General features: G+C 39.9%; 53 protein-coding genes and 1 pseudogene. 18 read left to right on the top strand and 36 right to left on the bottom strand.

Features of this window, described 5'->3' with window-relative positions; translation table 11 throughout:
• Positions 1 to 116 precede the first annotated feature (116 nt).
• From BA1_RS19010 to BA1_RS08390, 17 genes are all read right to left on the bottom strand, one after another.
• Positions 117 to 365 carry a hypothetical protein gene (locus tag BA1_RS19010; RefSeq protein WP_232532060.1) on the bottom strand — a complete coding sequence of 83 codons (249 nt, stop codon included), beginning with the start codon at positions 363 to 365 and terminating at the stop codon, positions 117 to 119.
• Positions 366 to 417: 52 nt separating this feature from the next.
• Positions 418 to 1,392 (bottom strand): hypothetical protein, encoded by a 975-nt coding sequence (locus BA1_RS08465; protein ID WP_008357774.1) that lies wholly within the window; start codon positions 1,390 to 1,392, stop codon positions 418 to 420.
• Positions 1,393 to 1,410: 18 nt separating this feature from the next.
• Positions 1,411 to 2,190: a phage antirepressor gene (locus BA1_RS08460; protein ID WP_008357771.1), complete on the bottom strand. Its 780-nt coding sequence runs from the start codon at positions 2,188 to 2,190 to the stop codon at positions 1,411 to 1,413.
• A gap of 89 nt (positions 2,191 to 2,279) precedes the next feature.
• Positions 2,280 to 4,214, bottom strand: a complete 1,935-nt coding sequence (locus BA1_RS08455) for a DNA polymerase (RefSeq protein ID WP_008357769.1) — start codon at positions 4,212 to 4,214, stop codon at positions 2,280 to 2,282.
• Positions 4,211 to 4,765 (bottom strand): DUF2815 family protein, encoded by a 555-nt coding sequence (locus BA1_RS08450; protein ID WP_008357767.1) that lies wholly within the window; start codon positions 4,763 to 4,765, stop codon positions 4,211 to 4,213. The genes BA1_RS08455 and BA1_RS08450 overlap by 4 nt, the downstream gene beginning before the upstream one ends.
• Before the next feature lie 2 nt (positions 4,766 to 4,767).
• Positions 4,768 to 5,898, bottom strand: a complete 1,131-nt coding sequence (locus BA1_RS08445; protein ID WP_008357765.1) for a DUF2800 domain-containing protein — start codon at positions 5,896 to 5,898, stop codon at positions 4,768 to 4,770.
• On the bottom strand, positions 5,895 to 6,212 hold the full coding sequence (locus tag BA1_RS08440; RefSeq protein WP_008357763.1) for a hypothetical protein: 318 nt from the start codon (positions 6,210 to 6,212) through the stop codon (positions 5,895 to 5,897). The genes BA1_RS08445 and BA1_RS08440 overlap by 4 nt, the downstream gene beginning before the upstream one ends.
• Position 6,213: 1 nt before the next feature.
• On the bottom strand, positions 6,214 to 6,417 hold the full coding sequence (locus BA1_RS08435; RefSeq protein ID WP_008357760.1) for a hypothetical protein: 204 nt from the start codon (positions 6,415 to 6,417) through the stop codon (positions 6,214 to 6,216).
• Positions 6,418 to 6,520: 103 nt separating this feature from the next.
• Entirely contained in the window at positions 6,521 to 7,024 is a 504-nt protein-coding gene (locus tag BA1_RS08430) for a sigma-70 family RNA polymerase sigma factor (protein WP_008357758.1), read from the bottom strand.
• A gap of 411 nt (positions 7,025 to 7,435) precedes the next feature.
• Positions 7,436 to 9,325, bottom strand: coding sequence for an ImmA/IrrE family metallo-endopeptidase (locus tag BA1_RS08425; protein WP_008357756.1), 1,890 nt, complete (start codon positions 9,323 to 9,325; stop codon positions 7,436 to 7,438).
• A 36-nt stretch (positions 9,326 to 9,361) separates the two neighbouring features.
• Entirely contained in the window at positions 9,362 to 10,612 is a 1,251-nt protein-coding gene (locus tag BA1_RS08420; RefSeq protein ID WP_008357754.1) for an LlaJI family restriction endonuclease, read from the bottom strand.
• A 21-nt stretch (positions 10,613 to 10,633) separates the two neighbouring features.
• Complete coding sequence (locus BA1_RS08415; RefSeq protein WP_008357752.1) at positions 10,634 to 11,629, bottom strand: AAA family ATPase; 996 nt, start codon at positions 11,627 to 11,629, stop codon at positions 10,634 to 10,636.
• Positions 11,630 to 11,643: 14 nt separating this feature from the next.
• Positions 11,644 to 12,603 (bottom strand): hypothetical protein, encoded by a 960-nt coding sequence (locus BA1_RS08410; protein WP_008357750.1) that lies wholly within the window; start codon positions 12,601 to 12,603, stop codon positions 11,644 to 11,646.
• 14 nt (positions 12,604 to 12,617) lie between these two features.
• Positions 12,618 to 14,480, bottom strand: coding sequence for a DNA adenine methylase (locus BA1_RS08405; RefSeq protein WP_406566816.1), 1,863 nt, complete (start codon positions 14,478 to 14,480; stop codon positions 12,618 to 12,620).
• A gap of 25 nt (positions 14,481 to 14,505) precedes the next feature.
• A complete protein-coding gene (locus tag BA1_RS08400) occupies positions 14,506 to 14,679 on the bottom strand; it encodes a helix-turn-helix domain-containing protein (RefSeq protein WP_008357747.1) in 174 nt (57 codons plus the stop codon).
• Positions 14,680 to 15,012: 333 nt separating this feature from the next.
• Positions 15,013 to 16,410 (bottom strand): 23S rRNA (uracil(1939)-C(5))-methyltransferase RlmD, encoded by a 1,398-nt coding sequence (gene rlmD, locus BA1_RS08395; protein ID WP_034738835.1) that lies wholly within the window; start codon positions 16,408 to 16,410, stop codon positions 15,013 to 15,015.
• A 96-nt stretch (positions 16,411 to 16,506) separates the two neighbouring features.
• Positions 16,507 to 17,373 carry a DNA-3-methyladenine glycosylase family protein gene (locus tag BA1_RS08390; RefSeq protein ID WP_008357743.1) on the bottom strand — a complete coding sequence of 289 codons (867 nt, stop codon included), beginning with the start codon at positions 17,371 to 17,373 and terminating at the stop codon, positions 16,507 to 16,509.
• 431 nt (positions 17,374 to 17,804) lie between these two features.
• Here BA1_RS08390 and BA1_RS08385 point away from each other — a divergent pair, with 431 nt between their 5' ends.
• From BA1_RS08385 to BA1_RS08375, 3 genes and pseudogenes are all read left to right on the top strand, one after another.
• The gene (locus BA1_RS08385; protein ID WP_008357740.1) at positions 17,805 to 18,314 is read left to right on the top strand and encodes a hypothetical protein; all 510 of its coding nucleotides are present in this window, start codon (positions 17,805 to 17,807) and stop codon (positions 18,312 to 18,314) included.
• A gap of 132 nt (positions 18,315 to 18,446) precedes the next feature.
• A complete protein-coding gene (corA, locus tag BA1_RS08380) occupies positions 18,447 to 19,406 on the top strand; it encodes a magnesium/cobalt transporter CorA (protein ID WP_008357738.1) in 960 nt (319 codons plus the stop codon).
• A gap of 33 nt (positions 19,407 to 19,439) precedes the next feature.
• Positions 19,440 to 19,923 (top strand): annotated as a pseudogene (locus tag BA1_RS08375) (DUF2716 domain-containing protein).
• Positions 19,924 to 19,957: 34 nt separating this feature from the next.
• Here the strand turns inward: BA1_RS08375 and pdaA are convergent.
• Together pdaA and BA1_RS08365 are read right to left on the bottom strand one after the other, a co-directional pair.
• A complete protein-coding gene (gene pdaA, locus BA1_RS08370) occupies positions 19,958 to 20,737 on the bottom strand; it encodes a delta-lactam-biosynthetic de-N-acetylase (protein ID WP_406566817.1) in 780 nt (259 codons plus the stop codon).
• 114 nt (positions 20,738 to 20,851) lie between these two features.
• Positions 20,852 to 21,043 (bottom strand): SE1561 family protein, encoded by a 192-nt coding sequence (locus BA1_RS08365; protein ID WP_003218031.1) that lies wholly within the window; start codon positions 21,041 to 21,043, stop codon positions 20,852 to 20,854.
• A 157-nt stretch (positions 21,044 to 21,200) separates the two neighbouring features.
• On the opposite strand from BA1_RS08365, the gene yfkAB reads away from it, so the two are divergent.
• From yfkAB to BA1_RS08345, 4 genes are all read left to right on the top strand, one after another.
• Positions 21,201 to 22,322: a radical SAM/CxCxxxxC motif protein YfkAB gene (gene yfkAB / locus BA1_RS08360; protein WP_008357731.1), complete on the top strand. Its 1,122-nt coding sequence runs from the start codon at positions 21,201 to 21,203 to the stop codon at positions 22,320 to 22,322.
• Between the two features lie 7 nt (positions 22,323 to 22,329).
• On the top strand, positions 22,330 to 23,166 hold the full coding sequence (locus BA1_RS08355; protein WP_008357729.1) for a mechanosensitive ion channel family protein: 837 nt from the start codon (positions 22,330 to 22,332) through the stop codon (positions 23,164 to 23,166).
• A 147-nt stretch (positions 23,167 to 23,313) separates the two neighbouring features.
• Positions 23,314 to 23,667, top strand: coding sequence for a nuclear transport factor 2 family protein (locus BA1_RS08350; protein WP_237739204.1), 354 nt, complete (start codon positions 23,314 to 23,316; stop codon positions 23,665 to 23,667).
• Between the two features lie 132 nt (positions 23,668 to 23,799).
• Positions 23,800 to 24,519, top strand: coding sequence for a YebC/PmpR family DNA-binding transcriptional regulator (locus tag BA1_RS08345; protein WP_007496614.1), 720 nt, complete (start codon positions 23,800 to 23,802; stop codon positions 24,517 to 24,519).
• A gap of 375 nt (positions 24,520 to 24,894) precedes the next feature.
• Here the strand turns inward: BA1_RS08345 and BA1_RS08340 are convergent, their stop codons facing one another.
• The 3 genes from BA1_RS08340 to BA1_RS08330 form a co-directional block, all read right to left on the bottom strand.
• On the bottom strand, positions 24,895 to 25,677 hold the full coding sequence (locus tag BA1_RS08340; protein ID WP_008357724.1) for a YfkD famly protein: 783 nt from the start codon (positions 25,675 to 25,677) through the stop codon (positions 24,895 to 24,897).
• Positions 25,678 to 25,744: 67 nt separating this feature from the next.
• Positions 25,745 to 26,812 (bottom strand): calcium/proton exchanger, encoded by a 1,068-nt coding sequence (gene cax / locus BA1_RS08335; protein WP_008357722.1) that lies wholly within the window; start codon positions 26,810 to 26,812, stop codon positions 25,745 to 25,747.
• Positions 26,813 to 26,877: 65 nt separating this feature from the next.
• Positions 26,878 to 27,255, bottom strand: coding sequence for an OsmC family protein (locus BA1_RS08330; protein WP_008357720.1), 378 nt, complete (start codon positions 27,253 to 27,255; stop codon positions 26,878 to 26,880).
• A 75-nt stretch (positions 27,256 to 27,330) separates the two neighbouring features.
• Between BA1_RS08330 and BA1_RS08325 the strand changes: the two genes are divergently transcribed.
• Together BA1_RS08325 and BA1_RS08320 are read left to right on the top strand one after the other, a co-directional pair.
• Complete coding sequence (locus BA1_RS08325; protein ID WP_008357718.1) at positions 27,331 to 28,494, top strand: MFS transporter; 1,164 nt, start codon at positions 27,331 to 27,333, stop codon at positions 28,492 to 28,494.
• 14 nt (positions 28,495 to 28,508) lie between these two features.
• Positions 28,509 to 29,018 carry a GNAT family N-acetyltransferase gene (locus tag BA1_RS08320; RefSeq protein WP_008357716.1) on the top strand — a complete coding sequence of 170 codons (510 nt, stop codon included), beginning with the start codon at positions 28,509 to 28,511 and terminating at the stop codon, positions 29,016 to 29,018.
• Positions 29,019 to 29,224: 206 nt separating this feature from the next.
• Here the strand turns inward: BA1_RS08320 and BA1_RS08315 are convergent, their stop codons facing one another.
• Genes BA1_RS08315 through BA1_RS08305 form a run of 3 tightly spaced genes read right to left on the bottom strand, consistent with a single transcriptional unit; the run spans position 29,225 to position 30,885 of the window.
• Positions 29,225 to 30,043 carry a YihY/virulence factor BrkB family protein gene (locus tag BA1_RS08315; RefSeq protein WP_008357713.1) on the bottom strand — a complete coding sequence of 273 codons (819 nt, stop codon included), beginning with the start codon at positions 30,041 to 30,043 and terminating at the stop codon, positions 29,225 to 29,227.
• Positions 30,044 to 30,061: 18 nt separating this feature from the next.
• Positions 30,062 to 30,394, bottom strand: a complete 333-nt coding sequence (locus BA1_RS08310; protein WP_008357711.1) for a YtxH domain-containing protein — start codon at positions 30,392 to 30,394, stop codon at positions 30,062 to 30,064.
• Between the two features lie 20 nt (positions 30,395 to 30,414).
• Positions 30,415 to 30,885 (bottom strand): low molecular weight protein-tyrosine-phosphatase, encoded by a 471-nt coding sequence (locus BA1_RS08305; RefSeq protein WP_008357709.1) that lies wholly within the window; start codon positions 30,883 to 30,885, stop codon positions 30,415 to 30,417.
• 173 nt (positions 30,886 to 31,058) lie between these two features.
• On the opposite strand from BA1_RS08305, the gene BA1_RS08300 reads away from it, so the two are divergent.
• Together BA1_RS08300 and BA1_RS08295 are read left to right on the top strand one after the other, a co-directional pair.
• Positions 31,059 to 32,414, top strand: a complete 1,356-nt coding sequence (locus tag BA1_RS08300; RefSeq protein ID WP_008357707.1) for an alanine/glycine:cation symporter family protein — start codon at positions 31,059 to 31,061, stop codon at positions 32,412 to 32,414.
• 75 nt (positions 32,415 to 32,489) lie between these two features.
• Positions 32,490 to 32,708 (top strand): DUF1128 domain-containing protein, encoded by a 219-nt coding sequence (locus BA1_RS08295; RefSeq protein ID WP_008357705.1) that lies wholly within the window; start codon positions 32,490 to 32,492, stop codon positions 32,706 to 32,708.
• Between the two features lie 104 nt (positions 32,709 to 32,812).
• Here BA1_RS08295 and BA1_RS08290 read toward each other — a convergent pair whose 3' ends face one another.
• Positions 32,813 to 33,331, bottom strand: a complete 519-nt coding sequence (locus BA1_RS08290; protein ID WP_008357704.1) for a type 1 glutamine amidotransferase domain-containing protein — start codon at positions 33,329 to 33,331, stop codon at positions 32,813 to 32,815.
• A gap of 254 nt (positions 33,332 to 33,585) precedes the next feature.
• Between BA1_RS08290 and BA1_RS08285 the strand changes: the two genes are divergently transcribed.
• Entirely contained in the window at positions 33,586 to 37,854 is a 4,269-nt protein-coding gene (locus BA1_RS08285) for a multifunctional 2',3'-cyclic-nucleotide 2'-phosphodiesterase/3'-nucleotidase/5'-nucleotidase (protein ID WP_008357702.1), read from the top strand.
• Positions 37,855 to 38,103: 249 nt separating this feature from the next.
• Here the strand turns inward: BA1_RS08285 and BA1_RS08280 are convergent, their stop codons facing one another.
• From BA1_RS08280 to BA1_RS08250, 7 genes are all read right to left on the bottom strand, one after another.
• Entirely contained in the window at positions 38,104 to 38,538 is a 435-nt protein-coding gene (locus BA1_RS08280; protein ID WP_008357700.1) for a hypothetical protein, read from the bottom strand.
• Between the two features lie 86 nt (positions 38,539 to 38,624).
• Positions 38,625 to 39,341, bottom strand: a complete 717-nt coding sequence (gene treR, locus BA1_RS08275) for a trehalose operon repressor (protein ID WP_008357697.1) — start codon at positions 39,339 to 39,341, stop codon at positions 38,625 to 38,627.
• 19 nt (positions 39,342 to 39,360) lie between these two features.
• Entirely contained in the window at positions 39,361 to 41,061 is a 1,701-nt protein-coding gene (treC, locus tag BA1_RS08270; protein ID WP_008357695.1) for an alpha,alpha-phosphotrehalase, read from the bottom strand.
• Between the two features lie 15 nt (positions 41,062 to 41,076).
• Entirely contained in the window at positions 41,077 to 42,513 is a 1,437-nt protein-coding gene (treP, locus tag BA1_RS08265; protein ID WP_008357693.1) for a PTS system trehalose-specific EIIBC component, read from the bottom strand.
• A gap of 168 nt (positions 42,514 to 42,681) precedes the next feature.
• Positions 42,682 to 43,068, bottom strand: a complete 387-nt coding sequence (locus tag BA1_RS08260) for a DnaJ family domain-containing protein (RefSeq protein WP_008357691.1) — start codon at positions 43,066 to 43,068, stop codon at positions 42,682 to 42,684.
• A gap of 81 nt (positions 43,069 to 43,149) precedes the next feature.
• Complete coding sequence (locus tag BA1_RS08255) at positions 43,150 to 44,874, bottom strand: methyl-accepting chemotaxis protein (RefSeq protein WP_008357689.1); 1,725 nt, start codon at positions 44,872 to 44,874, stop codon at positions 43,150 to 43,152.
• Between the two features lie 31 nt (positions 44,875 to 44,905).
• Positions 44,906 to 46,564 (bottom strand): pyridoxal phosphate-dependent decarboxylase family protein, encoded by a 1,659-nt coding sequence (locus BA1_RS08250; protein WP_008357687.1) that lies wholly within the window; start codon positions 46,562 to 46,564, stop codon positions 44,906 to 44,908.
• Between the two features lie 577 nt (positions 46,565 to 47,141).
• Here BA1_RS08250 and ltaS point away from each other — a divergent pair.
• Together ltaS and BA1_RS19005 are read left to right on the top strand one after the other, a co-directional pair.
• Positions 47,142 to 49,121 (top strand): lipoteichoic acid synthase, encoded by a 1,980-nt coding sequence (gene ltaS / locus BA1_RS08240; protein WP_008357685.1) that lies wholly within the window; start codon positions 47,142 to 47,144, stop codon positions 49,119 to 49,121.
• A gap of 114 nt (positions 49,122 to 49,235) precedes the next feature.
• Positions 49,236 to 49,379 (top strand): hypothetical protein, encoded by a 144-nt coding sequence (locus tag BA1_RS19005; RefSeq protein WP_237739203.1) that lies wholly within the window; start codon positions 49,236 to 49,238, stop codon positions 49,377 to 49,379.
• Positions 49,380 to 49,420: 41 nt separating this feature from the next.
• On the opposite strand, the gene BA1_RS08235 is transcribed toward BA1_RS19005, so the two are convergent.
• Both BA1_RS08235 and nagE read right to left on the bottom strand, forming a co-directional pair.
• On the bottom strand, positions 49,421 to 49,927 hold the full coding sequence (locus tag BA1_RS08235) for a DoxX family protein (protein ID WP_008357683.1): 507 nt from the start codon (positions 49,925 to 49,927) through the stop codon (positions 49,421 to 49,423).
• 296 nt (positions 49,928 to 50,223) lie between these two features.
• Entirely contained in the window at positions 50,224 to 51,588 is a 1,365-nt protein-coding gene (gene nagE / locus BA1_RS08230; RefSeq protein WP_034738818.1) for an N-acetylglucosamine-specific PTS transporter subunit IIBC, read from the bottom strand.
• Between the two features lie 189 nt (positions 51,589 to 51,777).
• Here nagE and map point away from each other — a divergent pair, with 189 nt between their 5' ends.
• From map to BA1_RS18650, 3 genes are all read left to right on the top strand, one after another.
• Positions 51,778 to 52,527, top strand: coding sequence for a type I methionyl aminopeptidase (gene map / locus BA1_RS08225; RefSeq protein WP_008357679.1), 750 nt, complete (start codon positions 51,778 to 51,780; stop codon positions 52,525 to 52,527).
• 123 nt (positions 52,528 to 52,650) lie between these two features.
• The gene (locus BA1_RS19285; RefSeq protein ID WP_008357678.1) at positions 52,651 to 52,812 is read left to right on the top strand and encodes a hypothetical protein; all 162 of its coding nucleotides are present in this window, start codon (positions 52,651 to 52,653) and stop codon (positions 52,810 to 52,812) included.
• Between the two features lie 133 nt (positions 52,813 to 52,945).
• Positions 52,946 to 53,083 carry a YflJ family protein gene (locus BA1_RS18650; protein ID WP_008357676.1) on the top strand — a complete coding sequence of 46 codons (138 nt, stop codon included), beginning with the start codon at positions 52,946 to 52,948 and terminating at the stop codon, positions 53,081 to 53,083.
• 40 nt (positions 53,084 to 53,123) lie between these two features.
• On the opposite strand, the gene BA1_RS08220 is transcribed toward BA1_RS18650, so the two are convergent.
• The gene (locus tag BA1_RS08220) at positions 53,124 to 53,774 is read right to left on the bottom strand and encodes an MOSC domain-containing protein (RefSeq protein ID WP_008357674.1); all 651 of its coding nucleotides are present in this window, start codon (positions 53,772 to 53,774) and stop codon (positions 53,124 to 53,126) included.
• A 122-nt stretch (positions 53,775 to 53,896) separates the two neighbouring features.
• Here BA1_RS08220 and BA1_RS08215 point away from each other — a divergent pair, with 122 nt between their 5' ends.
• Positions 53,897 to 54,169 carry an acylphosphatase gene (locus BA1_RS08215; protein WP_034738815.1) on the top strand — a complete coding sequence of 91 codons (273 nt, stop codon included), beginning with the start codon at positions 53,897 to 53,899 and terminating at the stop codon, positions 54,167 to 54,169.
• Positions 54,170 to 54,320: the final 151 nt, after the last annotated feature.

Here is a 54,320-nt window from a genome sequence, read left to right as displayed (position 1 = left end):
ATCCCTGTCTCAAAAACGGGGGTCAGTCCCCATGTCCTTACCTTTTTCTTTAGGTGCTAGTTCATCTCTATCATCTTATCTATCAATCCCATCTGCTCAATAACCTTCATAATCATTCATAAAACGCTGCAAACTAATTTTCTGCTCTTTTTTTGTAAATCTGTTGAATAGCCTAAGCATAGATTAAAAATACTATCTAACCTTTCTCCGAATCCACTATAAAAATAATTCGTCAGTTCGCCATTATTTTCACTTGCAAGAACCACAACTGTAGCCATCTCTAATACATATTCTATATTTTCTTCAGAAATCGTCCGATCCTTTTTCTTTGCATTAATGAATTCATTGCTATGAATAGAACTCATCCTACCTTCAAGTAAATTGAGTATAGACTTCTTATAAATGACATACACTCCTTTAATTAGGACCATATGGAGCACATAAAAGAAGTTTTGTTACTGCGGTTGAATAAGATGTTTTGTCATCTAAATCTTGAAACAAATGCAATCGAACGAGGTCAAATGCATTCAATAAGTTTCCTGAAGCAGGATCTGTTGCATGATGGCTATAAGCAAATTTTCCGTTATATACAACGACCCCCGCAGACGAATCAGCTGGAATATAATCAAATCTTCCTTCCATCAAACTTGGCTCATACACATGCGACAAAAAACTATCAATAGCTTCTTCGATAGAATAAGCCCTGCAAAAAGCACCAATAATGCCATCCTTCTCTAGTGGATCAGCCTGTTTTTTGATATTTCGTTGTACAACTTCTGACTGTCTTGATGACACAGGCCACGTTGTCGTATCTCTCCAATCGTCATATTTCGACAAATAGAAGTCAGGATCTAATAACTCACCATCTTTTTGTTCAAAAAAGAACTCACCGTTTGAAGGTGTCGATGGCCAGTACATTAATCTTGATGGTTCATAAGTTGTATCATCAAAATAATCAATACCGATTTCTTTTGCGACCATTCTTGCTACTGCTGGATATTCATCTTCCAAAACATCACGTTTAAACGGAATAATTAAGCGTAGCCTTGGTTTTTCAGAAGTGTGTTTATGTGTTGAATATACGCAACATTTAAAGTCATAAAGAAGTTCAATTTGATCCCAAATACCAGGTACTGCGTAGTCCATATCAAGCGTAAGAAGTGAACGAGACAAAACATGTCCGTTCCTTCTTTTCCCCTGCTTTAAAGCACCGCCAACAAAGCCACCAACATCCTTTGTTGCATCTTGTTTTGCACGATTCATTTTTCTATATTCTTCTACTGTTTCAGTTGTACGGATTGTCTGATTTACAAGATTAATAAACTCGTCCCATGTTACATCTTTGTTCTTCCACTTTCTGTCCATTCGACTATTTCCGACAGCTATTTTCATATTGATTACCTCCAATGCTTAACTGTCCATTTCAATTCTAGGTAAGATGCCATTTGATTTAAGTAAGTCATAAATAAACAAACGACCTTTTTGCGTCCAATACGTATGAACTTTCGAACGATCATATCCATTACTATCTTTAAACGTATGTGTTTTAGTTGTCGTATAACCGAACTCCGCATGGTTTTGATAGAGCAACCAAATCTTTCCTTGTTTATATTGAACACCTTGCTCGTGTAAATACTTATTTAACCAGCGAGCAGACTTACCATAATCTTTGGCAATCACTGAAATCGCAACTGCATCTTTACAATTTAAAACAATGTCGTAATAACTCGCTTTTGGCTTCATTTCAACAATTTGCTGTTCCTGGACTTTTACTGTTACTGATAATTGATTATTTTTTAACCGCTCTGCTTTTAATTCTTCTAACGCTTTAATCAAAATATCTGGATTAGCTAATACCTCATCTACTGCGTACAACCCATGTTTTCGAATAGAAGGGAGTACATCATGCGTAACCCATCTTCTAAATCTTCTTGCTTCTGGTTTTCTTGAGAGTAAGACAATATTGTATAATCCACTCTCGTTCACAACGGAAACTTCTTGCTTTCCACCAAGGGTGTCGATAGTATCTACACCCTTTTCATCCGTATCTAAACGAGCGATAACATCACGATTATTTTTAATTCCTAAGACATCGCAGACATCTTTTGCAACCCACCAAACATTACCTTCCTTAAAGGATGTTCTTACTTCGTTCCCTTCGAAGTTAAAAGTTTTAATATTGTTCATCATATAAATGAACCTCCCACAAATAGTTGTAGAGTAAATAAATTTACCCTCACCTATATGCGAAGAAAAAGGGGTATTCGAACCCCTCTAAATTAATCTTTTTTATAGAAGTTTGTATCAAACCCATCCGCACGTAATTCTAGCGTTTCTGCCCAAGGTGGAGATAGACTCATTAAATCACTGATATATTCGACCGTTACATCGTTTGGTGCTTCAATCACTATTTCATCATGCACATGCATGACAATACGATAGCCTTCATCGTGAACACGCTGTAAGGCATAACACAATAAATCTCTTGAAACAGCCTGGACAATGTTCTCGACAAACTTGGGACCATAGCTGAAAATTCGCTCCCACTTCTTTGTCGCACCAATCCCTTCATACGAAACAGACTCATTACCAAAGCTATTTATCCCAATTCGTGGTTTTACATAAGAGAGCCATCTACCGGAAGGCAAACCAATCAGCAACATTCCGCTTTGATATTCAAACTTAATTCCATGGGTCATATGTGCTTTTCGTTGTCTCACAGTTTCTTTTGCTGCACGATCAACATCCCACCAAAATTTCACTATTTTTGAATTTGACTGCCGCCACACATCGACAAGTGGTTTTAATTCATGTTCTTCAAGTCCAATATTGGTCGCTCCCATTGACTTCAATGCACCAACTGAACCGCCATAACCAAGTGCCAATTCGGCAATTTTCCCTTTCTGTCTTAATGGACTGTCCTTTGTAATTTCATCTATCGGGACCTTAAACATTTGTGCAGCTGAAGCCTCGTAAATTTTTCCGTGTGATGCAAATACTTCATTTCGCCAAGTTTCCCCTGCAAGCCAGGCAATCACACGTGCTTCAATCGCACTAAAGTCAACGATTATGAAGCGATTGTTCTGAATAGGAACAAATGCGGTCCTTATAAGCTGAGAAAGTACACTCGGAACTGATTCATATAAAATTTGTAAGGCCTCAAAATTACCTTGTTTCAATAAAGCACGTGCTTCGTCTAAATCGGATATATGGTTTTGTGGTAGGTTCTGGACTTGAATTAACCTTCCTGCAAATCTTCCCGTACGATTTGCACCGTAAAACTGAATTAATCCTCTAGCTCGTCCATCACGACAAACGACATTTTCCATAGCCGCATATTTTTTCACGCTGGATTTTGCGAGTTGTTTTCTCAATTGAAGCACTTCCTTAATTTCACCTTCATTAGTTTCAATTAAATGTGTCACTGCAGCCTTATTTAAACTATCTGTTTCTACCCCTTTTGTTTGTAACCATTCCCGCATTTGCTTTACAGAGTTCGGGTTTTCTAGCTTAGTAATTTCCTTCATACGACTAATTAACTCGCCACGAATTAGGTCATCACACTTAATGGCCTGAGTAACTAACTCCAAATCCAGCTTTATTCCCCTATCATTTATTAACTGATCAAGAAGATAGTTATCCCACTCTGCTTCGGGCATTGGAAATTTAGATAGTTTATCTTGTATCGCAATTTCAGTTTCTACATCACGTTTGTTATATGCTTTAAAACTGTTCCATCTATTAGGATCATGTTCTTTTAGATTTCTTGTTCGGCCGCCATTTGCTTTTGTTGGTCTACAAGGGATAGAGAAAAATCGAATTAAATCTTTCCCTTCCGACATCTTTTGTTTATCCGCTCCCGTAACCCTTGCAGCTCCTTCTAAAGATAACGGTAAACCTAAATAAGCAGACCACACCATTGTGCATCGCCAGTCAACAGGTGATAAATCTTGCTTGAAATGTCTACTTAAACAGATCCGTTCGAACTGAGCATTGAATGCCCATTTTGTAACACCTTCATTAAATATCGCCTGTTCAATTTCAGGCGGAATGGGCTCACCGTTTGCCAAATCGATAACATGAACAGGTCCACTATCTACGCTGTAAGCAAATAGCATTACTTCAAAATCATCTGCCTCCACATAGCGATAGACCCCGCTTTTAGCGAGGTCCACACTACTATATGTTTCAACATCGATATGCATTGTTTTCATGATAAGAAGTCATCATCCACATCAGTAGCAAAATCTACCGATGCATCCGTACGACCACCTAATGGCTCTCCATCACGAATCTTTTGAATGTTACCAAGACCACAGGCAATCCCTCGGTTACCATTTGAATTAAACGCATAAAAGTTAATACTTACACGAGCATATACACCTGAATAAACTTCTGAACGCTCTAAAATTGGATTAATGTCAGCATCTACAATCTGTGGTGGTGTAATGCTGTTTGCATTAACAAAGAAACTATCTGCATACGCTTCATCATCTGAACGGTCAATATCTCCATCACGAAGCGGTAATTTTAACGACTGCTTGTTTGGAATCTTTCCACCAAACTTTCCACGACCTTCTTCAATTGCAGCATCTACTGCATTTTCAATCGCTTCTAATGTTTTTGTATCACTTTTTGGAATAATCACACTCACGCTATATTTTTCTTTTCCACCATTGATTGACTTTGGCTCCCACACGTTGGCATATGATAAACGCACTACCCCTGTAATTACTTTTGTTGGATTTTTTACTGTTTTCGACATAATTATTTCTCCTCCATAAATTCATTTTTTGCTGTTGATATATTTATTTCTGGACGCTTATCCGTTATTGGAACAAGCGTTGGTTTCCCTCTTGGCTTAGTAATGAAATCACCAAGTAGTTCATTAAACTTCTTTTTCCCCATCAACTTTTCCATGTTGGTTATCGTCAGCAGACTTTGCTTATAAATATCTTCATAGCCTGCTTTTTTTGCGGCTTCAGCTACCGCTTCTTCATCTGCATATTTACGATTTGACCTACCTTCTACGACTTTAAAACCTTTCCACTGTTTTCCTTGCTGAACAGCAGCATTTGTTGCATAAGCAAATATTTCATTTGCCCATTTAGTAAGGTCATTTACATGAAGTAAGATTTCAGCAATTTCAACATCTGTTAATAAGGGTGGCTTTTTAAACTCAAATTTTGCTACCTTCAAATTTTCTTCCGCCCTTGCCCTGCACTCCACAGATGCCCTACAAAACCTACACCATTCACCAGGCTTAAATTCACCATCTCCATTAAATGCTAAATCAGCTTTTGGTTTAAGTGTGCTTTCCGCCCAATCTATTAGACTGGTCTTGGATATTTCAAAGGTTGAGATGTTTTCACGCCTCGGTTGATAGATGGTCATTTTTACTGCTTCAATATCATAAATCGCATCAAATAGATTAAGTGCTCCAAGTGCATAAAGCATCATTTGCGGGTTACTTTCCGCTTCAACTAAAACACCTTGTCCATATTTAAAATCAATAACATGAACTACATCATCCGCAACAATCACACAGTCCCCTGTTCCAAACCCTTCTGGTACATAATTTGAAAAGTCCAATCGCTGTTCAATCAGAAGAAGTGGATCTTTCGTTATTTGTTTTACTGCCGCTAGTTCTTCCAAGATAAACTGGACATACTCATCGGTATAACGTTCCATCTCTTCAGAATCATAAATGGATGTTGGTTTCTTCGTTGGAATCTTTAACGCTTCTCTAAGCTTATGTTCCCCCAGTTCATGAGCGGCTGTTCCTTCCTTAGCCGCTTCACCACTAGAATCATCAAACTCTAATTCAAGACGTGCCGATGGAGTACAATTCATCCATCGATGTGCTCCTGACGCAGATAAAATGGCATGTTTCGTCATTTCAATTCCTCCGCATCTTTCATCAATGCTTCATAGTCTTTTTCTTCAATTTCACTTAACTTAGTTGCACCATATTTTTCAAGTAACTTTTTAATATCAGATGTAAAACCCGCTTGGCTCTTTTGTGCAAGTAGTGTACGAACTTCTTCAAGTGATATTTTTTGCTTTTCCGGCTTCGCTTTTTTAACTGGTGCTTTTTCTTCCGTTCGTGGTGATTCTTCATTACTCGCCAACACTCCAGCAATCGTCTGAAGTGAGCCAGCTAAATTTTGCAAATCAGTGACTACATCAAGAAGTAATTTTGTTCTGCTCATATTAAGCCTCACCGCCTTTCCGAGTTTCTTTTATTTCCACTGTTTCTACTGAGTCACCAGGTGTGATAACAAGCAGATTTACTTTTTTACCAAACAATAAATCTAGCATTCGGCTACGTACAGTTTTACGTTTACCTTCAACTACTCTTGTTTTCTCACCATTTTCATCTTTAACATTGATGATTACCTTGTGTTTTAGACTCATCTGGAAACACTCCTTTCTAAGGGTTTTATTTCGTCCCTTACTAGTAAGCGAAAAATCATGCCCTTTCGAACCCCTTTTTTAAAATAAAATTTAAAAGGCTCAATTAAGAGCCCTTTCTTATCAGTTTTTCTAATCTTCTGTATATTTTATTTAAACGATTTCTGATAGCCGCTTCGGTCACACCCTCTTCGGCAGCAATCTCAACATTTGTTTTTTGTTCATAAAATTTCTTTTGTATGGTTCTAAATTGTTTATCTGTTAACTGCCCCATTGCTTTGTGCAATTGTTCGATTAACTTTTGTTTCTCTTCGCAGTTCTCCATTTCCAAAATTTCATTGAATGGATCTGCATCCCAATCTGCTAAAAGTTTGTTATGTTCAGCTTTTGAATCTCCGTTTTCATCTACATAAGATTCTAAATTACAAGCAATTCGGTAATCATAGCGGCGACCTTCGTCCACTTCCTGATCATCTTCAGAATGTAAATATTCAATATCAACCTCTGTTACACCATTTTCCCCCGGTACGATGGTTGCTATCTTTTTACCTCCTGAATAGTAAATATAAGATTCTCTGTTCTTTTGGCTTATTTTGTACTTTTTTGTCATTGTTTGGCATCCTCTCCGCCAATTTGCGGAGGGCAAAGGATGCAAACAATGAAGAACTTGTCCTTTAGTAACCTGACCTTTACTTAAAAAAGTGCGCAACAAGGTAAGGGTACTAATATTGAGACACTACAATCCTGGTGTGGATTGCGTACTTCAATATGTATCCTTTGCCCTTATTGCAAATCAGGCATTTGATATTTTATTTAATAGATAACAGCTGTTTCTCTATTAGATAATTCCAGTATAGGAGAGTTAAAAGTGCTTGACCCGGACACGCCATGTCCGTTTTAAGCATTAAAACAAACAAAAAAAAAGCATGAAACTGTTAACTTTCACAGTTTCATGCTTTTAAAAACAATAGTGTTATGGAGTTTTATTACCGGACATGCCATGTCCGAATAAACTTAAAATTTATTCATCTGATGTTAAAATTTTAAATCCTGCACTTTCTAAAAGCTCATTACATTCATGGATTGATGTTTTATAATAGCCCGTTATAATCGCCTCAAACATTGCATGTTCTTCTACAGCAAACCTAATTGCATATCCGGAAATTTCAATAAGCTTTCTACTTAAAATAGGCGGGAGTTGCATTCCCACACAAAGTGCTATAACAGTTCTTAGTTTTGGTTCATAACCTTCTTCATTTCTCATTCTTTGAATTGTTTTTGAACTTAACAGACATTTTTCAGCTAATTCTTCGTTCTTTAAATCCTTCCACTTCATCAATGCTTTTAGTGCTTCAGGAAAATGGTTAGGTAATCTTTTCAAAATATCATTAACTTCTTTATTATATTGAATGATTAAAGCAGCTTTCTCCTGGGATGATATATTTTCATCACCATCGAATGCTACTCTAAAACTTAGACCTTCAGCATTTTTAAATAGTACACACTCTGTATAATATTGTTTCCCATACCTGTTTTTAAAATCTAAAGTTAAAGTGAATATTATACAGCATTCTTCCATGTTCAATTTAGCATATCGAGTTAAGCGTGGTTTTCCAAAAATATCGTATTCAATATATTTAGGAGAATTCAAACATAAATGTGAATCTACATATAAATAGGTTCCATTATCAATTAATTCTTTTAAGTTTGGATTATGCAGACTCTCTATAACTAAACTTTTATAATCTACACTAAATGTTTGATTTCTATTTAAAATCCCTTCCTTAACTTTATACGGCGGCACATACTTACCATTTATATAATTATAAACGCCAATAGCTTCTTCATAACCAACATCTATCAATCTTATTTTTGCAGCTTCTCTTGAAACTACAAAATGAGTTGCAAGTTCATCTACAACTATTTCTAATACATCAATAGTTTCAGCTGTATTCAGCTTCTCTCGATAATGTTTAATCAATTCAAATGCTTTCGTTTTAAACATCGCCAGTGGCATTTGAATTCTAGGTGTTAATGCATTCGCCTGCCATTCCATCCAATTTGCAGAATCAACATCCGATTCTTCAATACCACCGATTACTTTACAGCTTATTGCTGTTAATTCGTCATTATATAATCGTTCTAATTCAAAAGCTAAACGATGCAATTCCCAATGAACACATTCATGAATAATCGTATTATTTACTGAACCTAAATTACGCAAAAAGAATGCTTTAGGATCAACAAATATCGTTTTAGCGCTTACATCCTCACTATAATAAATACCCTGAGCACTATCAAAAAATTCTGAATTACTATCCCTAAAAAAAATCTGACCAAAAACAGATAAATCTTCTGTTATCTCACGCATTTCTACTGATAGACCCATTCGATAGGCTAATTCTTTGGTATCTATTGGAATAGGTTTTGATAACGCTTCTGGATAGTGTTTTTCTAAAAAAATTCTTGCTATCTGTTCTAAGTCTCTTTTATAAATAATAGGTACCAGACTGTCTGATAAAGGATTCTTATTTTTCTCTTTCTCATAGTATTTCTCAATATTATGTATAGTAAAGTCCTCAAACTCTCTTTCTATATCACCTGAACATGAAATATGAAACCATTCTTGTATATGTTCTGATTCATCTAAGCGATGGTTTGTATCAAACACTTCCAAATATTGTTCAACAATAACATCGAATTCTAACTCTGTTCCAACTAAATTATTAACAAAAACATATCGAACTTCTATTTCAGAGTCAGAAAGATAGATTTCACCGATATTATTAACACGGTATAGTCTGAAATCTATATCATATTTATTTTCTTCAACAAAGGATTCTATGGCGGTAAAAAGCTCATCCTCAAATTTTACTGCCACATAATTTTTAAATGAACGACTACTCGCCATATAGAATTCCCCCTTAAACTTTAAGTATATAAATATCTAAGTTAAACCTGTATAGAATTTTAAGACCTCTCTTATATCTAGGTACTCTTCATAAATTACCAAATCATCATTTTCCTTATTAAAGATAGGGTCCATTTTAAAATGGAGTTTACTATCTCTTTTTACTCCGGGAAGTATTAGTGCTGAGTGTGTAAAAGAATAGATTGGTAAATCATTTAAGTTTTCCCTTTTATTTTTTAAAAACAAAAAATACGAGATTTGTTTATAATCCATACCATTAACTTCTCTTTTATATTTAGCATCGAAAATGAATTGATTTTCCCCAGACGAAAAGTAATAATCGGGACTGAAAAAGTGGTTGTTATTAGCCATATTAGGTCTGAAAGCAGGCTTTTCAAATTTAGTTATAGTATTAGTGCTTTCTAATTTTAGTTTTCCATCTTTAACTTCTTTAAAGTGGTTTTCCAAATAAAATTTAACAGCATCTTCCCATATACTTGAAAACGTATAGTGTTTCAAATAATAAGTTCCACCTTCTTTTAAATTTGAAAAATAATTTATTAAATTATCTATTAGATTAATCAATATATCTTTAAAAGTCTCTTGCCTGATACTATATAACTTCTCGAGAACTCCCTCTCTATTATTGAGAAAAATTTCATCTGAAGCGAACCCATCCACTTTAGGCATATCTAGCATAAAGTTAAATTTATCTATTGTGTGATTTATAACAAATATCATTGCTTCTGTTAAGAATGCTATGTTTTGATAAGACTTCTCATAGTAAAAAGGGAAAAAATAAAGTTGATTATTAATCAAATATTTATCTGATCTTCTAATTGTTTCCTTCCAGTTTATCTTACCACCAATGTTAGGCTTAATTAACTTTTTCTCTTCAAAATATAACCCGTACTCTTCATAATAATTGTAAATCTCAAAAAAAGCTGCAAATGGATAGTTGGATTTGTAATGTTTTCCGTATTCTGAACCAAAATAAATTTCAGGTCTTAACTGCAAATGTTTTGAAATCACATTAAATAATAATTTAGTATCTGAGTGTTCATTATAGACTTTAAAGTTTATAGGGAAAACCGCACATATTTCGGAACTATCATTAATTAAAAAACCAGAAAAGTCAAAAACATATTCGAAGTCCGCTGTTACTTCTCCAGAATTAACATTTTCTTTATTTCTCTTCCTGTAATCTCTTTCGATAATGTCAAAACCCATTTCAACTAATTCACTTTTCTTGAAAATGTCACCTTCATTATAGTATTTCAGAGACATGTAACCTCCCCCTGTTCCAACCTAATAAGGATATCTATTTATATTAGGAATTAAAAAGTTATTTAAAAACGCATCACTAAAAACCTTCTTTACTCCATAACTTGAATATAAATCATCAAAACTTTTTATTTGATTATCAAAGAGGCTAATAGAATTATTAAATGTTACATGCCCTTGAACATCTTGCCATAAGTATAGGAGCAGTTTATTTTTCATAATATCCATAACTTCAATGTTCGCTTGATTTGCCACAGTTTGATTTGTTGAGTGAGAATCACTAACTAGTTGATCCCTGAACACAAGGAAAAATTGCCCCAGTTGTTTATCTTCGTTTTTCCCTAATCCATTTTCTTTATCTGTAATAAATTCATTTAGTGCAGTATAAAAAGATTGCCATGTTGTTTCTAATGTGTTCGCTGGATTATCATCTGGTGACACATAAAGCTTAGGATTATTAAGTGATTGAATTGTATTACCTGCATCATCTTTAACTGGTAAACTCGTGATATACGCCCAATCAAAGCGCCTTTTAAAAGCAGTATCCATTGGAAATACATTCTGATCATTAACATTGACAGTTCCTATGATATTAAAATTTGACGGCAACTTAATTTCATCAGATGGTAATTGAATTATCTCATCAGCAATTTGTTTATTTCGAATCGGAAATTTACTTTCAAAAGATTCATTTCTATCTAACAGTTGGAAAATATCACCGAAAATAGCTGCTACGTTACCTCTTGATAGCTCTTCTAACACCAAATAAACTGGCTCATTATAATTTTGATAAGCTTCAACCAGTGCCCTTGTAAATGAACCAGGAGCAAATTCAAATGTTACATCTCCTGTTGTTGAGTCTTTCATTGGTAGCAACTGCCCAATAAAGTCAGAGTATGTAAATTCAGGATGAATAGTTACTCTAAACACTCTTTCATTATTTACATGATTCAAACTTTGATCTACCGAATGGCTCTTACCTGTACCAGGTGCACCGAAGTAAATAATTTGTTTATGCATATTTCATAATCTCCTTAATTTAATTTTTCAATAAACCTAAGTAGTGTCAAAAACCTTGGGAGTTTAGTTCCTCTCCTGCTAAACAATGGAGTATAGGTATTGTAAAAGTTCTCTAACTCTGCATAGTCTATTGTGTAACCATTTTTATGGGCTAATAATATATAAGGTAATATTTTAGCCCAATAGAACTTTTCAGAACTACCATTAAACTCGTATAATCCGGTTCGGCGATCATGTTTTAAATAATCACCCACAACCAATTTATCATCTTTTATCTTCAAGGACTTATTCCTAAAGTCTATCTCAAATTCCGGTGTAATATATACAGAAGCCCCCCTGTATGAAGGTTCATATTTTCTTATGAAGTCTCTTATATCAGATGGTACTCTTACTAATTCTGGAGTATTTGCAAACACTTCTATATATTCCATGTCTGCTGCAATCATACCCGCTATAGGATAATAAATGGAAGATTGAGTAATTCCAGACCCTAACATATTAAGGATGTATACTGGATGGTTAGCGACCTTATAGCAAGGGCCTCCTATTGTCATGTCCATTAATTCTATTAACTCTGGAAAGATAGATTGTGCTACAATATTACGACCGTCCATCTCAAGGTCTAGTATAAAGACATATGTTACGATACGCCTAGCGACCGTATCACCATTATTAATCCATATATAATAGCCTTTGTTCCTATAATAATCTTCACTACTCGCATTAATTACTTCATCTTCTATAATTGCTCCAAATAACTTCCCCCCCCTAACAGGAAGATTAGAAAATTGATTGTTAATATTAGAATATTCAACTTCCTGTAGATTTAATTTTGGATTGTAAGTATTTATTGCTTGTAAAATCGCCGTTTCTACAAAGTCTTGTTTAGAAATTGCTGTTGGCGGAATCCTCACTGATTCAATAGCATTTATTTTTTCTGGGAAGCCCGACGCTGGTAATAAAAGTTTTCGCAAAGTTCTCACCTTCTTCAATCATAATTTTTTACTAGCACTTCAATTCTCGGATATTTGATTCCCGTTTTACCAATCTCAACAACTTTAAAGTCATGCGTATTTATCCATTTAATCAATAAATTATGCCGTTTTTCCCCATGATATAAAACATTAGAAAGCATGAATTTATAACCCGCTTTATGAATTTTTAGCAAAAATTCTAGTAACTCCGTCTCACTATCAGAATCCCATCCATCTAAGCCTCTTTTACCATCGTTATACTCAGCCTTTGTTATGAAGTAAGGAGGATCAAAATAAAAAACTGTATCTTTTGGATAATCTTCTATTGGTAAGTCTTCAAATTTACCATTAATTAACCGATAATTTGGTGTTCTTATCCTAAATCTATTAATACGTTCTCTGATCCCGTCACTATATTCATTATTTCCTACAGGAGTATTCATTTTTTGTGAGTTGTTGAATCTTATAATGTTCTGAAATGCATATACTTGTAAAACGAATAAATTTAAACTTGACTTATCTTTTTCATTATAATGGCTTCTTAGATTTAAATATTGTTCTTTTCCTTTCTTCGTAAGTGCAAATTCATTTATCACATTTTCTATGCTACTTGTAAGGATATCTTTTTCAGTCTCTACTAACATCTCAACAATACCAAAGACATAAGAGTTATATTCATTATAAACCACTTCATTCATTGCCACTACGTTTGCTCCAACATTAAAAGCGCCCCCCATTGCATCTACAAATGTATCAACATGCTTAGGCAATTCTTTAAATATAATTGGCAATAACGCATCTTTGCTACCCGAATAATTTAGAGGTGACTTATTAATCGACAGATCCTTCTCGAAATATAATATTATTTCTTTCAGTTTTTTACCTTTTCCCTTATGACTCGAGTTATTTGTTGAATACTCTCTGTATTCATTCGTTTCCACATGCACTTCACCATCTACAGCAAACAATTTTGCTAAACCTATAAGCTCTTCAATTGGTATAATTGATTGATTACTATAGCTAACTAAAACATGTTTAAACTGTATTTGACGGAACAAATCTTCAAATTCAAATAATGCCCTTTGTTTGTTCGAGTAATTCGAGAGTTCCCTTTTTACTCTTCTTCCTGTTTTCCCAAATAGTTCGGGATAATCATACCTGGCTACTGTTTCCAATAGATGGTATGAATTAGCATATTGTGTAATTGTATAAGGTGGATCTATATAAGCTATATCTCCACTAATCTCTCTTACTAATTCATTTGTATTATAGCTATATACAATATTTTCAGAATACAAATCACACTCATTAATTTCTAGTGGTATGATTTCAAATTCTTTTAACGATCTTGGTTCCCAGAACTTAAAAAATGCCTGGTAAGTCCCAGACGTGTTAGAAACTCTTGGAATACTTGCTATAAGTGATGCTAATAAATAAAAATATTCCTTATCATTAATTATTTCTGTTTTATACATTTGTTCTATATCTAATCTAAACCCATCAATTTTTATCGCATTTTCTTCAGTTAAGTACATTCTGTTTCCAACTGGAGTATAATTATGATAAACAAAAAAGTTATCTTTAGGTTTATAGACTCTTTGATTTAACCATTCAAACGGTGAGACTTCGTATTTCTCAACAAACTTTTTAAACATAGGTATCTTGTCATTCAACAATTTTGCTTTATTTATTACTTTAGAAAAATACATATAATCATTTGATATTATCTTAAACCTATCTTTAAAATAGTCCCCCACCACTCCAGTACCTGCAAAAAGATCTGCAAAGGTGTCACCTTGTATATCATATTTTTTTATTACATTATCTATAAATTCTAATAACTTTGATTTATTACCTAAATACCTCAACAATTTCACCTTCTAATAATTCATAAAATAAATTTCAATCATTCGTTTTCTTTCTGTTATCTGCTGGTTTTACTGCCATAGATGGTATAACCCAAACCATCCCCACTTTCAGCGCGCCTTTAATTCTTCCTTCACTACATAATGTTTGAACTCTTCTTTTGGATATTCCCCATTTTTCCGCTGCTTCTTTTGCAGAAATATAATCCATATAAAAAATCCCTTTCAAATTAAGTTAACATCATTATATTCCCAATCGCGAACAATATCAATTGTTATATAGACAAAATTAATTTTATCTATCCTATCAACTCCCCCACCCAAAAGTCATCCTATCAACTCCCCCACCCAAAAGTCATCCTATCAACTCCCCCACCCAAAAGTCATCCTATCAACTCCCCCACCCAAAAGTCATCCTATCAACTCAACCCTACCTTTACTGAAAACTACGCTTCCTTTTCAGCAAAATAAAAATAAGATTCCCCAGCTTGGACATTCTCCAAAACCACTGGAAAACCTTATTTTATCAACACTTCATCAGTTCTTATTCATTTACCCTAGACATCAATGCTACCAACTCCACATGCGCCGTATGCGGAAACATATCCACTGGCTGCATGTATTCGATTTTGTAGTCTTTTGACATATATTCGAGGTCTTTTGCTAGTGTGGATGGATTGCAAGAGACGTAGACAAAGCGTTTTGGTTTGACTTGTTTGACGGTGTCTAAGAAGGTGCGTTCGCAGCCTGTTCTTGGCGGATCGACGACGATGACGTCAGGGCGGAAGCCTTCTTTGACCCATTTTGGCAGCCAGTGTTCCGCTGTGCCTGTCACATAGGTTGCGTTTTTCATGCCGTGTTTTTTGGCATTTTTCTTGGCATCATCAATGGATTCTTTGATGACATCCATTCCTCGTACTTCTTTTGCGCCATCTGAGAGCCACATGCCGATTGTACCGACGCCGCAATACGCATCGACGAGCTTTTCTTTTCCTGTCAATTTGGCCGCTTTTTTCGTTTCATCGTAAAGCTTTAATGTCTGTTTCGGATTCAATTGGAAGAAGGCACGTGCACTTAGTTCAAATGAGACGTCTCCTAAAAATTCTTGGATGACCATGTTGCCCGCTAAGTGCGATGTTTTATGCCCAAAGATGACGGACGTTTTTTCGCCATTGATATTGTGCATAATAGACGTCACTTCTGGCAGACGTTTTTGAATGGCTTCGGCGATTTCTTTTTTCTTTGGAAATTCTGGCTTCGACGTGACAAGAACAACTTGAACTTCACCTGTTTCAAAGCCAACCCGTACGACAATCGACCGAACATCACCTTTTCTTGTTCGTTCGTTGTAAACCGATACGCCGAATTTCTCTAAAATTTTGCGGACAACGCCTGTTGTTTTGTTCGTTTTTGGATGCTGGACGATACATTCCTTGATCGGTACAAGCTTATGTGAATTCAGTCCGTAAAGACCTGCGATGATGTCGCCGCTATGTGATCTTCCTACTTGGAACTGACTCTTATTCCGGTAGTGCCACGGGTCTTCCATGCCAATCGTTGGTCTAATGTCTATCTTTTCAACCGACAGCTTTGTATGCCGCTCCATTGATTGAATGACTATATCGCGTTTTTCCTTTAGCTGCTGCTCGTATGCCAAATGCTGAAGCTGACAGCCCCCGCACTCTTCGTATACTGGGCACGGCGGTTTCACTCGATGCTCTGAGCGCTTGCGTACTTTCCTAACCGTACCTTCTGCATATTTTGCTTGAACATTTACGGCTTCAACGACCACTTCTTCACCTGGAAGCGCACCTGGGACAAAGACCACTTGCTTTTTAAAATAACCGACCCCTTCTCCATTAATGCCAAGGCGTTTAATGGTAAGCGGGAACTGCTGCCCCTTTTGCAGAAGGGCACCTTGCTGTTTTTCTTTCACGTTCATTCTCTCCGTTCTATTTAAACCTTCATAGGTTGTCCTCATTTTATTCCATCTGATTAGTATATCACGACTTGGACAAAGAGAGAAAATGCCTTTCATTTATTCTGTCTCAATGCTTCTCCATAAATAAAGAGATGCGTAGCTTAAATACGGAGCCCACTCCTTGCTTAAAACTGCCATCTCTTCTTTTGTTGGCTTTTCAGGCAGGTCAAAGTGACGTTTGATCGCATTTTGAATCCCGATATCTGCCATTGGGAAAAGATTATGTCTTCCGAGTCCATTCATGAGGACATTTTGAACCGTCCAAGGTCCAATCCCTCTAATTGGAAGCAGACGTTCCTCCACTTCCGCATCAGGTAAATGGTGTAATTCCTCTAAACAAAGAGAGCCGCTCACAATTCGTTTCGATACATCAATGACATATTCTGCTTTCCGCTGACTGAATTGGAGTTTTCTCAAATCGTCAGTTTCAAGTGATGCAATGGTTTCCGGCAAAGGGTCAAACCAGACGCCGTCGATTTGCTCACCATACGTTTGAACAAACCGTTTTGTCAGCTCATAAGCAAATGCAAGATTGAGCTGCTGATGAATGATGCATTTCATCAAGCAATGATATAGATGGAAATCCAGCATAAGCGGCATTCCGATATGACGTTCAAAAATGGATGCAAGATTTGTTTGAGAAAAATGGTCTTGCACAACGTGTAGTTGATGCTCCATTCCAAATATCCGCTTCACTTCAGAAATGATAGGTTCCTCCGGGCCGTTTGCTTGCACCCGGAATGCAGGCGCTTCTTTTGTTCCTGTCGCTTGAACTTCCACCACGTATGGTTTTTGATCCAGCCTCATCGGTACTTTCATTTCTCTTTTGTTCAAATCGACTGCCTTTAATGGATCACTCGATAAGCGTCTCATCACTTGATCGAAGTCATAAGGCGGCTCAACCACCAGCTGTTTTTCCCACATGTTTTTCCTCTTCCTTTCTGCAAACACACGCTGATGCGATTGTTTCACTTTGCATGAATGATTCTCTCTATTGAATACTTTTAAACATAAAGAGTACAAGAATTTATCAGTTATATCTTCCTGATTTGTGGTCATTCTCCTTTTGGATAGATGAAAATTTTTAGTCTAATTCAGCTAAAATTCGACAGCACCCTTCAACATTTCAGGATCATCTTCCTTAAATTAGAAATAGAACCTCTGGGTGATATCTTCCATTCCAGAAACATTTGTATAATTATGACATATCAAGGAGGTGAGCAAAAAAATTAGCGGATTAGGCAATTATTTGTTTCATCTTGCAGGAACATATTTACCTCATTGATCACAGGCTTCACCTAGTTTCACGTTTTACAAAAAGAAGGCCCAAAATTTAAAAACAAAGGAGATTACCAATGAAAAAAACTATTCTTTCTGTTGCCCTTGCCACTGCTGTTTCTTCGACACTACCAGTATTCGCTGACGCTGCTGAGCAAAAAACTGCTCCAGTTTCAACTACTATTCAGCAAACTGTTTTAAACAAAGCTGCTGAAGGGAAAGCTGGGACAACTGCTAGCCCGAACGTCAATGTAAACTTCGATGCACTTGGCATTGCGAATGCCATCGTTAACGCTGTCAATGCAAATGCAAACCGCTCTGGATTCGTTAAAGGCGTAATGGAGAGCACGTTCTACGCTGCTGGTGCAAGATACAATGTCATGGTTTTTAACCTTAGCCAAAACTATCAAGACCGTTTAAGCGGAGTAAAAACTTTCGCAACTGTTCAATACGGAAAAGTTGTTTACGGTATTTGGGTTTTTGAAAGCGGCACATTTAAAAACAATGGAGATGGCGGCTGGGATAACTGGGCGTTCAGAGGCTGGTTTGACCGTCAAGATAAATTTGTTACATTCCGTCGTCCTTAATCATTATTTTAACCATCAATCATACACGCACATTGAACCGATCTCAGTGATGAGATCGGCTTTTTTTGTGATGAAAACGTATAAGTTCACCTGTGCTGCTTCATGATATAATGCAAGTCTGGAGGGGTGCTCATGCTGAAGAAACTTGCAGTGACAAAAAACGGCGACTTGATTGAACATGCAACATTGCAGCAACTTTCAAGCCCCGATATCGCCTGGTATTGGATTGATTTTTATGCGCCAACGGAAAAGGAAGCAGCACTGTTAAAGGAATATTTTCAGTTCCATCCGCTTGCGATTGAGGATTGCTTCCATTATTTACAGCGGCCGAAGCTTGATTTTTATGATGGGTATTTATTTTTCGTCCTTCATGCCCTCAATCAAAAAACACTTCGATCTGAAGAAGTCGACCTGTTTGTTGGAGAAAACTATATCGTAACTTTTCATTTGAAGGAAGCACCCTACATTGATCGAGTCATTCGAAAGCTCAAAGGGTCTGATAAAGCACGAGAGAGCGGACCTGAGCATATGGCTTATATGCTGATTGATCAGCTCGTCGATGATTATTTCCCTATTATTTATCAAATTGAGGACAGGCTCAATGAAATCGAGGATGAAGAAGGTCATAAAACGTATGGCACATTGATGAACGAAGTATTTGGGATACGATCCGATTTGCTCAAACTACGCAGAACCATTATCCCGATGAGGGACCTTTTATATCGAATTGTAAACACGAATATGATGAAAAGCGATACAAATCGGCAAGCATATTTTAATGATATTTATGATCACCTGTTGAAACTGACGGAGATCGTTGAGTCGAATCGTGATATGACGGCAGACTTAAGAGACAGCTATCAGACGCTGAATTCCAACCGAATGAATGCAATCATGATGACACTGACCATTGTCTCGACTATTTTTATTCCATTGACCTTTATTGTTGGAGTGTACGGGATGAACTTTGATAACATGCCTGAATTACACTGGAAATATGGCTATTTTGGTGTACTGATTTTCATGGGTTTGCTTGTCTCAGGGATGCTTTTGTGGTTTAAACATAAAGGATGGTTTAGGATTTTCAAATAGTTTTTTGAGAGAAATGCTTGAAAGGGAGATACTATGGAAAACTGGATTCCACTGACAGAGAAAGAACTAAAGTACGCATGGAAAACATTTGATCAAAAGTTTAAATTTAACCCTAGCATCTCTCGCTTTCCCGGTTTTCAAGCACCATCTCCTTACATCACATATGATATCTCTGCTTATTTCGAGGACCCTTCTCTCCTAAGTGCGGATGAAGACCTTGAAATGAAGGCACTGCTGTCTTTTCAGGAGAATATCACCGGAACCGACGAATATATGCAGGTACTTGATTGGCAGCACGAATGCTATTGGATCACACCATACGGCTCATTTGAAAAAGATGCGTTTGGAGACTGGAGGGTTCCTTTGTTTCCAAACGGAGATTATTTTTTCTTTTTATCAAAAGAGATGAACTGGGGCCTGCCAGGACATCAGCGTCACGATTTTCGGTGAGGGCTTGATTGACTCCTTTACTCGTCATCGTCCCCTTTTGTTCCAGCGTAAAATAAGAGAAGGATAAGTCAAAAAGCTTGCAGATGTCTGCAAGCTTTTTTCTATAGCTGAGGCAGATGCCATACTTTTTCAAGCATGAGATCGTCTAGGCTTTTAAAGGAATAACCTTGTTTTTTCAGTGCTGTGATGGCATCATCCAGTGCCTCTGCATTGTCTCTTGAGACAGTATGAAGTAAGTAAATGGCACCTGGATGCGCCTGTTTCATCATTTGATTGTACGCATACTGCTTTCCTTTTTGATGATGGATATGCCAATCCACAAACGCCACTGACCAGAAAACGGTTTGGTAGCCGAGCTCTTTTGTTTCCTTCAGCACCCTTTCACTGAACACCCCGCGCGGCGGACGAAGGTAGAGATTATCTTGTTTTCCTGTGATTTTGTATACTGCTTCATTGACACGATCCAGCTCTTCTTTGATTTCCTTCGTACTTTTTGTTGTTAAATCTGGATGGTGATAGGAATGGTTACCGATGATATGTCCTTCTTCTGCCATCCGTTTGATCAGCTGCGGCTGATCCTTTACGAAGTGCCCGGTCACAAAAAAGGTGCCGGGTACTTGATGCTTTTTTAGCACATCTAAAATCTTGGGTGTGTACCCATTCTCATAGCCATTGTCGAATGTAAAATAAATCTCTTTCTTTTTCGTGTTTCCTAAATAGAACGCATCATATTTCTTTAAGAGTGTCGTCAGTTCCTTACCGGCATCTGCCGGTTTATGCTCTTTGCTTTTAGCAAATCCCCAGTGGATGGGGTTATTAGACACTGCTGATACTTCTGACAGAGGCATCAATACAAAAAGCGCACATAAACAGATCAGCATGTATTTTTTCATTTACGTCACTTCCCGGTTTTTCTTCTATTGTGCAGAATATGCCGGGTACTCATACGCTTTTTGACCTGCCAATTTAAAGAAAAAAGCCCGCATCAGCGCGAGCTATTCTTCCTTCCAATCGGTTTTAAACCGTTCATATTTCGCTTCCAGATCGTCAATCATCTGGATCAGTCTGTCTATATCCTCAACGTCCGTTGATTCGGGATCTAATGAATCAATCACATTCATAAACATATCTAATCGGTTTTTTAAATAATCCACCTGTTGTTCTTTGCTGTCTGCTGCCTTGCCCATAGATACACTCCCTTTAGCATTTGTCTATAGCTTATCTTTTTTTCCCTTGTAAATCAATTGAGCCCCTCCCCCCCCTTGCGTATAACGGTCATGGGGCTTAAAATTAACTGTTGGCGGGTCTACGTTTGTTTGCCCGAATGAAAAGGAGATAGATACCATGAACCAAAAAACAGCACTTCGTCCGATTACACCTGCATTCGACCCTTGGGAAGCCTATCTCGATGTGCAGGATTACGGAGAAATGAAGCTGACAAATATTGAATTGACGACAACAACTTTATGTAACATGAGATGTGAGCACTGTGCGGTTGGCTATACTTTGCAGCCTAAAGACCCAAATGCACTGCCACTTGATTTGCTGCTCCGCCGTTTAGATGAAGTACCGCTCTTGCGTTCCCTTAGCATCACAGGCGGAGAGCCGATGCTTTCTCTTAAATCTGTACGCGAATATGTCGTACCTTTATTAAAGTATGCCCATGAACGCGGCGTCCGTACCCAGATTAATTCAAATTTAACACTTGATTTGGCTCGATACGATGAGATTATTCCATACTTAGATGTCCTTCACATTTCACATAACTGGGGGACTGTCGAAGAGTTTGCTACGGTTGGTTTTGCAATGATGGACCGAAAGCCAACCTTTCAGCAGCGCGAGAAATTGTTTAACCGCATGATCGACAACAGTCAGGCACTTGTGAAAGCCGGTGTTACAGTGTCCGCTGAAACGATGCTGAATAAGCGTACGCTTCCTTATATTGAACACATCCATCGTCAAATCGTGGAGGAGATGAAATGTCAGCGTCATGAAGTTCATCCGATGTATCCAAGTGATTTTGCGAGCGCCCTTGAATCATTGACGCTTCCGCAAATGCGTGATGCGATTCATCAGCTGCTTGATATTCGTGATGAAAACACATGGATGCTGTTTGGCACCTTGCCATTTTATTCATGCAGTCCAGATGAAGAAGACCAGCGTCTCCTAAAGCGATTGCGTCAGGCGAAAAATGTCACTGTACGAAATGACCCTGATGGCCGCTCTCGGTTGAATGTGAATATTTTTGATGGGAATATTATTGTAACAGACTTTGGCGATACACCGCCGCTTGGAAATATTGAAACTGATACATTGCAATCAGCCTATACACGCTGGATGAACACAAAATTGGCGAAAGAACTCAATTGTCATTGCCCAAGTGTGCAATGCCTTGGTCCAAATGTTCTTGTGAAAAACAGTTATTATCAAGATGTTGATTTTACTTCTCGTACAGCCAGGGGGTAACCGATAGATGGACGAAACATTTCTGACAGTGGTCAAGAACAAATACATTGAAATTCTCCTTGTTGGACTCATTCTTTGGCTTGCTGTTTTTATGATCAACAAAGCGCTTCAGATTTTCTTTAAACGAACTGAATTCATTGAAGACAAGAAGAAAAAAACGATTGAGAGCTTGATCAAATCCGTTTCAAAGTATACAGCTTCCATTTGTTTTGTCTTATATGTGATTTCTCTATTCTTTCATGACTTTGGGAAAATTCTTGCGGGTGCTGGTGTTGCTGGGATTGTCATTGGTTTTGGCGCTCAGACCTTGATTCGTGATATTTTAGCCGGCATCTTCCTGATCTATGAACGCCAGATTCATAAAGGGGACTATGTGACGGTGAACAATCTTTTTAACGGAACGATTGAAGAGATTGGCCTTCGCTCTTTGCAAATTAGAGAATGGAGCGGCAAGCTGTTAACCATCTCTAACGGAGACATCCGGCAAATTCAAAACTACAATATGCACTACATGCGAATCACCGAGTCTGTCTTAATCAGCGCAAATCAAAATCCTGACATTGCTTTCAAGGCGCTAGAAACAGCATGTGATCAGTTAAATCAAACGCATCATGATTTATTGAAAAAAGATGAATTCCAAAACGCCATTGAACCCTTCCAGGTTCATGGCATTATGGGACTCAATAAGTTGAATCGCGGGATTGAGATCACAGTAAAAGGAATGGTCGAGGACGAAAAATATTTCGAAGCCGCCCTTGCTGTGAGAAAAGAAATGATCACACAACTTCATCAGCATGATGTGAAATTGCTTGAGGATCTCGTCTATCCACAGCCTGCAACATAACCTCATTTGTGATGGGGTTATGTTTTTGATTATTTTTAGTTAACTGGTTAATTATAATATTATATAGTTAACCGGTTAACTAAAAGGAAGGATGTTTACATTGAGAAAAACTGAAGCGATTTTTTTATTAAGCAAATGTATCAAGAGGTGTTAATCCAATTAGATATAGAAAAGGTGGAGACTTATTTTTCTTCAGATTATCAGCAAGTCACTGATGGAAAGGTCTCTTCCCTTAATGAATTTAAAAAGCATCTCTCCACATTAAAAGTCATGACCAAACAGCTCGACATCCCCGCCTTTCATGATATGTTGTTTGATGAAGAGACTCAGCAAGGGTGTTTTCGTTACACTGTACATGTTGAGCTGTCCACAGGAGACCACGGTCTAATAGATGTGATGGCGTTATTTACTTTATTAGATGGTAGAATCATTCGGTGTGATGAGCTGACTAGACCGCATGAGAAAAATAAGACGCTTGAACAACTTGGACATATCAGCTAAGGAATTCTTTTCTTTTCAGCCCTCTTACTTCTACCCTCTTGACTGATTCATGTATAATAGAAGGCAGATTGATTTCATGCAGCATGGGGACCCTCATACTGTGTATTTACTAATTGAAAGAGAGTGAATAAGATGGGTCGTAAATGGAACAACATTAAAGAAAAGAAAGCATCAAAGGATGCCAATACAAGTCGTATTTACGCAAAATTCGGGCGTGAAATCTATGTGGCTGCCAAGCAAGGTGAGCCAAATCCAGAATCAAACCAAGCACTTCGTTTTGTCCTAGAACGTGCAAAAACATATAGTGTCCCAAAACACATTGTGGACCGTGCGATTGAAAAAGCAAAAGGCGGCGCAGAAGAGAACTTCGATGAGCTGCGTTACGAAGGATTTGGTCCAAACGGATCTATGGTGATCGTTGATGCCCTGACCAATAACGTCAACCGCACAGCGTCTGATGTTCGTGCAGCATTTGGGAAAAACGGCGGAAATATGGGCGTCAGTGGATCTGTTGCTTACATGTTTGACCAAACAGCGGTGATCGGTGTCGAGGGGAAAAGTGAAGAAGAAACGCTTGAACTTTTAATGGAAGCAGATATTGATGTACGTGACATTATGGAAGAAGATGATACGGTGATCGTCTACGCTGAACCAGATCAATTCCATCAAGTTCAAGAAGCCTTCAAACAGGCAGGCGTAGAAGAATTTACTGTCGCTGAAATCACAATGCTGCCTCAGAACGAAGTGACATTAGATGATGAATCGAAAGCACAATTTGAAAAACTCATCGATGTATTAGAAGAGCTTGAAGACGTGCAGCAGGTTTATCATAATGTGGATTTAGGGGAATAAAAAGCATAAGCCATCGTAGTTGTTGGGTTCATTCAACTTCTGCGTTGGCTTTTTTATTGTCTAGGTAAGGTTTACGTTCTACTCAAGACCATGTAATATGAAGAAAGAGTCGTTTCCACAAATAACCAAGGAGCTGAGTTTCATTTTTAAAACATGGTGGTTTTCGTATTATGGCTTTATGATCCTCCCTCTTATTGGCCTATGCTTAATTTTCAACAATTTGACGATATTCACTAAAGTCTTTCTCTTTCTTTTCTTTGTATGGTTTTTATATAACGCCTTTGATTTTTACATTCATGAAATGAAAAAGAAAAAAGATAGGACATCTTAATCAAAAAACAGTCATCTCCCCTTGGTAAGAGGAGATGACTGTTTTTAATTCATCCCTTGAAACCCAAACGTCAGGTGATCCTGAACAGGAATCCAAGCGCCGATTCCTTGTGATGTCACATTTTTCACGACAAGTTTGCGTTTATTTCCCTTGAGCACAAGATACACTTCTCCGTAAGTAACCTTTCCTTTTTCGTTAATGGCTGGAGCGTATGCATGCAGGGATGCTGCTTTTTTCGGAGATACGTGGTAGGACTGATCTCGCTTTGTTCCTGCACCAATCACTGTGTCGAAGGCGAGCGGAAGTTTTGTTTTTTGGATGGCTTTTTGCATCATCAATGTTTTCACATCTTCTGGGTTTGGTACTTTTGCTGTGAGCCCTCCACTTACTTTTACTTGTTGTTTTTGCACATATTTGCCGATGACTGTTTTGTTTCCGCCTCTATTATCAATGTGATTCGTGTTCACTTTTTTGTATTCCCAATTGGCGACGGTTTCGTTTGAATCATAGCTGAGTGCCCATCTTCCAAGAAAAATCGTTGCCCTGTAGCCAACTGCTAGCGGTGTACCTGAGATACTGGATTCATTCAGCATTTTAATTAAATGTGTATTTTCAATTGGTACACTTGTTGTTTTAAATAATTCGGCCGTCAGCTCGCTCGGCTGTAGCAGCGGTTGATCCTGTGACGCATTTGGATACGTATTTTCCTTTGAGATACTGGCGACAGACGATGGCACCTTAAACGGCTTTGCTGCCTCGGCTGGAAAGCTGTATAGAAAACTTAAGGATAAGAGAACAACAAACATGATGCGGGGCATCTTTTTCATATCATCACTCTTTCTCATTCATTTTTCCATAGTATTTTCCCGAAAGACGTCCCTTATCCACAAAAGATTATAAAAGGAAAAATCCAATCGCCATAATGAAATAGGCAGCAAGTAATGTGGCGCCTTCAAACCAGTTCGTATCCCCATCATTCGATAGGATGACCGTCAGTAAAACAGAGGATGCCATCGCAATAAGCTCTGGTAATGAGAAGATCAGCGGCATTTGCTTTTCAAAAAAAAGAGAGCTGATCACAAGGATCGGTGCGACCATCATGGCAACTTGAAGCGTGGAACCGAAAGCAATTTCGACCGCGACATCCATTTTGTTTTTATACGCCATGATGATGGCAGAAGCGTGTTCTGCTGCATTACCGACAATCGCAACAATGATGACCCCGATAAATAGTTCACTCCAGCCAAACTGTTCTCCGACTGTGTCAAATGTATGGACGAGCCGCTCTGAAATATACGCCACAGCAATTGTCGCAAGGAGTAAAATCGCCGTGGCAAACTTCCCAGACCATTCTGGTGTTTCTTCTTCCGTCGCTGCTTCCCCTTCCGCAATTTCCTGCTTGGCAACATAAACACCCCTGTGGCTGACCAGTTTGAAATAAAGTGCTGCGACATAAAGCAAAATCATGACAATGCTAATGCCAATACTTAAAACAAATTGTCTATCCTCTGCCATCTCCATTGAAAACACTTCTGGAATGACAAACGCCACAATAATGGCAAACATGAGCAATCCGGCGTTATGCCTTGCATCATGGACGTTGAACTCTTGCCGTTTAAATTTTAACCCGCCAACGAAAAAAGACAGCCCTGCCACGAGCAGTAAATTCCCGATCACCGAGCCAGTAAGTGAAGCAAGAACAATGGCAGTGAGCCCTTGTTTTAATGCAAAAAATGAAATGATTAACTCCACTGCATTCCCAAAAGTAGCGTTTAACAGCCCGCCAATTCTTGGTCCCGCTATAATGGCAAGACTTTCTGTGGCTCTTCCCATAAAACTAGCAAGACCGATGATGGCGATACAATAGACGGCAAACATGACTGCCTGCGGGAAATGAAGAAAACTGCCAATGACAGATAACGGAACACCGATTGCGACAATCACAAGAAACAAACGATTCATACAGCCAATCTCCTTTACATCATATCTGACTGTTATTCTTTCGTGAGTGCCGGCATCATATACATTTAGATTCGCTCGTGTGAAAGGGTGATGTCGATACTTCCTTTGACGGATTGCACCATGGAACAATGCTTCAACGCAAGCTTCATTCCTTTTTCCAGCTGTTCATCAGATGTATTGATGCTTTCTAAAATCATATGTAAGTGAATGCGGGTGATGTTGTTGACAGTCCCTTCTCTTGTCGTTTCAGGTACGATAGTCAGCCTTTGATAAGATATTCGTTTTTTCCGGCATACATGAATGAACATTTCTCCAAAGCATCCAGCAATGGCTGAGGTAAACAATTGATGCGGCCGGTATCCCGCTTCTTTATTTCCTGAAATATGCAGCAGTCCATAATCAGCATTTGCGATCCAGCGATCATTTTCATATGTCAGCTTCATTCCTTTTCCACCTTTCTATTGAAACCCCTATGGTTACATTGTACGATGAAAGCATGAACTTGTAAGGAGCTTCTGATGTCGAGAATTCATTTTATGATTTTAATTTTACTTGTATCCGTTTCTGGTTTTTCGCAGGGGGCGTTATTGCCTGTTATTTCGATTATTTTCGAACATGCCGGCACTTCCCCTACGTTAAACGGACTGCATGCCACAGGCTTATATCTTGGCGTGCTGCTTGCGTCTCCTTTTATGGAAGCGCCACTTCGCCGGTTCGGGTTTAAGCCATTGATCGTCATTGGAGGCGCTGCTGTCTTTTTAAGCTTGTTTAGCTTTGTCTTTTTTGAATCCTATGTCGTCTGGTTCTTCTTGCGGCTCATGATTGGCATCGGTGATCATATGCTTCATTTCTCCACACAAACGTGGGTCACCTATGCATCGTCTTCTAGTAATCGCGGACGGAATATTTCATTGTACGGGTTATCCTTTGGACTCGGTTTTGCCGCTGGTCCTTTTTTAACGCCGCTCATTGAGATCAATCCCTCCCTGCCTTTTATTGTGACAGGAGCCGTTAGTTTATGTATTTGGCTGCTTGTATTTGTTTTAAAAAATACGTATCCAGATACAGGCGACATGCAGACGTCAGAGCAGACAAATAGCCTAAAGCGCTTTAAAAAGGCCTTTCAATTTGGCTGGGTAGCGTTTATGATGCCGTTTTGCTACGGCTTTTTAGAAACGACGCTCAATAGTAATTTCCCTGTGTATGCGCTAAGAAGCGGGGTGACGATAGATGCTGTTGCATTTATTTTACCTGCGTTTGCGATTGGGAGTATTGTTTTTCAGCTTCCTCTCGGTATGCTGAGCGACCGGTTCGGCAGACGCCGCATGATTTTAGTCGTCACACTCGCTGGCTCATTCTTTTTCCTTTTGGCAGGGATTTTCATTCAGTCCGTTTTGGCTGTTGCGATCTGTTTCTTTATCGCCGGTATGGCTGTAGGCTCTACTTTCTCACTCGGCATCAGTTATATGACCGACCTATTGCCAAAGCATCTGCTTCCTGCAGGAAATTTGATGTGCGGGATGGCATTTAGTGCAGGGAGTATTCTCGGTCCAGTTCTCGGCGGATTCTTTGTGCAGACGTTCGAGGGAATGAATTTACTCTATCTTGTCAGCATTGTGATTTTATTTGTGTTTTGCTGTGTTCGATTTGGGAAGACGCTGGCAGTGGTTGAAAGTAACTAAATGGAGGATCTATTTTGTTTACATTTAACATTTCAGATGACTTAAAATTGGCGTGTTTACAAGTAGCCGATGCAGAGGCATTATTTGCACTTATCCAGCAGAATAAAGATCACTTGGGAGAGTGGCTACCATGGGTGAATCACTGTCATCGCATAGAAGATGTTCAATCATTTATTCAATCTGCCCGCACTGCCTATGCTGAAAAAAAAGATATAGAAGCGGGTATCGTATTAAACGATCGATTAATCGGTGTATTCCGCATGACGTTTCAGCATCCGATAGGCAATATTGGGTATTGGATTGGTGAAGATGCGCAAGGGCAAGGTATTGTGACCAAAACAGTGAAATTTATGACAGATGCCTTTGCTCCTGAAGTCGATGGATTTGAAATCTTTTGTCCTGTTGGGCATGTCAGAAGTGAACGTGTTGCGATGAAAGCAGGCTTTCAGCTCGATCCAAACTATCAGCCAAAGCCTGATGCAACTTTTCTCCTGAAACGTTATATACGGATATTGAATCATTAAAAACTCCCCTGCACCTATGCAGAGGAGTTTTTCACCTAATGATACCCATTTTGCCCATTCGCACTTCCGCTTGTTTTGTGCTTTGGCTGATGGCCTTTGTTTTGTTTTGTGTTGCTTCCGCCTTTTTTCGATTGTTTGGACATATGTGATTCCCCCATCCGTCAAGATTGAACACGTTCGTTCTTCTTTAGGATGCCCTGTTTTCTTTACAGCTTGCCTGGCATGATTTTACGCTTATGTAAAAGCGCATTGAGCTCGCCTCCGAGGATAATCATGATGCCGGTTAAATAAAACCAGATCATTAAGATAATGATTCCCCCAATGCTTCCGTACATCGCACTATAGTTGGCAAATTCGCCTACATAAAATGAGAACAGCATGCTGACGAGAATCCAGCCAACAGATGCGAATATGGCGCCCGGCAGCACAAATTTCAATTTCAGCCTGATGTTAGGGGCAAAATAATATAGGGATGTAAAAACAATCAGTAAAATCAGTGGACTAATAATCCACCTCATCGCTGTCCAAATGGTCAGAAACGCATCGGACTGTCCGACTAATTTGGCGAGAAATAAGCCAAGCTCTTTTCCAAAGACAGGCAGCATTAAGGCGAAAATAATCGTAAGAACCATCGCAATGGTTAAGATGATTGATGTTAAACGTACGAGAATGAAGGAACGATTTTCCTCAACTTCGTATGCGTGGTTAAATGCTCTAACAACGGCATTAATGCCGTTGGATGCAGACCATAAGGCGGCAATAATCCCAAAAGATAATAATCCCCCGTTACGGTTGTTCAGCGTCTGTTCGGCAATGGATTCAATCATCGAAAGCGCTCCCTCTGGCGCATAACCAGAAATCACGCTTAAGACATCCTTTGACGTTAGCGGCAAATAGCCAACAAGCGTCAGCACGAAGATGAGAAACGGAAATAATGAAAGCAAAAAGAAGTACGCAAGCTCAGCTGATTTTGCCGGTCCTTCATGCAGCAAAAAGCGTTCAATTAACGCTTTAACAAAAACCATACGTCTCATCTCCAATGATCAGTCTTTCTGTTTCGTTCGAAAGTGATCCTTTGTTTCTTCAATAATCTCTAATACTTTTGGGGTTGTTTCCTTTAACTGATTGACCTGTTCATTTAAAAATGATAAATCATCTGAGACCGTTCTCATCAGCTGCTTCGTTTCTTCCATTTTTTCTTTCACGCAAGCAGACATTTTGCCTGGCTCCTGGCGGTATTCATCCAGCTTTTGCTGGCAGTCATTCCATTTCTCTTTCAGTGCAACCCTTGTTGGACGATGAAACAATGTCAGCAATATGCCGCAGGCTGCGCCTATGACGGCTCCTCGAAGCATGAGTTGATTATTCTCTTCCATCTCATCTGATCTCCTTTCAGTTAAAGGTGTTTCTCTTTTTTTACATACGTCAAAAATCGATCAATTCCTGTCTCAATTAAATCATGTACTTCCTCAAAGTTCCCAGTGTAATAAGGATCTGGTACATCATCTCGATCGTCGTCTTCTACAAAATCAAGAAGACGGCCAATAAAGTGATGTTTTCCATAGCCGGCTATACTGCGGAGGGCCCCTACATTTTCAGCATCCATCGCAATGATATAGTCATATGTGGTGATGTCCTCATCCCTGATTTGTCTTGCGGTCATTCCTTCATAGCTGATGCCTTTTTCATCCAGCAGCTTTCGTGTTCCTTCATGCGGAGGACTGCCTTGATGCCAGCCGCCAATGCCTGCTGAATCAATGACAAAGTGCTCACTCAGTCCTTCGTCTTCTACTCGTTTTCTAAACATCGCTTCTGCCATCGGTGACCTGCATATATTGCCGAGGCATACGAATAATACATGAATCATCCTTCATTCTCCTCCTATCTTTTCCCTAAGAGTCCCTTTCGAAAACCTTTTCTCTATCATATCAAGCTCTTTTTCTTTTGGAAACTTTGCAAGAAAAACTCCCATCGGCATTGACACATTATACAAAAAAAGGTGACACTTTAGGAGAATTGCACAAAAAAAGGGGGATACTTATGGGATGGGTTGAACAGTTTGTCAGCAGGATTAATGATGTATTATGGGGACCGCCGCTTTTGCTTTTCATTGTGGGAACAGGGATTTACCTTACCTTTCGCGTGCTTTTTATTCAAATTAGGCTGCTCCCCTATTCGCTTAAGCTTGCATTTTCAAAGCAGGATAAGACTTCAGAAGGTGATATTTCTCACTTCCAAGCATTAATGACAGCTCTTGCTGCTACGGTTGGAACGGGAAATATTGTGGGGGTCGCCTCTGCTGTCATTGCCGGCGGACCAGGCGCCGTCTTTTGGATGTGGTTTGCAGCGTTCTTTGGAATGGCGACAAAATATGCTGAAGCTGTTCTTGCAGTCAGATACCGCGTAAAAAATGAAAAAGGTGAAATGTCTGGCGGACCTATGTACTATTTGGAGCATGGTTTAAAGCAAAAATGGCTTGGGGTGCTGTTTGCTGTGTTTGGCGCTAGTGCTGCCTTTGGGATTGGAAACCTCGTGCAGTCTAACTCCATCTCAGGGGTCATGTATTCAACGTTTCACATCCCGACATGGGTGACAGGGATCATCATTACCGCCTTTACGGCACTCGTGATTTTAGGCGGGATTAAAAGTATCGGCCGTGTGACGGCTATTTTTGTACCCGTCATGGCTTTATTCTACGTCATTTGCGGGCTGATCATTCTTGTTATGAATGCAGATCTAGTCCCAAGTGCCGTCGGGCTCATTTTCTCTGATGCCTTTACAGGTCAAGCCGTTGCTGGCGGTGCCATCGGAACGGTGATCCGCTGGGGTGTGGCACGAGGCGTATTTTCCAATGAAGCAGGTCTTGGATCGTCTCCTATTGCTGCAGCCGCTGCCAAAACCGATATGCCTGCTCGCCAAGCCCTTGTGTCGATGACACAGGTCTTCATTGACACAATGATTGTTTGTTCTATTACCGGGATTACGATTGTGATGGCAAACATGTATCAATCAGGGAGCAGTGATGCACTCACTTCCGTTTCCTTTTCTTATTTCCTCGGTCCAATTGGTTCAATTATTGTCGCCATCGGCTTATTGTTGTTTGCATACTCCACCATCATCGGCTGGTCGTATTATGGGGAGAAATGCTTTACATACTTAGTCAAAGACTCGCACGTGATGTATTACCGGATTCTATTTGTCATCGCCGTCTTTTTTGGCGCTGTGTTTAAAAATGACTTTGTCTGGGGCTTGGCAGATATGCTCAATGGGCTGATGGCTATTCCAAACTTGATTGGCCTCATCGGTTTATCAGGCGTGGTCGTATTTGAATCCAAACGAATCATTGATAAGATCAAGCAGGAGAAAAAGGAGAAAAACATTTCAGTCTCCTCTTAATAGCCCTTTTATTCTTTTGCATTTCTGTTAAAATAGACATATTATTCGACACATGCAGGAAAGGACGTGCCGCCCTTGTCACAGCCAAAAGCGGCTGAAGTCAATCAGCTGATTGAAGACATTTCGCAAAAGCTAAACATGCTGAACATTGGAGTCATCAAAGCCGAGGACTTCAGTCCAGATAAGTATGAAGATATTGAATTCCTTCACCAAATGGTGATGAAAAAATCTTCATTCAGCCCAAGTGAAATGCAGGCCATTGCAAGCGAGCTGAAAAGCTTAAGAAAATCATAATGGAAAAAGAATTGCCGCGCATGTCGAGATGATCTTGAATGATGCGCAGAAAAAGTCAGCACCGTTAAAAGTGCTGACTTTTTTTATGCTGTCACAACTGCCGCTTATTTCGCAAGCAGTTTTAATGCTTCACGGTTAAATGCTGGAATGTCGTCTGGTGTGCGGCTTGTCACAAGCTGATCCTGACAAACGACGACTTCTTCGTCTTTGAATTTCGCGCCTGCGTTTTCCATATCCACTTGAATGGATGTATAGCCGGTCGCGCCTCTTCCTTCCAGCGTCTTCGCTGTAATGAGCAATTGCGGTCCATGGCAGATCGCAAATACTGGTTTTTTCTCGTCCATAAAGGCTTTTGTGAATTGCACGTAGCGGTCATCTGCACGCAGAATGTCAGGTGAGAATCCGCCAGGAATGAGAAGTGCATCGAAGTCTTCTGGCTTCACGTGATCAATAGACGCATCCACTCTCACTTCTGCCTCTCCTTGCTTCCCTTTTACTGTTTTACCTTTTTCATTTTCAATCACTGTGATCTCATGACCTGCGTCTTTAAAGGCTTTTGCAGGCTCGGTGAATTCAACATCCTCAAAGTAATCTGTTAATACAACTGCAATTTTCTTACCCATGTAGAAACCCTCCTGCTTGATTATCGTTTACACTACACACTATACCCCGGCGCAGTAAGATCAAACATCCTATCCCTATCAGAAAACCCCTCATGACAAAAATAAGTATTTAGACTCATTCACATTCCCTTAACAAGGTAATTCGTATGATTTATGTTATCTTTACAATAATCTGCAAAAAATAACTACAAAAGTGAACGAAACATTTCTACAATAGGTATTGTGGTCAAAAAAATTAGAAAGGCGGAGATCAGGTGAAGAAGCAAGCACATAGGTCTAAACGAAGGAAAAACTTGTCTATTCTGCTCACTTCCATGATGATGATTAGTCTCATTCTCCCAGCAGTACCTACTCATGCAGAAACAGAAAGCGGCAGCGCCGTAAAGGTCAGTATCTTAGCCACAACGGATGTTCATGCGAACATGATGAATTATGATTACTACAGCGACAAAGAAACAAATGAATTTGGTTTGGCGAAGACAGCCGAGCTGATTGAAAGGCACCGTTCACAAAATCCCAATACACTCCTTGTTGATAACGGAGACCTGATTCAAGGAACCCCTCTTGGAGAATACGTTTATAAAAATGAAAAAGACAGCATCATCAATCAAACAAAGGTTCACCCCATTATTCATACACTCAACAAATTAAAATATGATGCAGGTACACTCGGCAATCATGAATTTAACTACGGTTTATCTTTTCTTGACGGTACCATTGCGGGCGCCAACTTCCCGATTGTCAATGCGAACGTCAAAAAGTTAAACGGAGAACACCGATTTACTCCTTATGTCATTCAGGATAAAACCTTTAAAGATGCAAACGGAGCCTCCCAAACTGTGAAAGTCGGTTACATAGGATTCGTACCACCACAAATTATGACGTGGGATAAGAAGCATTTAGATGGACAAGTTCAAGTGCAGGATATTGTGGAGTCTGCCAATGAAACCATTCCAGAAATGAAAGCAAAAGGCGCAGATGTCATCGTCGCTCTTGCTCATACAGGAATTGAAAAAACAGCTTCACCTAAAGGATCAGAAAATATGATCTTTGACCTTGCTACAAAAACATCAGGCATTGATGCGATTGTGTCTGGCCACCAGCACGGCACATTCCCAAGCGCTGAATATAGCGGCGTAGACAAATTTGATGTCTCAAAGGGAACCATTAACGGCATTCCTGTCGTCATGTCAAAAAACTGGGGAAGTTACCTTGGCGTCATTGATTTAACACTAGAGCCAGACGGCAGCAACTGGAAGGTCACAGACGGAACAGGCAAGATCGAATCTGTTGCCGGAGTGACATCTCAAAACAGCACTGTGAAAGATGCCATTCAAACGACTCACCAAAATACGCTGGATTACGTCAGAAAGCCTGTTGGAAAAACAGAAGCAGACATTAACAGCTTTTTTGCTCAAGTCATGGATGACCCTTCTATTCAAATCGTGACAGATGCACAAAAATGGTATGCCCAAGAAAAAATGAAGGATACTTCATACAAAAACTTACCGATTTTATCTGCGGGTGCGCCATTTAAAGCCGGCGGCCGCAACGGTGTAAACTATTATACAAATATCGCAAAAGGTGATTTAGCAATTAAAAACATTGGCGATCTCTACCTTTACGATAACACTGTACAAATTGTGAAACTAAAAGGCAGTGAAGTGAAAGACTGGCTAGAGATGTCTGCCGGCCAATTTAACCAAATCAAACCAAATACATCTAATGAACAGCCTATTTTAAACGAAGAATATCGCTCGTATAACTTTGATGTGATCGATGGTGTGACGTACCAAGTGGATGTCACACAGCCTGCTAAATACAGCACAACAGGCACACTGATCAATGCCGATGCGAACCGCATCAAAAATTTGTCTTACAACGGAAAGCCTGTCTCTGACAATCAAGAATTTTTAGTCGTGACAAACAACTACCGTGCATCTGGCGGCGGAGGCTTCCCGCACCTCACACAAGATAAAGTCGTGCTTGCCTCAGCAGATGAGAACCGCCAAGTGCTGATGGATTATATTATTGAACAAAAAACCATTAACCCAAGCGCAGATCAAAACTGGTCCATTAAACCAGTAAAAGGCACAACAGTCACCTTTGAATCTTCTCTACTTGCAAAACCGTTCGCAGAGAAATCAAGCAGCGTCGACTTTATTCGGAATGCCAGCACAGACGGACTTGGCGTGTACAAGCTAGCGTTTAAAGATGATGGTACAACAGAACCACCTGCAACAGACAATTGGCATTTAACGGTGATGCATACAAACGATACACATGCCCATCTGGATGATGCAGCCAGACGCGCAACCAAGATCAAAGAAGTTCGCGCCCAAAGCGAAAACAATATTTTATTAGACGCTGGAGATGTCTTCTCTGGTGATCTCTATTTCACAAAATGGCAAGGACTTGCCGATTTAAAGCTGATGAACTTGATGAAATACGATGCTATGACGTTTGGGAATCATGAGTTTGACAAAGGTCCATCTGTCCTTCGTCAATTCCTGACAGGTGATGCATCCAGTGTAGATGCTAAAAATCGTCATCAATTTGAAAAACCTAACTTCCCAATTGTGTCATCAAACGTTGATGTCTCTAAGGAAAAACAGTTAAGCAGCTTAGTGAAAAAACCAACAACATTCAAAGCTGGCGAGAAAAAAGAAGCCGGGATTTACCCTTACATTCTGCTTGATGTAAATGGCGAAAAAGTGGCTTTATTCGGTTTAACCACTGAAGACACGGCCATTACATCCAGCAGTGGTCCTAACATTCAATTTCAAGATGCATACAAGAAAGCAAAAGAAACAGTCAACACCATTCAAACAGAAGAAAAAATCAATAAAATCATTGCGTTAACACACATCGGCTATAACCGTGATCTTGAGTTAGCCAAAAAAGTAGACGGGATTGATTTAATCATTGGTGGTCACACCCACACCCTTGTTGAAAAATTAAAGGTCATCAATAAAAAAGAACCAACGATTGTTGCGCAAGTAAAAGACTACGGACAATTTTTAGGAAAAGTAGACGTGGCCTTTGACAAAAAAGGCGTCGTACAGCCAAAAGAATCTTCTTTTGACCTCATCACGATCGACGACTCTGTGAAAGAAGATGCGGACGCAAAAACGATTCTTGATCAGTACAAGGCAGATATCCAAGATTTAAAAACTGAAAAAGTTGGGACGTCAAGCGTCTTCTTAGATGGACAGCGTGAACACGTCCGTGCAAAGGAAACGAACCTTGGAAACTTTATTGCAGATGGCATGCTAAAGAAAGCACAAGAATCTGCCGGGGCTGACCTTGCCATAACAAACGGCGGCGGTATTCGAGGCAGCATTGAAAAAGGAGATATCACATTAGGTGATATTTTAACGGTGATGCCTTTTGGAAACACACTTTATGTCGCAGATTTAAAAGGCAGTCAAATTAAAAAAGCGCTTGAACAAGGGCTTTCAGGCATTGAAGAGGGCGGCGGTGCATTCCCTCATGTAGCCGGTATTGAATATACGTTTACACTTAGTAGACCAGCTGGTAGCAGACTGATTGATGTCAAATTGAAAGATCAAAATGGCAATCTGACTGACATTGATGAACAGAAAACATACCGCGTAGCGACTAACGCATTTGTCGGCACAGGCGGTGATGGCTACAGCGTCTTTACAGAAGCCTCTCATGGAGAAGACTTAGGCTATGTTGACTACGAGATTTTCAAGGAGCAAATTGAACAGGCAGACGGTCATATTTCTCCTGTCATCGACCATCGAGTGAAAGAAGTGTTTCTTCCTCGCTTGAAAGGAAAAGGCGCCTATGACATTCAAGATGATGAAAAGTTCCAAACGTATGTCCAGCATACAAATAAAGCATTGCTCTATTTAGACAAAGCAGCCAAAGCAAAAAATGTTCAATTGTCTCTATCAAAAGCGCAAGTAGCCGAACTGAAGAAACGTGAACAAGATCCAAACGTCACCATCTATCATGACAAAGTCGGACTGGAATTACCGCTCTCCAATTTATCAGAGGAAAGTGCGGATATCTGGATGAAGAAAACAAATAAAGTGAAAAATGCACTAACCGACACATATGATTTCCAAATCAAACAAGATCAAAAAAGTGTCTCTACCTTTAAAGATCCTGTCACACTTTCCTTTACATTAGACGCGCCTGAAAAAGCGAAGAAACCAGGTGTTTATTATGTAGATCGCAAGAAAAATCGTTACGCCAAAACAAGTAATGGTTCATTCGAAAATGGGGTCGTCACAGGTGAAACCACACACTTTAGTGAATACACCGTACTCAATCAAAGCGAAGCAGCTGGAGCGGTCCCAGACCAAACAGGAACGTCTGCTCCAGACGGATCAGATCCAAGTCAAGATGGAAGCGGCCTGCCAGGAGGCATACTGCCAAATACCGCGACAATGATGTATACAACTGTATTAATTGGCTTGCTCATGCTTGCCTCAGGCGGTATTCTTTATTACTACCAGCGCAAGCGCACACGAAACAACATGTCATCTTAAAAGAAAAGGACAGAGTAGCGGCTCTGTCCTTTTAGATTATTGACAAAGGGCTAAAATGATCTTGATTTTAGCCCTTTGTCTTCTTTTCAGCGTGACCTGAAAACCTTTGCAGTCTAGGAAAGACGAGTACCGGCGCGGAGCGAATTTAAGATTCGTGAGCACCGGCACGCAGGACTGACAAAGAATGCGAGGGTTTGTCTACACGCTGAAAGGACAGAGCAGCGGCTCTGTCCTTTATTTATTTCAACATCAATCCTGGGATAAATAAATCCAATTGCGATCGTCAAATTCTTTCATATCATCTGATCCGATATGCCGCAGCATTCTATTAAAGAACGTGATGTCATCTTCATCATCGACGGCATATAAATCCGCTTGAACATATTCTCTCGTAATAAAATTCGTTAAGCTCGTATTGTTCACAAAGTCAGCAAAGTACGATTTTACAAGGGTTAAATCATCTTTATTTAAAGGTTCATCACTAATAATTGAAAGATGAAACACATTCAAAATCGCTTGAATGTCTTCTTCATCCATATAACATAACGGCTCTAATTTTCTATCTTCTTCCGTAAACGGTTTTCGCGTGTCTTCAATGATGACATAACATAAAATCCTGTGATCTTTCATCACGCTAAAAATTTCTAAATCTCTTAATTTTAATGGTCTATTCAGTCTGATCATTTGTCCTCCTGTGGTTTTGATCTTGTCATTGTTTATTCCCCTTGTATCTCTAAAACCAGAAATAGACAGAGCCTAGGCTCTGTCTTCTATTTTTCTCTTCTAGCAAAATCCACGAATCTGAAACGATCTAACCGGTGGCGGCTTTCTGTGTATTGAAAGAGGCTCGTATCCTCCAAGAACACATAATTCTTCACGACCACCACATGATCAAATCCGTTCAAATCAAGATACTTCGCATCCTCTTCTGTACACGGCTCGACCACAAATTCCTTTTGAGCGTAACTAATCGAGACACCAAGCTCTCCTTCAATATACTCGTAGATTGATCCTTCGCAAATGTCCTTCGACAATACCTGTACATGTTTTTGCAAAAAATAATCTTTGTCTAAAATGACCTCTTCTCCGCTGATATTGCGAGAGCGGATAACTTCCCAAACATCCTCCTGCCCACTTATTTTCAGCTGAGATTGAATATACTGATCCGGTTTGATTAAACCAAATTCATGTACAGTTGTCACCGTCTTCCGTCCAAGTGTTTGGGAAAGCTCTTTAAAGCTGACGAGACCTGAAACAGGGAATTGCATTTTCTCCCGATTCAGCAATACGGAGCCTTTCCCGCGGATTTTTTGGATATAACCATTTTGCACAAGGATGTTCAGTGCCTTTCTCACCGTCTCACGGGACGTATCATACATGACGGACAGCTCATGCTCTGATGGGAGGATGCCTTTATCCTGCCATTCGCCTTGTTCAATTCGTCTAGCGAGCTGATCATAAATCACTCGAAACTTATTCTCTTTCATTTTCCCTCCGCCCCATTTTCTAGCGTTTGGTTAAATGATAAACGATTGACTCGTATGGACGCAACGTAAAGCCCTTGATATCTTCAGGCACATCCTCATAATTGGATAACAGAACTTGAACCTCCATCTCATCTGCATCCTTTAATAGCTCTATCGGAAGCGTGAAGTTCACCTCACCTGCGTAGAAATGGTTGATCACGAGAATCTTCTCCTCTTGGCCTTCTCTGACATAGGCAAAAATCTTTGGATCGTCTGGCAGCAGTAAAGTAAAGCTTCCATACGTGATCACATCATATTCTTTCCGCAGCCTGCAAAGAGCTTGATAATGGTAGAAAATCGAAGTTCGGTCTTTTAATGCAGCTTCCACTGAAATGTCATTCTTGGCTGGCGCAATCCAAGGCGTACCTTTTGAGAACCCCGCATTTTTTTCTGAAGTCCATTGCATTGGTGTCCGGGCATTATCCCTTGATTTCACCTGTAAAATCGCCAGTGCTTCTTCCTCTGTTTTCCCTTTTTCAAGCATCACTTCGTACATATTCAGTGATTCGATATCACGGTAAGACGAAATGTCCTCAAAGCGAGGATTCTTCATGCCAATTTCCTCGCCTTGATAAATATATGGAGTACCTTGCATCAAATGAATGGTGGTCGCAAGCATCTTCGCTGATTGCTGATGGTACATGCCATCATCACCGTACCTTGAGACGATGCGCGGCTGGTCATGATTGCACCAGAATAGTGCATTCCAGCCGCCGCCCTCATGCATTTTTGTCTGCCATTCTGACAGAATCGATTTCAACTCTAGAAAATCAAATGGGGCAATGGCCCATTTCTCACCGTTTGGATAATCGACCTTTAAATGATGAAAGTTAAACGTCATATCCAGTTCCTGCCGATCAGGTCTTGTATACCGGATGCAGTCTGCAATATTCGTTGAAGACATTTCTCCCACTGTCATACTATCGTATTTCGAAAATACCTCTTGATTCATTTCGTGCAAAAACTCATGAATTCTCGGACCATCTGTATAATACATGCGGCCGTCCCCTTGTACTGATTGCCCGGCGTCATCTAAAAAGCGCTGATCCTTAGAAATATTATTGATGACATCCAGCCTGAACCCATCAATTCCTTTTTCAAACCAAAAGTGCATGATGTCGTATACTTGCTTACGCACCTCATCATGCTCCCAATTGAGATCCGCCTGGGTGACATCATATAAATGAAGATAATAGTCACCTGTCGCTTCATCTAGCTCCCAAGCTGGGCCGCCAAATTTTGACTGCCAATCATTCGGCGGAGAGCCATCCGCTTTTGGCTCTTTCCAAATATAATAATCGCGATAAGGGTTATCCTTCGACTCTCGGGAGGCCTGAAACCATTCATGGAAAATGGATGTATGATTGACTGCTATATCCATGATGACACGGATTTCACGTTGATGCGCTTCCTTCAACATGTGTTCAAAATCAGCCATTGTGCCGTACATGTCATGTATTTTTCGATAATCACTAATATCATAGCCGTTGTCATGCTGCGGTGACTCATACATTGGGGTCAGCCAAATGCAATCCGCCCCCAGCTCTTTGATATAGTCGAGCTTCTTTGTCACACCATTGATATCACCTGTGCCAGAGCCCGTTGTATCTAAAAAGCTTTTTGGATAAATTTGATAGACCACCGCTTTTTTCCACCACGGTTCGTTTGTTTGTTGATTCAAATTCCTTCACCACCACTAGTTAAGTTCTTGTGATACATCCTTTTTCTTTTTTAGTTTTGCATATAAAAAGGTACCGATGAATGGGACGATTAGCACAATCACCATTCCGATGGCAAATGCCCCCCAATATTTCGGAATGATCGAGAAGATCCCAGGAATGCCTCCAACGCCGACTGAGCTTGCCAGCACTCCTTGAGAGGCAATAAACATACCAGCTATTCCTGAGCTGATCAGGGCAAAGATAAACGGGAATCTATAGCGCAAGTTGACCCCGAACATCGCAGGCTCGGTAATGCCTAAATAAGCGGAAATACTTGATGTCAGCGAGAGTCCTTTTTGCTTTTCATCTTTTAAGACAAACATCATCGCAAGTGCAGCTGATCCTTGAGCAATATTGGATAGTGCAAGCATTGGCCATAGGAACGTGCCGTGCAACTTTGAGTTAATCAGCTGAATATCAACAGCTAGGAACGTATGGTGCATTCCTGTAATGACTAGCGCTGCATACAATCCGCCGTATAAAAGACCGCCAAGTGCTGCGAATTGCTGGAATACGGTGACAAGTCCAGATGTTAAAACGTTTCCGATCGCAAATGTGACAGGACCAATGACGATAAACGATAAAAATCCAATGAGTAATAACGTAATCGGTGCAACGACTAACAGCTGAATACTTTCAGGCGTCCGCTTTGTTATCCATATTTCAAGCTTTGCAAGCAAATAGGAGGCGACAAGTATCGGAAGAACCTGCCCTTGATATCCTACCTTCTGCACTTCAAGTCCAAACAAATTCCAGACAGGAATGTCACCCGTCTTTTCCGCTGCTCCATACCCCCATGCGTTTAACAGATCAGGATGTACAAGCATCAGTCCAAGGACCATCCCTAAAAGCGGATTTCCCCCAAACCGCTTCACAGCCGACCAGCCAATTAATGCTGGCAAGAAGGTAAAGGCAGTGCCTGCAATCAAATTGATCATATTCGCTAAATCCGCCCATGCCGGATACACATCCACAATGGATTTTTGATCAAAGAAAATATCAGGAGCTGTTAAAATATTATTAATCCCCATCAATAAACCGGCTGTGACGATAGCTGGAAGGATTGGAATGAAGATATCCGCAAGCGTTTTCACTGCACGCTGCAAAGGATTTAATTTCTGATCAGAGGCACGCTTGACGTCCTCTTTCGTCGCTTCGCCGATTCCCGTCTGTTTGACCATTTCGGCATATACCCGATTGACAACCCCTTGACCAATGACCACTTGGTATTGGCCATTCGCTGAGAAAGATCCCTTCACTTCATCAATTTGTTCGAGGGCTTTCTCATCCACCTTTCCTTCATCCTTCAACACAAAGCGAAGCCTTGTTACACAATGTGTTGCTTGATGAATGTTCTCTTTGCCGCCAATGGCTTTCACAATCTGATCTGCTGCTGCCTGATAATCAGCCATGCTATCCCCTCCGAGACCGTTTTTTTTATAAGAAAAAAGAACCAAAAAACTTGTATATACATGTTTACTTCATATTTTATATTTGTATATACATGTAGTCAACAACAAAATGTAGCGCTTTCATAAAAAAAAGCTCCCCCAATGTGCTCAGGGAGAGGCAACGTGTCATCATCTTTTTTTATGCTCCGTTAATTTTTCGTAGACCGTATGTTTATAAAAGGAGGCGGCTGGACGAGCAAATGTTTGTCGCTTGGATGTGAGTTCATCCAGGCGTTTTTGTTTTTCTTCGCATACGAGAGTGAGTTTTTTTCTTTCTTCCTCATCTATACTGGTTTTCAGTAACTCTTTGACTGTCAACAGTTCTTTTTTCAATGCTGTTTCTTCACCAGCAAAACCAGCATTTTTCATGATTCGATAGCCCATCCTCAGCTCTTCAGGTACATGAGCAGCATCATCTTTTGGCAGAGGTTTTCCAAAGCCTGACAGACCTTCAAAAGCCCCATTGTCCATCGCCTTTTTGATCCGTTCCTCTGACAATCTCTGCGCAAAATCCATGATACTTCTTCCTTTCCGATCGTCTGTATTTGATTAAGCATAGCAAAAAAGCTGACTCTCTCACAAGAGCCAGCTTTCTCGTTATTTATTATCAATTTTAAAGGTAGATACCATTTGTGCCAAGTCCTCTGACATGTCAGAGAGCTGTTCAATCGCACTTGAAATTTGCTGCATGCCAGCGCTTTGCTGTTCTGTTGCTGCTGCAACTTCCTGAGAGCTTGCAGCATGTTCTTCTGACACAACCGAAATTTGTTCAATCGAGGTAGAAATCGTTTGATATGCTCGTTCTACCTGCTTAATGGATTGAAGCAAATTGTTCGTTCTGCTTGCAAATTGAGACACTCCGTCGTAAATACCAGCGAAGTTCTGTGAGGTGCCTTTCATTTGCTCACGTCCTTCTTCCACTGCTTTACTGCTTTCCTCTACGCTTTCAAGGACACGCTGACTGTTTTCCTGTGTGCCAATGACCAGATCTGAGACCGTTTTAGCCGCATCAGCTGATTGCTCAGCTAACTTCCGCACTTCATCAGCCACAACAGCAAATCCTTTTCCTTCTTCTCCGACACGTGCCGCTTCAATAGAAGCATTCAGTGCAAGCAAGTTCGTTTGCGCTGAAATGTCTGTAATAATCGAGATGACACTTTCAATTTTAGTTGAATGCGATTGTAATTCTTCTGCTGCCTGCTTTGAGCTTGTCATCATGTCGTGTAACACATTGAGATGCTCTAGGACATGCTGCACCAGTTTTTGACCAGATTCTGACTGCTCTTGTACTGCTGATGAAACAGATGTCATTTCATCTACTTCTTTCGTTACACCTTCAATTTGAGTATCAATTTCCGCAACGGAGGTTGTGCATTCCGTAATGTTTGCTACAGAGTCATTAATGCCTTCACTCATATTCGTCATCGCTTCTGATACTTGCTGCGCACTTTGACTTGATTCGTTCGTCACGATGCGAAGCTGTGAAGACATTTTGGAGACTTCACTTGATGAGTTTGAGATTTTCCCAATGAGCTCTTTGATCCGTCCCTGCATTTTCTGGAAGGAAGCCGCTAATTGACCAATCTCATCTTTACTTTCAACCTGTACCGTTCCAGTTAAATCGCCATCTGCAATTCGGTTCGCGGATTCCATCAATGAACGTGCTGGTTTCGCAATTCTTCTTCCCATGATAAAGGAGAAGAGTAATCCGCCGATGAGCACAATGGTAGATGCCAACGCGATATAAATCGTCAGCTTCTTCGTTGTTTCAGGCACAACAGATGCATCTAAATCAATCCCTAAAATCCCAGTCAGCTCTCCATCTGAATCTTTGATTGGCAGAAAGACCGATTTATGTGTTCCATATGAATCATGGTAAATATCACTTTTTACGATTTGATTATTAGAAATGGCTTCATTCATTTCTTTTGTAAATTTATAATCTTGGCCAAAATCATCATCTTGCCCAGTTAACACAATGATTCTTTCCTTGCCATCCTTATTTGATAACACGTATAAGTTCTCAAGCGAATGATTTTCTTGAAGCTCGGTGATTTTCTTTTTGGTATTCACATAAAGCGGATCATCCTTCCCGCTAATGCTTAAGACGTTTCCATCAATATCATCGATTTCATTTTTAGCTGTATCAATATCTGTCGTTAATCGATAGTCAAATTGCTTTAATAACTGGGATGATAAATCTTGGCTGACTAAATAAAATGTTAGAACGAATAATGCAACGGTTGCGAGTAATGTTCCGACAACGACTGACATAATTTTGGAAGAAATAGTTAACCCTCCAAATTTTCCTGGTTTCGCCATTTTTTTCTACATCTCCACTCTCAGATTTAATTTAAGCTTGTACACTTTCAAATTGTCCACAAACAGATGCGATCACATCTTTTAAATAAGATATGATATGAGGAATGTGCTCCGGTAATGTATACGGTGAGATGACAAAAAACTTACTCACACTCAGATAGAATTCTTGACCATCTTTCGCATGAACCTGTAAAAACTTCGTTGTATCGCCAAAGAACATTTCGTCTCTTTTCTCTCCAAGCTTTTCAAACAGCATTTTGTTCAATTCATTGTTCCGCTCAATTTCCATTGCAGTTGCCTCGCCGCTAATTTCTTCTTGGAAACGCGGAGAGCCGTTTAAGTAAATTCGAAACAATGTTGCCATTCCGACGTTGTCACCATTGACGACTTCTGCTTGCGGAATTTCCTGACGAAGGGCTTCTCTGAATGCAAGGTTCACCTCTAAAAATTGACCGAGCAAACGCTGATATCCTTCAACTCCAAATGTTAACAGCACGCTTAGCATACTGATTGAGCTTCCCATTCTTGAGCATTCAAGCGTATAACCCGTATGGTATTCCCCGTATCCTCTATGTCCAACGTATGGTGTTTCTTGTTCTTCTAGATCCAAACGCTTTAAGTCAGCAGCATTTTTCACTAAGAATAAACTGGATGTGTAAGGGGTTTGACCGAGCTTTTGAAAATCGAAGCACATCGTGTCTGCAAGAGAAAGATGCTGGAATTTCGCTTTGATTTCCTTTAGCATACGTAAAACGCCGTCTGAGAATTGCAGCGGGTTTTCAGACACATCATACTCATTAAAGAAAGCAAAGAATCCGCCAAGCGCCGAATCTGCATGAATATGCGGCACCTTTAGACCATACTTCTCTGCAATGGCTTCTGCCGTTTCACGTACCCCTTTTACATCATCAATTGCAATGGCATCTGTTGTTCCTGTTGTTGCTACAATATAAACGGGAATTCCGCCATTTTGAGCAACATGCTCCATTTGACAACGCAAATCTTCCATATCCATTGAATGATCTTTATTCGTCTTAATTCTGATTAAATTGTCTGTGCCAAGTCCGGTTGCTTCCATTGACTTAAATAGGCTGTAATGTGCTGCATCAGAACAAAACGCATAAAGATTTTGCGGGACACCTTTTCGTAATGACTCCGGTGCGACTTTCGCAATCGCTAAACGAAGCCCTGAGAAAATAGCCCCTTGACCTCCCCATGTTGTGTATCCTCCGCTCACACTTGGGTCATATCCGATGAGCTTAGACATCATTGAGACCACTCTGACCTCAGCTTCCGCACCTGCCGGCCCATACACATCCCAAAGGTTGTTTCCGTTAACCAGCATAGCCGTCAGCATGCCTAAAATTCCTGGTGTACTTGCCATTGGCAAAATGTTCGTGAAGAAATACTTTGTGTGGTATGGATGATTATGTAAAAGCTTAAGTAATTCTTCATTCACAAGTTCCGGTTGTTGTCCGTTCATCGGAATTTGACTTGTTTCAGTGAGTTTTTTGTAAAAATCCTCCCCACGATTCTTTTCACCCTTTAGGTGAGCACGATTCGGATCCTTCAGGTGATCGACGCCTGAAATGATCTGTTCCATTAATTTGACGAGTTCTTTCCGATCTTCTACATTTCCGTCCTCACTCGGAAACCAGTTCTGAACGAGATTCTCTGCTCGAACAGTCATATACTATCAATCCTTTCAATGGAAGATTTCCTGTCACTGTCTATATCGACACCGTTTCAAAAGTTTATAGTGTCGAAATGTCCACTTAAGTATATTTAGATAATTTGTTCATTCATCAAAATCAAAAAAACCCTTACAATACACATCAAAACCATTATGTTCGTGAAACAATAAAATATATCAATATATTTTTAAAGAGGGATTTTTATCCAACCACTTCAGCAGTTCCTCCACTCATTTTTTTTACTTAACCTGCATAAACATTAATAAACACTGGAAATTCGCTTGAATACACCATTGTAGAAATTAAATTGATTCTTTAGACTTGTGTCTTTTTGCCTGTTTTATTGATATAGCAACAGGGGAATTACAGAATTTTCTGTTAATATCAGGATAGATTTCACAAAAAGTTTTTCGGCGGCCGAATATTTTCGATTTCCTTCCTTTCTTTCTAGGACAGGCTGTTCACGCCGTTCACTGATTATGACTTTTCTATTTGTGCATTTCGTGGTATATTCTAATGGTTCGTTTTCTTTCGTTCCGCCTCTTCCGTGTATCGGAGAAAAGGAGTGTTTATATGAAAACATTTATTCAAAAAAGAGGTCTCGGCTTCTTTGTGATTGCAGCCATCTTACTGTGGCTCAAAACATATTCAGCGTATTTAATTGAATTTAAACTTGGTATATCCAATGTACTTCAGCATATTTTGCTTTTCGTGAATCCTATTAGCTCCAGCTTGTTCTTTCTTGGCTTTGGTTTATTGTTCAAGAAAAAATGGCAGCCTGCCGCTATCATTGTGATTCACTTTTTCATGTCTTTTTTACTTTACGCAAACATCGTGTACTATCGATTCTTCAATGACTTTATCACGCTGCCTACAGTGATGCAGGCAGGAACGAATGGCGGACAATTAGGTGATAGTGCATTTTCACTCATGCGTTGGACTGATGTGTTTTACTTTATCGATACAATCATTTTGATCGTACTCGCAGTCCGCATGAAAAGGCAGCAAACAAGTACAGCGACTGTACCTGTTCAAAAGTCAAAATCGTTTAGACTCGTCCTTGTGTCCTCTGTTGTAATCTTTGTGCTCAACTTAGTCGCTGCAGAGATTGATCGTCCAGAGCTTTTATCAAGATCGTTCGACCGCAATTATTTAGTCAAATATTTAGGTGCTTATAACTTTACTGTGTTTGATGCCATTCAAAATGTGAAATCAAACAGCCAGCGTGCTCTGGCAAATTCAAATGATGTAACAGATGTAGAGAATTATTTAAAGGCGAACAGCGCTGATCCTAACCCTGCCTATTATGGGAAAGCGAAAGGCATGAACGTCATTACGATTTCTCTTGAATCTCTGCAAAACTTTGTCATTGATTATAAAGTGAATGGAAAAGAAGTCACTCCATTCCTGAATTCATTGGCTCATGACAACCAAACGTTTTACTTTGATAACTTCTTCCATCAAACAGGACAAGGAAAGACGTCTGATGCGGAATTTATGATGGATACAGGGCTATTCCCCTTATCCCAAGGCTCCGTGTTTATTAACAAAGCTCAAAACACGTACCAGGCACTTCCCGGCATTTTGAAGAAGGATCAATACACGTCAGCAGAATTTCACGGGAATACGAAAACCTTCTGGAACCGTAATGAAATGTTTAAGTCCTTTGGATATGACAGATTTTACGATTCTGAATACTACGATATGAACGAGCAAGATACGAAGAATTATGGTTTGAAAGACAAACCGTTCTTCAAAGAATCCATGCCAATGCTTAAAAATCTGAAACAGCCGTTTTATTCGAAATTCATTACGTTATCGAACCATTTTCCATTTGGTATGGATGAAGGTGATACTGATTTTGAACCCGGTGATTTCGGAGACTCTGTCGTCGATAACTATTTCCAATCAGCTCATTATTTAGATGAAGCCATTGAGCAGTTCTTCACTGACTTGAAAAAGTCTGGTCTATATGACAACACAGTGGTCATTATGTACGGAGACCATTACGGCATTTCAGAAAATCATAATGACGCCATGGAAAAAGTGACAGGACAAAAAATTGGAGATTATGAAAATGCCCAGCTCATGCGTGTGCCGCTCTTTATTCATGTACCAGGCGTAAAAGGTGGACAGATTCATAAATACTCTGGTGAAGTAGATGTGGCTCCAACCCTTTTGCACCTGCTCGGCTATGATACGAAGAACTATTTAATGTCTGGTTCTGATATCTTATCGAAGAACTTTAAAGAGCTTGTACCATTTAGAAATGGTGACTTCGTGTCAAGGGACTACACGAAAGTAGGCAACAACTATTACAGCAACAAAACAGGTGAAAAAATCGAGCCGACTAAAAAGGCATCACAAGAAAACGAAACGGTGAAAAAGATGCTAGAGACATCTGATAAGATTGTCACAGAAGATTTACTCCGTTTCTACAAGCCTAAAGGCTTTACACCAATTGACCGAAATGAATATGACTATACAAAGAAAGTACAGGACGAAGAAGATTCCTCTTCCGCCAAAGATGAATCCAGCTCGTCTTCAAAATAACTTTCTCATTTCAATCCCCAGCCGATCTCGGATCAGCTGGGGATTTTTCGTTTCATCCTCATGGATGCGGGTATAGGAAAAGAAGGAGGGGTTTATTGATCAGCAGCTTTTGTCGTGACCGCTTCACTCGCTTCTTCCACCTTATTCAGTTTCAGCCCTGCGATTTCAGCACAATCCATTCCTCAAGGTCCAAAGGACGCGCTAAATAGTATTTATGAGCTGGCGCCTAAAGGACAAATCATCAAAGCCGGCTCCTAAATAAAAAAATCCTCCTGAGCATAAGCTCAGGAGGATCTTCTTTATGATGATGCCACTTCTAAATGCGGCTTTCTTTTCAGTGTTCGTTTGATCATTGGAGCTGCTACATAATCAAGACCAAATTTTCCGGCATTCCCTTTCGCTGCCATAATGATGATCGCAATGAGAAGAAGAAGCGGATTAACAGAGACGGTTCCAGCTAGTAAGAAAGAGACATTCATCACGCTTCCAAAAAAGGCTGCCGTTGTTGTGAACAATCCAATGATTAACCCTAGACCGACTAAGATTTCTCCCCACATGACCATGGCACTGAATAGCCCGGCATTTGGCAGTGCGACATGTTCTAAAAACCCGACATAGAACGGATAAACAAGATGACCATCTTTCACAACAGGTTCAGATATGGCAAATTGCAAATATCCTGATGCATCGAATCCGCCTGTTAGTTTTCCAATACCAGATGTCAGCCAAGTCCATCCGATATAAAGTCTTGCTGCCAAAAGAATAACGGCTGCCCACACATTTGTTTGTAAGAATTTTGTAAACATGATGATGCCTCCTTTTTATTTATGTGAAATATTTCACATATTCTTTATGATCTTATTATACTATGTGATTTTTCATTTGTGATCTTTTTCACATATATATTCATAAATTGTTCACGAATATCTAGTTGAGGTAAACTTTTCCGTTGCGATATCCGCAACAGTTATTTCGGGACCATAGCGGGTGTATGTATGCGAGTGTCATGGTTTTTACTAGTTGTGATCAGTATTGTACTTGTGATCGACCAGCGCAAACAAAAAAAACGTCCAGCCCATTTGATCTGGCTGAACGCTCTTTTTTAATCTTGATCAACTTCCTTGCGGAGATCATCTGCGACAAATTCGACATTTGTTCCAATGATGATTTGTACAGATGTTTTCCCTGACGTCAGTATCCCTTTGGCACCTGCTTTTTTCAATGTACCTTCGTTCAATAAATCCGTATTCTCTACTGTTAAGCGAAGGCGTGTAGCACAATGATCAATCGTGGTGATATTGTCTTTGCCGCCAAGCCCCTCTACGAGCATACTTGCTCCGGCAGTATGTGTATCATCCGCTGAAATATCTTCAATGTCATCATCTTCTCTGCCCGGTGTTTTTAGCTTCAACAGTTTAATGAGGAAATAGAAAACGATAAAGTAAATAACGCCATAAATCACCCCAACCACAAGTAACATGATTGGTTTTTGAGCAATACCAAAGCTTAAGACGTAATCAATCGCACCGGCTGAAAAGGCAAAGCCGCTATGAATCCCTAACGTATTCACAATAAAGAGCGAAAGACCTGTTAATATGGCATGGACACCATATAAAAGTGGAGATAAGAACATAAATGAAAATTCAATTGGTTCTGTGATCCCTGTAATAAATGACGTCAGCGCCATTCCAATCATGAGGCCAGCTGTTGCTTTTCGCTTTTCAGGCTTTGCTGTCACAACCATAGCAAGACATGCCGCTGGCAGACCAAACATCATCACTGGGAAGAATCCTGTCATAAAGACACCCGCACTTGGATCTCCTTTAAAGAATCGCGCTAAATCACCTGTTGCCCCGTTGAATTCCCCGAATTGAAACCAAAATAAGTTATTAAGGACATGATGAAGTCCTAGTGGGATGAGCAACCGGTTAAAGAAACCAAACAGTCCGGCACCCGTTGCACCAAGACTTAAAATCCATTCCCCTAAGTCATTGATCACACTTTGAATTGGAGGCCACACATATCCGAAAACGGCTGCTAATACAATGGTGAAAAGTGCTGTCATAATTGGCACAAGCCGCCTGCCACTAAAGAAACCTAAGTATTCCGGCAGTTTCGTATCCTTAAATTTATTGTAAACGTAACCTGCCAAGAGCCCGCATAAAATACCGCCCAATACCCCCATATTGTTGGTCGAATTGATTGACGTTGTTCCTGCTGACAAAATAAAATAAGAGATCGCCCCTGATAACGCCGCTGCCCCGTTACCATCCTTTGAAATGCCGATCGCTACACCCATTGCAAAAATTAATGCCAAATTCGCAAAAATTGCATTTCCTGCCGCATGAATAAACGGGATATTGAATACATCCTCCCGTCCAATAGCCAAAATAATACCTGCTGCAGGCAGCACAGCGATTGGAAGCATAAATGATTTTCCTAACTTTTGAAAAAACTGAAACACCATTTCATTTCTCCCCCCTTCGTCATCACCATGAACAAATCTCTCATGATGCTCATAAAAAATATATCATATGCACATCTAGTTATCTATACCAATTTGTCCATATTGAGTTGAAATCCACCCTTTACTCTTTTGGCGTAAAATGTGGTAAGCTATTGAATAGACTGAAGTTATAGAAAGCGGGAATGAACAGTGATTGTCAAACATGATCATGAGTTAGAAGCCTTAAAAAAAGTCGGCCGAATTGTCGCTTTGGCAAGAGAAGAAATGAAAAGCCAAGCGAAGCCAGGCATGACTACAAAAGAATTAGATTTGATTGGGAAAAAAATTTTAGAAGAACATGGAGCCAATTCGGCGCCTGAAAAGGAATATGACTTCCCTGGTACGACTTGTATCAGCGTTAACGATGAAGTTGCACACGGCATCCCGAGTGATAAAACCATTTTACAAGAGGGTGACCTCATTAATATTGATATCTCGGCAGAACTGGATGGATATTATTCCGATACTGGAATTTCCTTCGTATTAGGCACAGGTGATGCTCGTCTTGAAGCATTATGCCAATGTGCAGAGGATGCATTCCTTGAGGGATTGAAGCATGCGAAAGCGGGCAAAAGACAAAACCAAATTGGCCGTGCGGTCTACAACACGGCAAAAGAGCAAGGGTTTACAGTCATTAAAAACCTGACTGGACACGGCATTGGAAAGAGCTTGCACGAAGCACCGAATCATATTTTGAACTACTATGACCCATTCGACAATGCTTTATTTAAAAATGGCACTGTCATTGCTTTTGAGCCTTTCATTTCAACAAATGCTGAATCCATTTATCAGGCTGATGATGGCTGGACATTTAAAACACCTGATAAGAGCCTGGTCGCACAGATTGAGCATACGATTGTGATCACAAAAGACGAACCGATTATTTTAACAAAGCTGTAAGCAAGCGAATCCCCTCCTTCACTGGAGGGGATTTTTTCGTGTCCCTTTCACGAATCTGTCACGACTAAACAAAAACCCCTGTGGTAAAATAGGCAAAGATATGTGAAAGGGGTCTTATTTGATATGTGGTTCATCATCATAGGTGTCATCTTTTTCATCGAAAGTATGATCTTAACGGTTGTGGGTTTCAAGAAAAAACAATCCATGATGACGTATCTTGGCGTTGTCTTGATGATTATGACGATCGGTATGATCATTGTCACCCTCAACCCGCCAAATTCATAATTCATCATTTCCAGCATATACATGGATCATAGGCAGATAGAATCAGTTTTCATTTCTTCACACCTGCACACTTTTCACGTCTTTTTTTGAGATGTTACAATGCAGGCAGTTTCATTGAAAGGAGTTTTCTATCGTGCATTATGGTAGCAAAGGCTGGTATGTCGAAGAATTAAAGAAGCTTGGTGTGACCAAGCATGAAGGAAGAAAGCTTCAAAGCTTTAAAACCTATTTCCTTGCAAATCTTCTTGAGCAAAAGAAACTTAGCTCATAAATGTTGAAAAGCCGTACATCTAGTGTGATGTACGGCTTTTTTAAATGTGCTCAATTCGTTTTTCTAAAGACGTCCTCACCACATCTGCCAAGGCATCTGCTTCAAGAACGGCTTTCAGCCTCTTTGGATCTGCTGGACGATATTTGACTTCGTTGACTTCGTGGACCGTGATGGAATGGGGCGCTTTTTCGACTAACACAAGTGATTCATCAGGTGAGACCATTCCTTCTTTCAACACACGTAAATAAAAGCCTGTATATCCGGTTTGCTGCACTTCCTTCACAAGCTTCATGTTGCCGTGCTTAAGCGAAAGCTTCACACACGGCTGTCTTGGCTGACTGACCTCAACAAGCGCTTCTCCTAGCTGAAACACATCTCCAATACGCACTTCTGTCTCCACAAGCTGATGTACTGTCAAATTCTCGCCAAAAGCTGCCTCCTGTAACGAAACGCCTAAAAATTCCTCGAAGTAAGCATAGTGATCATATGGAAAGACGCAGATGGCTTTATCATAGCCCCCGTGATGAACCAAATCACCCTGACCGTCTCCCTCAAAATGAAGTTTGCTCAAATAGACAGGCTCGTGAATACGCTTTTTATTGATGGCTGTTTTGATTTCTTTTCCATTCGCATAGGTGGTGATAGGTAGTCCTACTTGTATTCCTTCGATGTCATACCTTGTCTGCCCCACTCTCACCATCTCCTTTGATTGTCTGATTGCTTTTATTTTACATGCTTTGACAGTCAAAGCATAGTCGGTTCGTGAAGGTCAGACGATGGCTATGGTACGATGAGGAAAAAGGAGAGATGACATTGATTCATTATCATGCCATTGTAAAAGGTCGGGTGCAAGGAGTCGGGTTTCGTTATTTTGTCCAAGCAGAAGCCATGAATCGAGGGATGAAAGGCTGGGTGCGCAACACAGATGAAGGTCATGTCGAGTTGAAAGTCGAAGGTGAGCCGCAAGAGGTAAATGACTTTTTAGAAGCCGTCCGAAAAGGAAGCCGTTTTTCAAAAGTGACAGATATGCAGATAGAGCCGCTCACCGAGTTAGCCCATTATCAGGATTTTCGGATAAGAGGGTAGCTAGTGACTCTTTCTGATGATCAAATAAAGCAGTTATAACAAAAAAACCTAGCTATTCGCTAGTTCAGCGTGTAGACAAACCCTCGCATTCGGTGGTAGTAATGCGTGCAGGTACTCGTACTTCAGAGAATGCAACGTCTTTACCTTATTG

Origin of the sequence: Bacillus xiamenensis (genome assembly GCF_000300535.1) — a bacterium.
GTDB classification, from domain to species: domain Bacteria; phylum Bacillota; class Bacilli; order Bacillales; family Bacillaceae; genus Bacillus; species Bacillus xiamenensis.
Note: the sequence above shows the minus strand (reverse complement) of the source record. Positions and strands in the feature narration are given on the sequence as shown.

Coding starts and splice junctions, on each gene's coding strand:
- BA1_RS08315 (WP_008357713.1), bottom strand. CDS start 30,043: ATGGTTTTTGTTAAAGCGTTAATTGAACGCTTTTTGCTGCATGAAGGA.
- BA1_RS08445 (WP_008357765.1), bottom strand. CDS start 5,898: ATGACGAAACATGCCATTTTATCTGCGTCAGGAGCACATCGATGGATG.
- nagE (WP_034738818.1), bottom strand. CDS start 51,588: ATGGTGTTTCAGTTTTTTCAAAAGTTAGGAAAATCATTTATGCTTCCA.
- BA1_RS08415 (WP_008357752.1), bottom strand. CDS start 11,629: ATGCATAAACAAATTATTTACTTCGGTGCACCTGGTACAGGTAAGAGC.
- corA (WP_008357738.1), top strand. CDS start 18,447: ATGCTGAAGAAACTTGCAGTGACAAAAAACGGCGACTTGATTGAACAT.
- BA1_RS19285 (WP_008357678.1), top strand. CDS start 52,651: ATGTGGTTCATCATCATAGGTGTCATCTTTTTCATCGAAAGTATGATC.
- BA1_RS08300 (WP_008357707.1), top strand. CDS start 31,059: ATGGGATGGGTTGAACAGTTTGTCAGCAGGATTAATGATGTATTATGG.
- pdaA (WP_406566817.1), bottom strand. CDS start 20,737: ATGCTGATCTGTTTATGTGCGCTTTTTGTATTGATGCCTCTGTCAGAA.
- BA1_RS08330 (WP_008357720.1), bottom strand. CDS start 27,255: ATGAAGCTGACATATGAAAATGATCGCTGGATCGCAAATGCTGATTAT.
- BA1_RS08450 (WP_008357767.1), bottom strand. CDS start 4,765: ATGTCGAAAACAGTAAAAAATCCAACAAAAGTAATTACAGGGGTAGTG.
- BA1_RS08455 (WP_008357769.1), bottom strand. CDS start 4,214: ATGAAAACAATGCATATCGATGTTGAAACATATAGTAGTGTGGACCTC.
- cax (WP_008357722.1), bottom strand. CDS start 26,812: ATGAATCGTTTGTTTCTTGTGATTGTCGCAATCGGTGTTCCGTTATCT.
- yfkAB (WP_008357731.1), top strand. CDS start 21,201: ATGAACCAAAAAACAGCACTTCGTCCGATTACACCTGCATTCGACCCT.
- BA1_RS08355 (WP_008357729.1), top strand. CDS start 22,330: ATGGACGAAACATTTCTGACAGTGGTCAAGAACAAATACATTGAAATT.
- BA1_RS08305 (WP_008357709.1), bottom strand. CDS start 30,885: ATGATTCATGTATTATTCGTATGCCTCGGCAATATATGCAGGTCACCG.
- treR (WP_008357697.1), bottom strand. CDS start 39,341: ATGAAAGAGAATAAGTTTCGAGTGATTTATGATCAGCTCGCTAGACGA.
- treP (WP_008357693.1), bottom strand. CDS start 42,513: ATGGCTGATTATCAGGCAGCAGCAGATCAGATTGTGAAAGCCATTGGC.
- BA1_RS08420 (WP_008357754.1), bottom strand. CDS start 10,612: ATGTCTCTGAAATACTATAATGAAGGTGACATTTTCAAGAAAAGTGAA.
- BA1_RS08345 (WP_007496614.1), top strand. CDS start 23,800: ATGGGTCGTAAATGGAACAACATTAAAGAAAAGAAAGCATCAAAGGAT.
- rlmD (WP_034738835.1), bottom strand. CDS start 16,410: ATGAACGTGAAAGAAAAACAGCAAGGTGCCCTTCTGCAAAAGGGGCAG.
- BA1_RS08365 (WP_003218031.1), bottom strand. CDS start 21,043: ATGGGCAAGGCAGCAGACAGCAAAGAACAACAGGTGGATTATTTAAAA.
- BA1_RS08250 (WP_008357687.1), bottom strand. CDS start 46,564: ATGACTGTTCGAGCAGAGAATCTCGTTCAGAACTGGTTTCCGAGTGAG.
- BA1_RS08280 (WP_008357700.1), bottom strand. CDS start 38,538: ATGATCAGACTGAATAGACCATTAAAATTAAGAGATTTAGAAATTTTT.
- BA1_RS08435 (WP_008357760.1), bottom strand. CDS start 6,417: ATGAGTCTAAAACACAAGGTAATCATCAATGTTAAAGATGAAAATGGT.
- BA1_RS19010 (WP_232532060.1), bottom strand. CDS start 365: ATGAGTTCTATTCATAGCAATGAATTCATTAATGCAAAGAAAAAGGAT.
- BA1_RS08400 (WP_008357747.1), bottom strand. CDS start 14,679: ATGGATTATATTTCTGCAAAAGAAGCAGCGGAAAAATGGGGAATATCC.
- BA1_RS08440 (WP_008357763.1), bottom strand. CDS start 6,212: ATGAGCAGAACAAAATTACTTCTTGATGTAGTCACTGATTTGCAAAAT.
- BA1_RS08425 (WP_008357756.1), bottom strand. CDS start 9,325: ATGGCGAGTAGTCGTTCATTTAAAAATTATGTGGCAGTAAAATTTGAG.
- BA1_RS08260 (WP_008357691.1), bottom strand. CDS start 43,068: ATGGATTTTGCGCAGAGATTGTCAGAGGAACGGATCAAAAAGGCGATG.
- BA1_RS08465 (WP_008357774.1), bottom strand. CDS start 1,392: ATGAAAATAGCTGTCGGAAATAGTCGAATGGACAGAAAGTGGAAGAAC.
- BA1_RS08430 (WP_008357758.1), bottom strand. CDS start 7,024: ATGACAAAAAAGTACAAAATAAGCCAAAAGAACAGAGAATCTTATATT.
- BA1_RS08235 (WP_008357683.1), bottom strand. CDS start 49,927: ATGTTTACAAAATTCTTACAAACAAATGTGTGGGCAGCCGTTATTCTT.
- BA1_RS08460 (WP_008357771.1), bottom strand. CDS start 2,190: ATGATGAACAATATTAAAACTTTTAACTTCGAAGGGAACGAAGTAAGA.
- BA1_RS08340 (WP_008357724.1), bottom strand. CDS start 25,677: ATGAAAAAGATGCCCCGCATCATGTTTGTTGTTCTCTTATCCTTAAGT.
- BA1_RS08255 (WP_008357689.1), bottom strand. CDS start 44,874: ATGGCGAAACCAGGAAAATTTGGAGGGTTAACTATTTCTTCCAAAATT.
- BA1_RS08325 (WP_008357718.1), top strand. CDS start 27,331: ATGTCGAGAATTCATTTTATGATTTTAATTTTACTTGTATCCGTTTCT.
- BA1_RS08385 (WP_008357740.1), top strand. CDS start 17,805: ATGAAAAAAACTATTCTTTCTGTTGCCCTTGCCACTGCTGTTTCTTCG.
- BA1_RS08290 (WP_008357704.1), bottom strand. CDS start 33,331: ATGGGTAAGAAAATTGCAGTTGTATTAACAGATTACTTTGAGGATGTT.
- ltaS (WP_008357685.1), top strand. CDS start 47,142: ATGAAAACATTTATTCAAAAAAGAGGTCTCGGCTTCTTTGTGATTGCA.
- BA1_RS08310 (WP_008357711.1), bottom strand. CDS start 30,394: ATGGAAGAGAATAATCAACTCATGCTTCGAGGAGCCGTCATAGGCGCA.
- BA1_RS08390 (WP_008357743.1), bottom strand. CDS start 17,373: ATGTGGGAAAAACAGCTGGTGGTTGAGCCGCCTTATGACTTCGATCAA.